The 57,671-nt window shown below is 63.4% G+C and carries 52 protein-coding genes; 20 read left to right on the top strand and 32 right to left on the bottom strand.

The genetic code is table 11. From position 1 onward, the window contains the following. Positions 1-45: 45 nt before the first annotated feature. The 5 genes from M0D65_RS22885 to M0D65_RS22865 all read right to left on the bottom strand — a co-directional run bounded on the left by M0D65_RS22885 (position 46) and on the right by M0D65_RS22865 (position 4,802). Complete coding sequence (locus M0D65_RS22885) at positions 46-1,281, bottom strand: aspartate aminotransferase family protein (RefSeq protein WP_266254696.1); 1,236 nt, start codon at positions 1,279-1,281, stop codon at positions 46-48. A 117-nt stretch (positions 1,282-1,398) separates the two neighbouring features. Further along, complete coding sequence (locus tag M0D65_RS22880; protein ID WP_266254695.1) at positions 1,399-2,460, bottom strand: GlxA family transcriptional regulator; 1,062 nt, start codon at positions 2,458-2,460, stop codon at positions 1,399-1,401. A 30-nt stretch (positions 2,461-2,490) separates the two neighbouring features. Beyond that, positions 2,491-3,282, bottom strand: a complete 792-nt coding sequence (locus M0D65_RS22875; protein WP_266254694.1) for an ABC transporter ATP-binding protein — start codon at positions 3,280-3,282, stop codon at positions 2,491-2,493. 109 nt (positions 3,283-3,391) lie between these two features. Beyond that, positions 3,392-4,105 (bottom strand): ABC transporter permease, encoded by a 714-nt coding sequence (locus M0D65_RS22870; RefSeq protein WP_266254693.1) that lies wholly within the window; start codon positions 4,103-4,105, stop codon positions 3,392-3,394. A gap of 7 nt (positions 4,106-4,112) precedes the next feature. Continuing rightward, on the bottom strand, positions 4,113-4,802 hold the full coding sequence (locus M0D65_RS22865) for an ABC transporter permease (RefSeq protein WP_091019174.1): 690 nt from the start codon (positions 4,800-4,802) through the stop codon (positions 4,113-4,115). 351 nt (positions 4,803-5,153) lie between these two features. Between M0D65_RS22865 and M0D65_RS22860 the strand changes: the two genes are divergently transcribed. The 5 genes from M0D65_RS22860 to M0D65_RS22840 all read left to right on the top strand — a co-directional run bounded on the left by M0D65_RS22860 (position 5,154) and on the right by M0D65_RS22840 (position 8,826). Then, positions 5,154-5,765 (top strand): bifunctional 2-polyprenyl-6-hydroxyphenol methylase/3-demethylubiquinol 3-O-methyltransferase UbiG, encoded by a 612-nt coding sequence (locus M0D65_RS22860; RefSeq protein ID WP_266254692.1) that lies wholly within the window; start codon positions 5,154-5,156, stop codon positions 5,763-5,765. Between the two features lie 211 nt (positions 5,766-5,976). Beyond that, complete coding sequence (locus tag M0D65_RS22855; RefSeq protein ID WP_091018904.1) at positions 5,977-6,315, top strand: helix-turn-helix transcriptional regulator; 339 nt, start codon at positions 5,977-5,979, stop codon at positions 6,313-6,315. Beyond that, positions 6,305-7,594 (top strand): type II toxin-antitoxin system HipA family toxin, encoded by a 1,290-nt coding sequence (locus tag M0D65_RS22850; RefSeq protein WP_266254691.1) that lies wholly within the window; start codon positions 6,305-6,307, stop codon positions 7,592-7,594. The genes M0D65_RS22855 and M0D65_RS22850 overlap by 11 nt, the downstream gene beginning before the upstream one ends. Before the next feature lie 71 nt (positions 7,595-7,665). After that, positions 7,666-8,049 carry a hypothetical protein gene (locus M0D65_RS22845; RefSeq protein WP_266254690.1) on the top strand — a complete coding sequence of 128 codons (384 nt, stop codon included), beginning with the start codon at positions 7,666-7,668 and terminating at the stop codon, positions 8,047-8,049. A 288-nt stretch (positions 8,050-8,337) separates the two neighbouring features. Beyond that, positions 8,338-8,826 (top strand): DUF3761 domain-containing protein, encoded by a 489-nt coding sequence (locus M0D65_RS22840; RefSeq protein WP_091018910.1) that lies wholly within the window; start codon positions 8,338-8,340, stop codon positions 8,824-8,826. Between the two features lie 117 nt (positions 8,827-8,943). Here M0D65_RS22840 and M0D65_RS22835 read toward each other — a convergent pair whose 3' ends face one another. From M0D65_RS22835 to hpnI, 8 genes are all read right to left on the bottom strand, one after another. After that, a complete protein-coding gene (locus tag M0D65_RS22835) occupies positions 8,944-9,513 on the bottom strand; it encodes a hypothetical protein (RefSeq protein ID WP_266254689.1) in 570 nt (189 codons plus the stop codon). 129 nt (positions 9,514-9,642) lie between these two features. Continuing rightward, the gene (locus M0D65_RS22830) at positions 9,643-10,683 is read right to left on the bottom strand and encodes a patatin-like phospholipase family protein (RefSeq protein WP_266254688.1); all 1,041 of its coding nucleotides are present in this window, start codon (positions 10,681-10,683) and stop codon (positions 9,643-9,645) included. Positions 10,684-10,698: 15 nt separating this feature from the next. Next, positions 10,699-11,223 (bottom strand): hypothetical protein, encoded by a 525-nt coding sequence (locus tag M0D65_RS22825; RefSeq protein ID WP_091019176.1) that lies wholly within the window; start codon positions 11,221-11,223, stop codon positions 10,699-10,701. Positions 11,224-11,413: 190 nt separating this feature from the next. After that, a complete protein-coding gene (locus tag M0D65_RS22820; protein ID WP_266254687.1) occupies positions 11,414-13,318 on the bottom strand; it encodes a WG repeat-containing protein in 1,905 nt (634 codons plus the stop codon). A gap of 294 nt (positions 13,319-13,612) precedes the next feature. Beyond that, a complete protein-coding gene (locus M0D65_RS22815) occupies positions 13,613-14,626 on the bottom strand; it encodes a lysylphosphatidylglycerol synthase domain-containing protein (RefSeq protein WP_266254686.1) in 1,014 nt (337 codons plus the stop codon). Next, entirely contained in the window at positions 14,623-15,510 is an 888-nt protein-coding gene (hpnK, locus tag M0D65_RS22810; RefSeq protein WP_266254685.1) for a hopanoid biosynthesis-associated protein HpnK, read from the bottom strand. Before hpnK ends, M0D65_RS22815 begins: the two co-directional genes overlap by 4 nt. After that, positions 15,510-16,931 carry a hopanoid biosynthesis associated radical SAM protein HpnJ gene (gene hpnJ / locus M0D65_RS22805; protein ID WP_091006271.1) on the bottom strand — a complete coding sequence of 474 codons (1,422 nt, stop codon included), beginning with the start codon at positions 16,929-16,931 and terminating at the stop codon, positions 15,510-15,512. The genes hpnK and hpnJ overlap by 1 nt, the downstream gene beginning before the upstream one ends. A gap of 74 nt (positions 16,932-17,005) precedes the next feature. After that, positions 17,006-18,238, bottom strand: a complete 1,233-nt coding sequence (hpnI, locus tag M0D65_RS22800; RefSeq protein WP_266254684.1) for a bacteriohopanetetrol glucosamine biosynthesis glycosyltransferase HpnI — start codon at positions 18,236-18,238, stop codon at positions 17,006-17,008. A gap of 680 nt (positions 18,239-18,918) precedes the next feature. Between hpnI and M0D65_RS22795 the strand changes: the two genes are divergently transcribed. Next, positions 18,919-19,923 carry an LLM class flavin-dependent oxidoreductase gene (locus M0D65_RS22795; RefSeq protein ID WP_266254683.1) on the top strand — a complete coding sequence of 335 codons (1,005 nt, stop codon included), beginning with the start codon at positions 18,919-18,921 and terminating at the stop codon, positions 19,921-19,923. Positions 19,924-19,960: 37 nt separating this feature from the next. Here M0D65_RS22795 and M0D65_RS22790 read toward each other — a convergent pair whose 3' ends face one another. After that, entirely contained in the window at positions 19,961-21,058 is a 1,098-nt protein-coding gene (locus M0D65_RS22790; RefSeq protein ID WP_266254682.1) for an alpha/beta fold hydrolase, read from the bottom strand. Between the two features lie 404 nt (positions 21,059-21,462). Between M0D65_RS22790 and glgC the strand changes: the two genes are divergently transcribed. The 5 genes from glgC (at position 21,463) to M0D65_RS22765 (ending at position 27,633) form a co-directional block, all read left to right on the top strand. Further along, on the top strand, positions 21,463-22,737 hold the full coding sequence (gene glgC, locus M0D65_RS22785) for a glucose-1-phosphate adenylyltransferase (protein ID WP_266254681.1): 1,275 nt from the start codon (positions 21,463-21,465) through the stop codon (positions 22,735-22,737). Positions 22,738-22,878: 141 nt separating this feature from the next. Continuing rightward, complete coding sequence (glgA, locus tag M0D65_RS22780) at positions 22,879-24,399, top strand: glycogen synthase GlgA (protein WP_266254680.1); 1,521 nt, start codon at positions 22,879-22,881, stop codon at positions 24,397-24,399. A gap of 300 nt (positions 24,400-24,699) precedes the next feature. Then, a complete protein-coding gene (gene pdxY, locus M0D65_RS22775; RefSeq protein WP_091018949.1) occupies positions 24,700-25,563 on the top strand; it encodes a pyridoxal kinase PdxY in 864 nt (287 codons plus the stop codon). A gap of 125 nt (positions 25,564-25,688) precedes the next feature. Further along, a complete protein-coding gene (locus M0D65_RS22770) occupies positions 25,689-26,150 on the top strand; it encodes a hypothetical protein (RefSeq protein ID WP_266254679.1) in 462 nt (153 codons plus the stop codon). A 331-nt stretch (positions 26,151-26,481) separates the two neighbouring features. After that, positions 26,482-27,633 carry a branched-chain amino acid ABC transporter substrate-binding protein gene (locus M0D65_RS22765; protein ID WP_266254678.1) on the top strand — a complete coding sequence of 384 codons (1,152 nt, stop codon included), beginning with the start codon at positions 26,482-26,484 and terminating at the stop codon, positions 27,631-27,633. Between the two features lie 18 nt (positions 27,634-27,651). Here the strand turns inward: M0D65_RS22765 and M0D65_RS22760 are convergent, their stop codons facing one another. The 3 genes from M0D65_RS22760 to M0D65_RS22750 form a co-directional block, all read right to left on the bottom strand. Then, positions 27,652-29,550 carry a DUF3857 and transglutaminase domain-containing protein gene (locus tag M0D65_RS22760; RefSeq protein ID WP_266254677.1) on the bottom strand — a complete coding sequence of 633 codons (1,899 nt, stop codon included), beginning with the start codon at positions 29,548-29,550 and terminating at the stop codon, positions 27,652-27,654. A 241-nt stretch (positions 29,551-29,791) separates the two neighbouring features. After that, positions 29,792-31,180 (bottom strand): MFS transporter, encoded by a 1,389-nt coding sequence (locus M0D65_RS22755; RefSeq protein WP_266254676.1) that lies wholly within the window; start codon positions 31,178-31,180, stop codon positions 29,792-29,794. Between the two features lie 51 nt (positions 31,181-31,231). Continuing rightward, entirely contained in the window at positions 31,232-32,446 is a 1,215-nt protein-coding gene (locus tag M0D65_RS22750; protein WP_266254675.1) for an aminotransferase class I/II-fold pyridoxal phosphate-dependent enzyme, read from the bottom strand. Positions 32,447-32,592: 146 nt separating this feature from the next. Here M0D65_RS22750 and M0D65_RS22745 point away from each other — a divergent pair, with 146 nt between their 5' ends. After that, entirely contained in the window at positions 32,593-33,447 is an 855-nt protein-coding gene (locus M0D65_RS22745; protein WP_266254864.1) for a LysR substrate-binding domain-containing protein, read from the top strand. 10 nt (positions 33,448-33,457) lie between these two features. On the opposite strand, the gene M0D65_RS22740 is transcribed toward M0D65_RS22745, so the two are convergent. Next, a complete protein-coding gene (locus tag M0D65_RS22740; RefSeq protein ID WP_266254674.1) occupies positions 33,458-34,120 on the bottom strand; it encodes a hypothetical protein in 663 nt (220 codons plus the stop codon). A 460-nt stretch (positions 34,121-34,580) separates the two neighbouring features. Here M0D65_RS22740 and M0D65_RS22735 point away from each other — a divergent pair, with 460 nt between their 5' ends. Beyond that, positions 34,581-34,952, top strand: a complete 372-nt coding sequence (locus tag M0D65_RS22735; protein WP_096719211.1) for an MAPEG family protein — start codon at positions 34,581-34,583, stop codon at positions 34,950-34,952. Between the two features lie 67 nt (positions 34,953-35,019). Further along, on the top strand, positions 35,020-36,351 hold the full coding sequence (locus M0D65_RS22730; RefSeq protein WP_266254673.1) for a lysozyme inhibitor LprI family protein: 1,332 nt from the start codon (positions 35,020-35,022) through the stop codon (positions 36,349-36,351). Positions 36,352-36,367: 16 nt separating this feature from the next. On the opposite strand, the gene M0D65_RS22725 is transcribed toward M0D65_RS22730, so the two are convergent. The 8 genes from M0D65_RS22725 to hutH all read right to left on the bottom strand — a co-directional run bounded on the left by M0D65_RS22725 (position 36,368) and on the right by hutH (position 45,121). Further along, positions 36,368-36,748 carry a GNAT family N-acetyltransferase gene (locus tag M0D65_RS22725; protein ID WP_266254672.1) on the bottom strand — a complete coding sequence of 127 codons (381 nt, stop codon included), beginning with the start codon at positions 36,746-36,748 and terminating at the stop codon, positions 36,368-36,370. 70 nt (positions 36,749-36,818) lie between these two features. Further along, complete coding sequence (gene hutG, locus M0D65_RS22720; protein WP_266254671.1) at positions 36,819-37,667, bottom strand: N-formylglutamate deformylase; 849 nt, start codon at positions 37,665-37,667, stop codon at positions 36,819-36,821. Between the two features lie 39 nt (positions 37,668-37,706). Next, entirely contained in the window at positions 37,707-39,098 is a 1,392-nt protein-coding gene (locus tag M0D65_RS22715; protein WP_266254670.1) for a formimidoylglutamate deiminase, read from the bottom strand. A gap of 2 nt (positions 39,099-39,100) precedes the next feature. Continuing rightward, positions 39,101-40,339 (bottom strand): imidazolonepropionase, encoded by a 1,239-nt coding sequence (gene hutI / locus M0D65_RS22710; RefSeq protein WP_266254669.1) that lies wholly within the window; start codon positions 40,337-40,339, stop codon positions 39,101-39,103. A 92-nt stretch (positions 40,340-40,431) separates the two neighbouring features. Further along, positions 40,432-41,061 carry a HutD family protein gene (locus M0D65_RS22705; protein WP_266254668.1) on the bottom strand — a complete coding sequence of 210 codons (630 nt, stop codon included), beginning with the start codon at positions 41,059-41,061 and terminating at the stop codon, positions 40,432-40,434. Positions 41,062-41,069: 8 nt separating this feature from the next. After that, positions 41,070-42,758 (bottom strand): urocanate hydratase, encoded by a 1,689-nt coding sequence (gene hutU / locus M0D65_RS22700; RefSeq protein WP_266254667.1) that lies wholly within the window; start codon positions 42,756-42,758, stop codon positions 41,070-41,072. 82 nt (positions 42,759-42,840) lie between these two features. Continuing rightward, complete coding sequence (hutC, locus tag M0D65_RS22695; protein ID WP_096719415.1) at positions 42,841-43,536, bottom strand: histidine utilization repressor; 696 nt, start codon at positions 43,534-43,536, stop codon at positions 42,841-42,843. Between the two features lie 58 nt (positions 43,537-43,594). After that, positions 43,595-45,121, bottom strand: coding sequence for a histidine ammonia-lyase (hutH, locus tag M0D65_RS22690; RefSeq protein ID WP_266254666.1), 1,527 nt, complete (start codon positions 45,119-45,121; stop codon positions 43,595-43,597). A 403-nt stretch (positions 45,122-45,524) separates the two neighbouring features. Here hutH and M0D65_RS22685 point away from each other — a divergent pair, with 403 nt between their 5' ends. Continuing rightward, positions 45,525-46,439: an NAD-dependent epimerase/dehydratase family protein gene (locus M0D65_RS22685; RefSeq protein ID WP_266254665.1), complete on the top strand. Its 915-nt coding sequence runs from the start codon at positions 45,525-45,527 to the stop codon at positions 46,437-46,439. Between the two features lie 97 nt (positions 46,440-46,536). Beyond that, entirely contained in the window at positions 46,537-46,719 is a 183-nt protein-coding gene (locus M0D65_RS22680; protein ID WP_091019005.1) for a hypothetical protein, read from the top strand. A 14-nt stretch (positions 46,720-46,733) separates the two neighbouring features. On the opposite strand, the gene M0D65_RS22675 is transcribed toward M0D65_RS22680, so the two are convergent. Both M0D65_RS22675 and M0D65_RS22670 read right to left on the bottom strand, forming a co-directional pair. Then, positions 46,734-49,208 (bottom strand): penicillin acylase family protein, encoded by a 2,475-nt coding sequence (locus M0D65_RS22675; protein WP_266254664.1) that lies wholly within the window; start codon positions 49,206-49,208, stop codon positions 46,734-46,736. A gap of 240 nt (positions 49,209-49,448) precedes the next feature. Next, a complete protein-coding gene (locus M0D65_RS22670) occupies positions 49,449-50,843 on the bottom strand; it encodes an NCS2 family permease (protein WP_266254663.1) in 1,395 nt (464 codons plus the stop codon). A gap of 497 nt (positions 50,844-51,340) precedes the next feature. On the opposite strand from M0D65_RS22670, the gene M0D65_RS22665 reads away from it, so the two are divergent. Together M0D65_RS22665 and M0D65_RS22660 are read left to right on the top strand one after the other, a co-directional pair. Beyond that, a complete protein-coding gene (locus tag M0D65_RS22665) occupies positions 51,341-52,333 on the top strand; it encodes a PRC-barrel domain-containing protein (protein ID WP_091019011.1) in 993 nt (330 codons plus the stop codon). Further along, positions 52,330-53,616, top strand: a complete 1,287-nt coding sequence (locus tag M0D65_RS22660; protein ID WP_266254662.1) for an MFS transporter — start codon at positions 52,330-52,332, stop codon at positions 53,614-53,616. Before M0D65_RS22665 ends, M0D65_RS22660 begins: the two co-directional genes overlap by 4 nt. 52 nt (positions 53,617-53,668) lie before the next feature. On the opposite strand, the gene M0D65_RS22655 is transcribed toward M0D65_RS22660, so the two are convergent. The 4 genes from M0D65_RS22655 to M0D65_RS22640 form a co-directional block, all read right to left on the bottom strand. After that, the gene (locus M0D65_RS22655) at positions 53,669-54,055 is read right to left on the bottom strand and encodes a nuclear transport factor 2 family protein (RefSeq protein WP_091019015.1); all 387 of its coding nucleotides are present in this window, start codon (positions 54,053-54,055) and stop codon (positions 53,669-53,671) included. A gap of 37 nt (positions 54,056-54,092) precedes the next feature. Further along, the gene (locus M0D65_RS22650) at positions 54,093-55,031 is read right to left on the bottom strand and encodes an aldo/keto reductase (protein WP_266254661.1); all 939 of its coding nucleotides are present in this window, start codon (positions 55,029-55,031) and stop codon (positions 54,093-54,095) included. 53 nt (positions 55,032-55,084) lie between these two features. After that, positions 55,085-55,615, bottom strand: coding sequence for a G/U mismatch-specific DNA glycosylase (gene mug / locus M0D65_RS22645; protein WP_266254660.1), 531 nt, complete (start codon positions 55,613-55,615; stop codon positions 55,085-55,087). A 155-nt stretch (positions 55,616-55,770) separates the two neighbouring features. Next, positions 55,771-56,679 (bottom strand): alpha/beta fold hydrolase, encoded by a 909-nt coding sequence (locus tag M0D65_RS22640; RefSeq protein ID WP_266254659.1) that lies wholly within the window; start codon positions 56,677-56,679, stop codon positions 55,771-55,773. 88 nt (positions 56,680-56,767) lie between these two features. On the opposite strand from M0D65_RS22640, the gene M0D65_RS22635 reads away from it, so the two are divergent. Next, positions 56,768-57,154 (top strand): MerR family transcriptional regulator, encoded by a 387-nt coding sequence (locus M0D65_RS22635; protein WP_266254863.1) that lies wholly within the window; start codon positions 56,768-56,770, stop codon positions 57,152-57,154. A gap of 18 nt (positions 57,155-57,172) precedes the next feature. Further along, a complete protein-coding gene (locus tag M0D65_RS22630) occupies positions 57,173-57,586 on the top strand; it encodes a hypothetical protein (protein ID WP_266254658.1) in 414 nt (137 codons plus the stop codon). The last annotated feature ends 85 nt before the right edge of the window (positions 57,587-57,671 follow it).

The raw sequence follows: 57,671 nt of genomic DNA, 5'->3' as shown, positions 1-57,671 counted from the left end.
AACCTGACGGGCCTGGTGAGTACAGTAACTTCGCTAACGCTAGCGTTAGCGTGACGGCGTTTCCGCGGTTGCGCCGACGACTTCCTCGATCGCCTTGCCGATGCGCTCGAAACCTTCGTTCAGATCGTCGAGCGGCATCACCAGCGACGGCGCAAAGCGCAACACATCCGGCCCGGCGATCAGCAGCATCGCGCCGTGTGCGGCACACGCGGTGAGGAAATCTTTCGCACGGCCCTTGTACGCATCCGTGAGTTCGGCGCCGATCAGCAGGCCCTTGCCGCGCACTTCGCTGAAGATGCCGAAGCGTTTATTCAGTTGCGCGAGCTTCGTCTTGATCGCGTCGCCACGCTGACGCACGCCTTCGAGCAGATCCGGGTCGCTGATCAGTTCGACGACCTTCTCCGCGATCGCAGCGCCGAGCGGATTGCCGCCGTACGTCGTGCCGTGCACGCCGACCTTGAAGTGCGCGGCCAGTTCGGTGGTAGTCAACATCGCGCCGATCGGGAAACCGTTGCCGAGCGCTTTCGCGGTAGTCAGGATGTCGGGCGTGACATCCGTGTCCTGGTACGCATAGAAGTAACCCGTGCGGCCTACGCCCGTTTGTACCTCGTCAAAAATCAGCAGCGCGCCATGCTGGTCGCACAGTTCGCGCAGGCCGCGCAGGAATGCTGGATCGGCGGGAATCACACCGCCTTCGCCCTGGATCGGCTCCACGATCACCGCACAGGTTTTCGCGCCGATCGTCTTGCGGGCAGCATCGAGATCGTTGTACGGCAGATGGACGATGCCAGCCGGCACCGGGCCGAAGCCTTCCGAATACTTCGGCTGGCCGCCGACACTGACCGTAAAGAACGTGCGCCCATGGAACGATTGCGCAAACGACACGATCTCGACCTTGTCGGCACCGTGGCGCTCGAACGCGACGCGACGCGCAAGCTTCAACGCGGCTTCGTTAGCTTCCGCACCCGAGTTCGCGAAGAACGCGCGGTCGGCGAAGGTCAGGTCTTCGAGACGCTTCGCGAGACGCAGCACCGGTTCGTTCGTGTAGCCGTTGCCGATGTGCCAGAGCTTGCTGCCCTGTTCGTGCAGCACTTTCAGCAGTTCCGGATGCGCGTGGCCGAGTGCCGTAACGGCGATGCCGCCGGCGAAGTCGATATATTCGCGGCCCTGGGTATCCCAGATGCGCGAGCCGGCGCCGCGGTCCGGCACGAAAGCGGCTGGCGAGAACAGCGGCACCATGACTTCATCGAAGGTCTGGCGGGTCACAGTCAGGTCGTTCATGGCGAATCCTCGTTGCAGTAATAGCAGATAGTGTAGGAAACCCCGTGCGAAACGTCTTGCGCACAGGCGACGTGTTCTGTCGGGCTTGCCGCGCTTCTGTCGCCGCGCGGCACGGTTTCAGGCGCCGGACGGGCCGGGTGTATCCGGCGGCTCGATCAGCGCGCCCGGCCGCGGCTCGCTCGCCGCCGCGGCGGCGCCGCCGTGCTGCCGGTCGAGCCAGTTGCGGCGATCTTCGCGCGGCGTCACGCTAAAACGCTCGCGGTATGCATTCGAAAAGTGCGCCGCCGACGAAAACCCGCACGCCAGACTGATCTGCACGACCGATTTGCTCGTGCGCTGCAACTGTGTGCGCGCTTTCGACAGCCGCAGCCCCAAGTAGTACTTGGACGGCATCGAGCCGAGATACTGGCGAAACAACCGCTCCAGTTGCCGCCGCGATATGCCGACCAGACCGGCGATCTCGTCGGTGGTGAGCGGGTCTTCGGTATTCGCTTCCATCAGTTGCAGCGCATCGTTCAGACGCGGATGGCGCTCGCCAGGTGCGGTCACGAACGGAATGCGCTGGCGCTCTTCACCCGCGCGCAGCACGCCGACGCCGAGCGTGTCGGCAATCCGTTCCGCGAGTTCGGGGCCGTGCTCGCGGCCGATCATCGCGAGCATGAAGTCGACAGTGGCCTGACCGCCCGCGCAGGTGGCGCGATCGCGATCGATTTCGAAGATCTGTTGCGTGACGATCGAGCGTTCGAACTGCTCGGCGAACTGCTGATAGGTTTCCCAGTTGACGCTCACGCGGTAGCTGGACAATTGCCCCGCCATCGCGAGCCACCACACGCCGTGATGAATCCCGGTAACGAGCGGCGTACGCTGCCCGACACGCGACAAACTGGCGAGAAACAGCCGGTAATCGGCGAACTGCTGAAAGCGTTCGCTGACCACGATCAGCCAGTCGCACGACACCGCATCGCCGAACGCCGTATCGACGGGCCATTGCGCGCCGCCCGACAGCGGCACCGGGCGCCCGTCCCACGAACACACCTGCCAGCGATACAACGCACGCCCATCGATTTCATTGGCGAGCGTCAACGCATCGACGATCGGCCCGATGCCCGACATCGAGACCGGCGGCAAGGCAACGATCGCGACCTGCGTCGTGCGAGTGGGACTTGATGTTCGAGCCATCGGCAATCCGCTTGGAACCGGCGCCGCGCGTTACTTGAGACTACCCGAGAGAAATTGCTTCAGACGTTCGCTGCGCGGTGCAGCAAGTACTTCGGCAGGCGCACCCTCTTCTTCGGTACGGCCTTGATGCAGGAACATCACGTGGTTCGAGACGTTGCGCGCAAAACCCATTTCGTGCGTGACGACGATCATCGTGCGACCTTCTTCGGCGAGCTTTTGCATGACCTTCAGCACTTCGCCGACCAGTTCGGGATCGAGCGCGGAGGTCGGTTCGTCGAACAGCATCACGTCGGGGTTCATCGCCAGTGCGCGTGCAATGGCAACGCGCTGCTGCTGACCACCGGACAGATGCGCGGGATACTGCTTCTCGACGCGCGGCGCGAGCCCCACCTTCTCCAGATACTCGCGCGCCCGGTCTTCCGCTTCCTTGCGCGACAGACCGAGCACATGACGTGGCGCCTCGATGACGTTTTCGAGCACGTTCATGTGCGCCCACAGGTTGAAATGCTGGAACACCATCGCGAGCTTCGTGCGGATGCGTTGCAACTGCTTGTGATCGGCCACTTCGAGATTTCCGGCGCGGTCAGCTTTGGTACGCACGGTCTCACCGTCGACGACGATCTGCCCCGCGTTCGGCCGCTCGAGAAAGTTGATGCAGCGCAGGAACGTACTCTTGCCCGACCCGCTCGCACCGATGATGCTGATGACGTCGCCCTTGTTCGCATTCATCGACACGCCCTTGAGCACTTCGTTGTCGCCGAAGCGCTTGTGGATGTCCTGCACGGCGAGCTTGCAGGCGTCGGTTTGAGTCGTGTGGAGCAAGATGCTCTCCCAGAGTGTGTAACGGGTTCCGTCTTCGGTCCCGTCTTGCAACAGCGTGAAAACCTGCGGTACGACAGCGTTATGCGATGTACAGCGGCAGCGGCGCCGCTCAATGCGACCGCACCGCCAGATAACCGAGCCAGCGGCGCTCGGCGTGCCGGAACCCCGCAACCAGTGCGAACGAGATCGCACAGTAGATCAGCGCCGCGAGCCCGAACGCTTCGAACGAACGGTAGGTTGCCGAATTCACATCGCGCGCGACCTTCAGGATGTCCGGCACCGTCGCCGTGAACGCGACGGTGGTCGCATGCAGCATCAGGATCACTTCGTTACTGTACAACGGCAGCGCACGGCGCAGCGCGGAAGGTAGCACAACGCGCCGGTACATCGTGAAGCCGCTCATGCCGTATGCGCGCGCCGCTTCGACTTCGCCGTGCGAGGTCGCGCGAATCGCACCGGCGAAGATCTCGGTCGTGTACGCGCAGGTGTTCAATGCGAAGGCGAGAATCGCGCAATGAAAACCGCTGCGAAAGAACGCATCGAGCAACGAGTGCGAGCGCACGAACTCGAGGCTGTACATCCCCGTGTAGATCAGCAGCAACTGCACGTAGAGCGGCGTGCCGCGAAACACGTAGGTGTAAAAGCGCACCGGCAGCGACAGCCAGCGCTTCTTCGACACGCGCGCGACCGCGAGCGGAATCGATACGACAAAACCCATGCCGATCGATGCAACCAGCAGCCACAGCGTCACGGCAACGCCCGACAGACGCTGGCCGTCCCAGTACAGGAAAGCGCGCCAGTATTCGGTGAGGATCTCGATCATGTTGGTATCAAAGCTCCGCGTGGCGCACGCCGATCGAATAACGCCGCTCTAGCCAGATCAGCACGAGATTCGATACGGTCGTGATGGCCAGATAGATCAGCGCGGCGATGAGGATGAAGAAAAACATGTTGAAGGTGCTCTTGCCCGCGTCCTGCGCGGCCTTGACGATGTCGGCGAGACCGATGATCGACACGAGCGCGGTCGCTTTCACGAGCACCTGCCAGTTGTTGCCGATACCGGGCAGCGCGAAACGCATCATCTGCGGAAACAGGATGCGCGCGAACACGCGGGCACCGCTCATGCCGTAGGCCGCGCCCGCTTCGAGCTGGCCGCGCGGCACCGCGAGAAAAGCGCCGCGAAAGGTCTCAGTGAAGTACGCGCCGTAGATAAAGCCGAGTGTGAGCACGCCCGCGACGAATGGATCGATGTCGAACTGCGGCAGAGCGAGCGCATCGGTCAGATTGTTGACCGCGATCTGGATGCTGTAGAACAGCAACAGCATCAGGACGAGATCAGGCACCGAGCGGATCAGCGTCGTGTAGGCGGTGGCAATGGCGCGCAGCGGCCGGTTCAGCGAAAGCTTCGCCGCCGCGCCGATCAGGCCGAGCACGACGGCCGCCGCGAGCGACAGAACGGAAAGTTCGATTGTCTGGATCGCACCGGCGAGCAGCACCGGGCCAAAGCCGTATAGGAACACGCGCGTCTCCATCTGGTTTATCGGGCTGGCGGGTCGCTGTGAAACCGGCGCCGCCCGCTTCGAGGCATGGCGCGGATACTCGCAGGCAAAAATAAATTGCTCAAACCGGCGACACGCGGAGTATTGCGGCGCAACATAGGCAGCCAGGGCGATCGCGCCGTGCCGGACTCCCTGTTTTCGCGGGCGCCATGGTTTTGCGAGCGCTCAATGCACCGGCTGCGCCTGCTGCGTTTTCGCAAGTTTGTAGTCGCTTTTTCGATAGACGAAGCGGCGTCGCAATGGGCGTTTCGATAGACTGGCAGCCATCCGCCCGCCGCTCCAGGGCACCTCCTGTTATCCGACGACCCGCTCATGACTTCCCGCACCGACCCCGACACACTCGCCGCCTACGCGCGCGACGCCGCCCGCTACAGCCAGGACTGGCTCGACCAGCCGCCGCCGAACGACCTCTACTCGATGCTGCAGACGCACCTGGTGCCCGGCGGCGATACCGCGGATATCGGCTGCGGCAACGGCCGCGACGCCGCGTGGCTGGCCGGGGGCGGTTACCCGGTGACCGGTTTCGATGCGTCGTCAGCGCTGCTCGACGAGGCACGCCGGCTCTACCCCGACGTAACGTTTCGCGAAGCGACGCTGCCTGCGCTGGCCGGCGTCGTCGACACCTACGACAACGTGATCTGCGAAACCGTGATCATGCATCTGCCGGTCGACGAGATCGCCTCCGCGATCGACAGCCTGTTGCGCATCCTGCGGCCGGACGGCGTGCTGTATCTGTCGTGGCGGGTCACCGAGGGAGCAGACCAGCGGCTGCCCGACGGCCGGCTCTACAGCGCGTTCGATCCCGCACTGGTGCTCGGCGAGCTGGCCGGCTGCGCGATCCTGCTGTTCGAGGACGTGACAAGCGAAAGCTCGGGCAAACGAATCTGTCGCGTGGTGGCGACGAAGCGCGGCGATACGGTGTGAGCGTGTAAGCGCGTGCCAGGCGCTGCGAGCGGGATACACCGGCACGGGACCGTCTCACACCCAGATTTGACTCATTAATGACCCAAAAAACGCCTTAAAGACTCATTAATGAGTCAATATTGACTTCAGGGACTGGTGCGACCTAGAATGATTCATTAATGAGCCAACAACACGGTTAAAGACTCATTAATAAGCCAATCCGGTCGAAACCATGTCCAAACTCGCGTCCCGTCCCCTCTCCCGCTACAGCCTCGATGCCGCCTTGCTGCTGGGGCAGCAGATCCGCCGGATGCGCATCGAGCGCACCATCACGACCGCGCAGATGGCCGAACGGGCCGGCCTGTCGCGCAGTCTCGTGCAGCGCATCGAAAAGGGCGATCCGTCCTGCTCGATCGGCGCGGTGTTCGAGGCCGCGGCTGTGGTCGGTTTGCGTCTTTTCGACGCCGACCAGCCGGAGATGACTAGCCTCAATCAACGCTATGCGGACACGCTGATCCTGCTGCCGAAGAAAGTCCGCACGCCGCGCATCGAGACCAAAGATGACTTCTGAGCGCAGTTATCAGGAAGCGTTCGTCTGGGTCTGGCTGCCCGGCGCAACCGGGCCGGTGGTGTGCGGACGGCTCGCCGCCGTGGGTGGGCAGATCGTCTTCAACTACGGCCGCAGCTATCTCGCGCGCAAAGACGCAATCGCGCTCTACGACCCCGAGCTGCCGTTGCAAGCGGGCACGCTGCCCTTGCCCGCCGGCCTGTCGATGCCGGGCTGCATCCGCGACGCCGCGCCCGACGCGTGGGGCCGGCGCGTGATCATCAATCGCAGGTTCGGGGCGGGCGGCCGCCAGATCGACACGGCGGAACTGGACGAACTCACGTATCTGCTCGAGTCGGGCTCCGACCGGATCGGCGCGCTCGACTTCCAGCAGTCGGCCAGCACCTACGTGCCGCGCGATGCCGCGTCTGCGTCGCTCGACGATCTGTCGAATGCGGTTGCAAGTGTCGAACAGGGTGTGCCGCTCAGCCCCGACCTCGAGCGTGCGCTGTTGCACGGCAGTTCGATTGGCGGTGCGCGACCGAAAGCGATGATCACCTCGCACGACAGGAGGTACATCGCGAAGTTTTCGTCGCAGAGCGACATCTATAGCGTCGTCAAGGCCGAGTACATCGCGATGCGTCTGGCCGCCGAAGCGGGCATCGCGGCGGCTCCCGTGTCGCTGCAGCAGGTGGGCGGCAAGGACGTGTTGTTGATCGAACGGTTCGATCGCACGCATGCGGCGCACGGCTGGCAACGCCGCGCGATGGTGTCGGCGCTCACGCTGCTCGGGCTCGATGAAATGATGGCGCGCTACGCGAGCTATGAAGACCTTGCCACGATCGTCCGGCATCGCTTCAGCGAACCGAAGGCGACGCTGCGCGAACTGTTCGCGCGGATGCTGTTCAATGTGCTGTGCGGCAATACCGACGATCACGCGCGCAATCACGCCGCGTTCTGGGACGGCGCCGCGCTGACGCTCACGCCCGCTTACGACATCTGCCCGCAGGCGCGCGCCGGCAACGAAGCAACCCAGGCGATGCTGATTACCGGCAACGAACGCTGGAGCCAGATTGCCGTGTGCCTGAAGGTCGCACCGCAATTCCTGCTCTCCACCGCGGAGGCGCTCGCGCTCGCCGTGCAGCAGATCGAAACGATCCGCGATAGCTGGGTGACGGTCTGCACGGAGGCGCGGCTCAGCGAGGTCGACCGCAACTTGCTATGGCGGCGGCAGTTTCTGAACCCGTTCGCTTTCGTCGATGCGCCGGCGCAACTGACTGTAATGCTGCCAGAGAGCGATTGATGCCCCGTGAATCCCTTGCGAAAGCGCGCTCGTGCATAATGCGCCGTTATCGATGACCGGACGACGCTGGCATGTTTTATGACCAATCGTGGATGGGGTACGGGATCGTCGGCGGTATGCAGGCGGGAGCGATTGCAGCAGTAATCGGATTCTTCATGCTGCTGCTGGTGCACTGGCTGACCCGCAAGGAACCCTGGAACCCCGGCCGCGAGGTGGGCGTGACTTATATGCTGTCCGTGCTGCCCAGTTCGAGCGGCGATCTGTGGAACCTGTTCTATTTCAACTACGCCAACCTGCAGTCGCCGGCTTTGCTGCGCGCAACGCTCGCCGATGTGCACGATCCGGACAGTATCGGCGTACGCGTGCTGTGCGAGTTCCTGGGCATCGCGGTGGGTATCTTGCTGGCCTGGATCGTGTTGCGCTGGCGTAGTCGCGCGCGTACCGGCGGCGCATAACGCCGTGTGATATCTCAGCTGGGGTCAGGCGTTCGCCCTGACTACGCACACCTTTCTTTACAAAAAATGACAAATATAGTGCTCGATCCAGTCGACGCACTCGATAAGTGACGCGTTATAGCTCTCAGTGCCACATCTTCACGTGGCACGGATCGGCTCTACCCATCATGGGGCCCATGAATCCCCGAAGTCCGTGAAGGTATCCGCAATCGCAACAAGCACGACCAGCAATTGCTCCAATGCTTCCGTCGAAAACGATTCCCTCGACTCTTACTTAAAGGATTCACCATGAACAAGTTTCTTTCCGTTGTAGTGGCTGCCGGCATGTTCACCGCCATGGCCGCTCACGCACAGACCCCGGCCCCGGCTACCGCGCCGGCAGGAACGACAGCTCTTTGTAAGGACGGTTCGTCCTTCTCGGGTGCCACGAAGAAAGGCGCGTGCTCGGGCCATAAAGGCGTGAAGACCTGGTACGGCGCAGCGGGTGCTCCTGCTGCAGGCGCCAGCGCTCCGGCAGCAGCCGCTGCGGCACCGGCTTCATCTGCCGCCCCGGCTCCGGCTGCGGCCACGACCACGAAAACGGCTACGCCCGCTGCCAGCACGAAGGCTGCTGCGCCCGGCGGCGGCCCGGGCCAGGTGTGGGTCAACACGAGCACGAAGGTGTACCACTGCCAGGGCGACAAGTACTACGGCAAGACGAAGGCCGGTTCGTACATGAGCGAAGCCGATGCGAAGACCAAGGGCTACCACGCCGATCACGGCAAGGCTTGCTCGTAAGCTTCTTCGGTATGGCTAACGATGTTTGACGGACGGGGTGAGCGCTGTGGTCTCAGGCGCTCACCCCGTTTGACGTGGTCCATTCGCCGGCATAGCCGCGCGGCGTTTTACTTCATATCAGAAGCCACCCCCCATCCCGATGCCGCCAGGCCCCACCGTGAGATGACCGATGGTCGCCCCAATGCCGCCGGGGCCTACCGTGTAATTAACGCTGTCCCCCTGCCGGGCCGGCGACGCGGTACACGTGTTCTTGCCCATAGGCGACAGGCAAGGGTCCGGTTTTCCGTTACCGAATGCATTGGCCGTCGCATTGTTCCTGGCAATCTGTTTTGCCGAGAACTTTTCGATGACCTTGTTTCTTGCTTCCGTAATCGAATTCATTTTCTTCGACCAGATGCGCGCCCTTGCCTGGTCGTGAGAGGCCAGAATGTCCTGACCTTCAGGGATCATGTTGCCTATTTGAAGGTCGTACTGGATCACTTCTTTCGGCAGGAAACCCGACCGGACTGACGCGCGGTCACTTTCAACGACCTTCGCCCAGTCGGCAGTGGAAAGCGAAGCCCCCGATCCTGCCGCGGCCGCAGCCGGTGCTGGAGCCGGGGCGCGATTTTGCGCGGGAACCATGCATCCAGCGAAGAGTGTTGTTATAAAAAACGCTGAGATACATTTACTTGCCGTCGTTTTCATTTTTCTTTCCGAAGAGGTGTCGCCGAAAAGACGTCTACCCCAAGACGGCTTTGATCGGAAGCTTGCTAGCGGATACCGTGACTCGTCTTAATAGACGATTGACTGGCAGGAATTTTCAAAAGCCGCCCATCAGTCCATACCGAGTCGGGCAAGGATCGCCGGCATCATGTTATGGACGGCGGCCCGCCCTTCTTCGATAGCCGGTCGCGCGCGGTGGAAATCGAAGATGCCCATACCGCCCAGGCGCGGCTGGATCAGGATGTCGGCAGGTTCGCCGGCCAGCCGGCTGCGCGTAATCCGCACCTGCATGATGTCGATGCTCTGCGCGATCGAACTCAGCATCGACGGTACGCGCGCGCTCGGCGGCGGCGCCACGCGCACATCGCGACTTTCTTCGTAGCCGGGCGCCGGTTGCAACCAGCGCGGCCACGGTTTGCCGTTGCGGCGTAATGCGAGCGGTGGCGCGGCATCGTCGGTGGCGCTGGCGGTGGTGTTGGCTGCGTTGGTGGAACCCTCCGTTACGGGCGCACCCGACGCGACGGCCGCCGCACGCGCGGCGATCGGTGCAGGCGTTTCGGCAGTGACACCGCCCAGGTCGCGGCCATTCAGAATGTCGTTGTTCAGATCGATAGCGATCACACAGTCCGCACGCATGCCGCGCGCAACCGACACCGGCACCGGATTGCTCAAACCGCCGTCGACGAGCCACACCCCGTCATGCCACTGCGGCGTAAAAATACCGGGAATCGCAATCGACGCACGCACCGCGTCGACGAGGCTGCCGTCCTGCAACCAGGTTTCGCGACCGGTATCGAGTTCGGTTGCGACTGCGGCAAACGGCATCTTCAGCTCGCCGATCGCGCAGCCCACGAACTGGTCCGCAAACACCTGAATCACTTTCTTGCCGCCGAGCAGTCCACCGGATAAACGCAGATCGAGTAGCCGCACGACCGTTTGCCACGTGAGCCGCGACACCCACTCTTCGAGCCAGTCGAGATCGCCGTGCGCGTAGACGGCACCCACCAGCGCACCGATCGAGGTGCCACACACCACATCGGGCCGGATACCCGCTTCGTGCAGGGCCCGGATCGCACCGATGTGGGCCCAGCCGCGCGCAGCTCCTCCACCGAGGACAAGTCCGATACGCGAGGGACGACGACGCTGGTTCATGGCTTCTGTCTCCGCTCAGCGCCCGCGAACCACATCGGAGCGAGAAGTGGTGCTCACCTTGTGGTCGGGGCCAAAGTGCACGTTGAAAATGCCTTCTTCGGTGACGCCGCCCTCGCGCCACTTCCAGCTCCACACCGTTTCGGGCTTGAGCGGATAAACGGCGATTTCACCGGGCTTGCCGAGCAGGCGCCGCACTTCGTCGTCGGTCATACCGGGGCGGATCTTCGCGAAGTTCGCGGCAGTCAACACCTGGGTGATCGCTTGCAGCTTCCCATCTGGGTCGATGTCGATCATGTAGGTGTTGAGGCCTTGCGGACCGCGCGGATATTCGAGCCGCTTCGAGCCGTCCGTAAACGTATGCTCGGTTTCGGGCTTGCCCATCTGGCTGCGCACCTGCTCTTCGGTCGTAATGCCCGGCGTCATGTCCTTCAGCAGCAAGGCGTCCGGTTTGACCGCGTTGAAAAAATCCCTGAGTTTCTGCACGGCTTCCTGGCCCTGTTGATCGTCGCAGCCGGCGAGCGCGAGCGACGCACCGAGCATCGCTGCGGTAAGCAGGCCGGTAAGGTGGCGAATGAGTAATCGGTGGCGATAACGGAAGGTCATTGATCCTGGATGCGCACATCTTGTGTAAAGCATGTGCCACAGGATAACCGTGTGCTCGTAAAACTGCGAGCCGCGGTGCAGCGGGCTCTAAACTCGATACATCCTTGCCGCAACGTGAACCACGCGCTCAGCCGGCGGCTTCCGCCCGACCGTCGTTGAAAAGGCGGGCGTCTTCTCCGGTGTCACGCACCGCTTCGATTGCGTCGTTCTCGCTCCAGATGCGGCTCATTTCATGCGCGAGGAATTCCATCGCACCGCTTTCATTGGAGACCTGCATACCGATCCACTCGTAGCGCGGGGCATGCAACCAGGCACCGTCTTCATGAGCCACGCCGACCAGTTCGCGACCGCTCGACGCCTGCGGCTCGACCAGCAGCCAGTACCTTTTGCCGTGCCACGCCATCAGATGCAGTTGCCGGTACCGACACGGCAATAGCTGCCGGCCGCGCACGGTGTCGTAGACGCCATACAACCAGCGTCGGCCCTGCTGCCTGCCGACCTTCACAGCACCCACCACACTGGTCGGCTCGCGATCGGGCATGTCATACGCGGGGTAGATGCTGTCGACGCGCTGATAGTCGAACGGCAATAGCGGGCGCCCGTCACTGTCGAAGAGACCAATCGATTTATCTTCTCGTTGCGCGACGAACCGGTGGCTGCCGTTCACCATCATCACGCCCTCGCCGCGAGGCCCCGCCTCCGCGAACTGGATTGGTCGCAGATCCGGATAGACCGGTTCGATGATTTCGCGACCTTGCTGATCGAGCAGTCCCTTGCGTGCAGCGCGTGTGACGATGAAACGTACGGTGTCCTCGTGCCAGGCCATCTCGTCCCACGCGGGCTCGATGACCCACGTGCCTGCGAGCGTGACCGCTCCCCAGCGGCCTTGCATGCGCACGATCGCGAGTCCGCACGAGACGATCGCCTGCGCCGCTTCGTACTGCGGTTCCACCACCCAGTGTCCCGAGGTGTCGATAAAACCGCAGCGACCACCGACGCATACCGCCGCATAGCCATTCGCAAAATCGCCGATGCTGTCGGCGTGCGCCTCGAACAGCCAGCTACCGTCATCGCGCAGCAGCCCATGACGCCCGCCGGTCTCTACCTTCACCACGCGGACGGGATGTTCGCCGGACGCGTCGCGCACCCATTCGAAGTCATAGGCCGTATCGAGTTGCGGTTCGAGCAAAACATGAGTCTTCTCTCCGTCGATTTTGAGCAAACCGATCTGCGCGCCCCGCCCGACCCACACAAGACAGTCTTCGGGATCGCACGGGTCCCACCAGATGTCGTCCCAGACGGGTTCGACCAGCACCTTGCGTACGCCTTTTTCTTCGATGCAGACGCCCCAGCGACCGTCCGCCCCTTTGACACGCCAGAAACTGTCGGCGAGATGCATCGCTTCGGTGTCGAGGTATTCGGTGAAGCTTTCGGCGCGTGGCGGGTCCTGCCGGTCGAAATACGAGTGGGACAGACCGCCGAAGCCGAAGCTCCATGCCCAGGACATCCAGTCGTCGAACGCGTTTATTTCGAGCGCGGCAAGGAGCGCCGGATCGGCCGGCGTATCGAGACGTGTCTCGACCTGGTGCCAGCAGGCGTCGCACTCCGCGCCCATTCGTTCGATGAACCGCGCGGGCGGATCGGTGCCGAGCCACGACAGTTCGTCGAGATTGGCCGAAAAGCACAAACGTTGCGGATCGATTGCGGTTTTTTCGATGCACTCGGCGAGATACCGCTCGAGCCCGTCGAATTGCCGCGCAAGCTCGGGCAGCGTCCGGTATAGCGGGTGGCGGGCGAAGCAGGCGCTCACACGGCGCACGCGCTCGAGCGCCTGCAATGCACCTGAAGTCAGATTAGGCGTGTCGGCATCGCCGAATACACGCTGTGCGCGAATCGCGTCGCCGGCATTGCCTTGTGCGAGCAGAATCTTCCACAGGGTCGGAAAGTTGTTATTGGCTTCTGCAATCTGCTCCGGCGCGTAGCGGGAATCCGGAGCGTCATCCCGCAGATATAGCCACGAACGGTTACCCATCTCACGCTCCCCAGCGAAAGCTGTTTCCTCGATGTCCGCGGTCATTCCTGCAGTTCGCGGAACGTCAGTATCCGCTTTCTTTAGTCACTTCGACGTGGAATCTCAGACAGAATGCACGGCATACGCGCCGGCGAAAACGGCAATATACAGCGCTCCGTTTCGCAACGATACGCCGGAGGTAACAACCCTCGCGTTGCGCGCTGCAAAGATATCGAATCGCTGTTTCCGATCGCCTCGCGCGGCGACCGGTTTGTCACAATCGAAACGCAGAGCATGAACGGTACTGGTGCGTGCTTACACCGGATCGGCGGGAGATTCCGCGTTGCGTCCGGGATGCCCGACACGCCGGGTACGCGTTCGCATCAACTCCGCCACCTGCCACGACGCAAGCGCAAGACAACCGAACACGATCTCCCGCATCCGCTTGACAAGTGCAAGCGACAGCGCCGCTTCATGGTTCACGCCAAATAGTTGCGCGAGCAACACAATTGTCGCCTCCTGCACGCCGACGCCCCCCGGCACGATGAACGCCGCGTGTCGTACGGCCTGGGTCAGCGCCTCGATGGCGAGCGCGCCGCCCACCGACACCGGATGCCCGAGCAGCGAAAGCGCCCACCAGGTTTCGAGCGCGCCAAGCGCATACCCGGCAAACTGCCACGCGAACGCGCGCAACAGCAGCCCCGTGCGACGCATCAGTGCGTCGATGTCGACGTCGAGCCGCTTGCCGTCGATGCCCTGCAACCACGGATGCGCGTCGCCGAGCAGGCGTGCCGCCCAGCGCTCGAGCGCCTGAAAGATGCCGCCGCGCCGCATCAACACGACCGCGACGAGCGGCACCGGCAACGACAGCAACAGCGCGGCGCCGATCGTGTGCCACGTATCCACGGCACTGCTCGACGCGACGATCAGCACGAGTCCCAGCGCCGCAAACGCATACTGCACCGCCATCGTGACCAGCACCTCGACGATCACCGATGCGCTCACAGCGCTCGCGTCGTCGATGCGCCAGCGCGCGAGCCGGATACCAACGATCTCGCCGCCCACGCTCGCCACCGGCAACAACCGGCTGACCGCTTCGCGCACCGCCGCCACCCACCACAGAAACACGAGCCGCGCACGCCGCGCGAGCAGCAGATGCCACGCATACGCATCGAGCAGCAGCGGTAGCGCGTGCAATGGCACGAGCCATAGCAGCACGAAGCCGGCGCTGCGCAGCGTCTGCAGCACGTCGCGCGCGCCCTCGTGCAACACGAGCCCGATCAGAATCGCGACGCCGACGGGCAGCGCCGCCCATTGCAGTCGTTTCATGACAACGACGCGCCGCGCTTGTCGTGCTTACCGCACGTATCGCACGTGTTGCGTGCAAGTACATCGGCAAATCCGCCGCAGGTCGCGCCAGCGGCTTCGATTGCGGCGGCTACGCGCGGTGACAGTAGTGCATCGAGTTCGGCGGCGTGGCGATAGGCGTGCATCGCCGGTGTGAGCGGTTCGTCGCCTGGCGCTGCAGGGTGGCAATAGATCTCGCCGACGCCGCGCGGCAGATTCGCGAGCGCGTCGAGCAGCGCAGCCTCGTCCATGCGCCCAGTCTGCGCGATACCCACCACGTAATCGTTATGCGCGACCCCCGCACGGTCGAGCCGGCTCCGTACGAGGGCTATCCACGGTCGCAGCCAGACCGGTGCATGCGCCTCGCGCGGCAGCCGCACGGCGCGCATCCCATACTCGCGACCGATCGCAAGAATCAGCGTGAGTACCGTCGGATGCAGATGAAAATGCTTGTGCGTGTTCACGTGATCGAGTGGCAGTCCCGTTCTTGCAAATGCCTCGAACTGCGCGCGAATTTCCCGCGCGAGCTGCGCACGCACCTGCGGCAGGAAGAAGAAACGAAAACCGTCGCGCACCATGTGATCGCCGAAACGGCCTTGCTTGTCGACGAGGTCGGGAATCACCGAATGCGGCAACTGCGCCGGACCGTCCGCCAGCACCAGATGCAGGCCGACCCGCAATCCGGGCAGACGTCGCGCGCGCTCCACGGCATCGTCGGCCGCGGGCGCCGCGACCATCAGGCTCGCGGCCGTCAATACGCCGTACAGATGCGCGCGTTCGACCGCTTCGTTCACGCGCGGATGCAGACCGAAGTCGTCCGCGGTAACGATCAGCGTGCGTTGCGGCAGGCGTGCCTCGTCAGTCATCACGCCTCGTGCGCACGCAGGAAGCGGAAGAACTCGACACCTTCGCGCAGCCGTCGCTTCATCATCTCCCAGCTCGTCAGCATCTCGCGCACGATCTCCCAGATCTTCGACGGCCGGAAATAGAACTGCCGGTAGAAGCGCTCCAGCTGATGATAGATCTCGTCGCGCGACAGATGCGGATAACCGATCGCCGCTAGCTGCACACCCGAGCGGCTCACCAGGTTGATCACCTTGTTCTCTTCGAGCCAGCCGTTTTCGACCGCCTGGTTATACAGCGTCGTGCCCGGATAAGGCGCCGCCAGCGATACCTGGATCGTGTGCGGATTGATTTCCTTCGCGTACTCGATCGTCTTGACGATCGTCTCCTGCGTCTCGCCCGGTAGCCCCAGGATAAACGTGCCGTGGATCTTGATACCGAGCGTGCGGCAGTCTTCGCTGAAGCGGCGCGCAATGTCGGTGCGCAGGCCCTTCTTGATGTTCAGCAGGATCTGGTCGTCGCCCGATTCATAGCCCACGAGCAGCAGGCGCAGGCCGTTCTCCTTCATGATCTTCAGCGTCGCGTACGGCACATTGGCCTTCGCGTTGCACGACCACGTCACGCCGAGCTTGCCCAATCCACGCGCAATCTCTTCCACGCGCGGCTTGAAGTCGGTGAACGTGTCGTCGTCGAACATGATCTCCTTCACTTCAGGCATGTTGTCGCGTATCCACTTCACTTCTTCGAGCACGTTCTCCACCGAGCGTGTGCGATAACGATGGCCGCCTACTGTCTGCGGCCACAGGCAGAACGTGCACTTCGAGCGGCAACCGCGGCCCGTGTAGATCGAAACATACGGATGCTTCAGATAGCCGATGAAGTAGTTATCGATCTTCAGGTCGCGTTTGTAGACCGGCGCGACGAACGGCAGCTCGTCCATGTTCTCGAGGATCGGACGCGCGCCGTTGTGTTCGATGGAGCCATCCGCCGCGCGATAGCTCAGACCCAGTATCTGCGCGAACGGCTTGCCTTCGGCGACTTCCTGGCAGGTGAAATCGAACTCTTCGCGACAGACGAAATCGATTGCTTCCGATGCCGTCAGCGAGTTATGCGGATCGACCGCGACCTTCGCACCGACCATGCCAATCAGCACGTCCGGGCGACGCTTCTTGAGGTCTTCGGCAAAGAGCGCGTCGGTGGGAAAGGACGGCGTGCTCGTGTGGATCACGACCAGCTCGTAGTCTTGCGCGATGTCGAGTGTCGCGTCGACAGACAGCTCGTCGGCGGGCGCGTCGAGCACGCGGCTACCGGGGACGAGCGCCGCGGGCTGCGCGAGCCACGTCGGGTACCAGAACGAGCGGATCTCGCGCTTCGCCTGATAGCGCGAACCCGCGCCGCCGTCGAAACCGTCATACGACGGTGCCTGCAAAAACAGCGTTTTCATGAATGCTCCTGCAACCTGTATTTGAAATCTGACAGCCGTTATTCAGCGGATTTGCGGCACTTCATCAACATACCTCAGCCGCCATCCGACATTTCCATGATCGATGCAGTCGGCGCTTCGACGCGGTTCGCAATCGACATCCGCGCACCGCGCCACACCACCTGCGAGCCAAACGCCGCGCCGAGCCATTGCAGCGCGAGCAAGCCATCGCGCAGCGGCACGAGCGGCAGGTCGCGCCAGAACGTGCGGCCGGCCCGTGCCTCGCGTGCATGGAGCGCCACGCGTGCGATAAGACCGCTCAGCGTGCCGATTGCCATGGTCAGCGCAGCGTCGGGATGATGCGCGTGCAGGCTCAGCGCGAGCAGCGCGCCGGCAAGCAGCCACGGCGACGTGAATGTGACGAAGAGAAACGCGAAGCCCGCTGGATTCACCGAGCGGATCGTGCGCAGCCAGCGCATTTCGCGCGTCCATAGCGGGATGAAGCCGCGCTCGATTACATCGGTTGCAACCGTCACGGGCGACAGTACCGTCTCGAGACCGAGCCGACGCGTGTGTTCGGCAAGCAGGTAGTCGTCGGCGAGACAGTTTTTCAGCGCTTCGAAGCCGCCGATGTCATCGAGTGTCGAGCGGCGCAACGCGAGCGTGGCGCCGAAACCGAAGCCGCGCGAACCGCCCGCATGCGCAATCCGCACCGACGGCGCAAACCATTCGTCGATGAACAGCGCTCCCACGCGCGACCAGTAACTACCGATACTGCGCGCACGATACAGGCACGTGACGATACCGACACGCGGATCCGCGAGCGGCGCCGTGACCTGCTCGAGGTAATCCGGCTCGACCGCGATGTCGCTATCCGCCACGACAATCACGTCGTGTCGTGCATTGCGCGCCATGTTGATGAGGTTGCTGACCTTGAGATTGCTGCCGTACACGCGTGGATCGTCGATCAAGGCGATGTCGTGCCGCGGATACTTCTTTTGCAGGCGGCGCACGACAGCGATCGCCGGATCGGCCGCCGACGAAACACCAAACAGCAGTTGAACGCACGGATGCATCTGTTCGCAAAAAGTGGCGAGATTCTCGAACAGATGCGGCTCCATGCCGCAAAGCGGCTTCAGCACGCTCACCGATGCCACCGGTTCTCTCAGCATGCCGTGGGGCCGCGGCTTGCCCGCGTGACGCTCGCCGCTTAGACCACGTTTCGTGAAACGCGGCATCGCGACCGCGGCGAGCAGTGCGTAGATCGTGGCGGCACAGCACAACACGATCAGCAGCCATTGGAATAGGGACAACGTATGCGCGGTCATCGCCGGTTACTCCGGATAAATAACTGCGCAAAACACTTCGACGGATAAAAGTAAGAGTGTGTCAATCTGCACGACCGCTGCTCCTGGTTTTGCACCGGCGACGGCCGCGTCAAAACGCGCCGCGCCGCCGGGCAGGCAGCGTGCGAAGCACTCCGGTAATGGTCTGTAATATTGAAGCCGGCATTTGACAGACAAGTGAAGGCATCACGCAAACATCGCGTGCCCGACCTGTCGATGTGGGTACGACAGGTTGTCAGTCAAGTGATGCAAAAGCTGCATCCAGGCTGCAAATACAGAGATCGCAACGCGTGACATGTCGCGCTGCAAAACAGCGCAAACACACGACGCGGCACCGGTTGAACGGCGTTCGCACGCTCAGTGATGTCGCAGAAATTCTAGCAGCGCGTTTTACGATTTGTTGCGTACGTCTGCATGATTTGTGTGTTTTTTTGTGTGTTTCCTTGCTCAAGCTTTTCACGTTGCCAACAGGGTGCTGTCAACCTGTCGCGCTGCATTGCGGCGCGTCGCAATAGCCCCTGAACACCCTGCTGCAATTGTGGACTTGTTTTCACCGTCAGCACGAATCAAGGCGCTTTGGCAAAATCCGTCAACACCATCCTTTCGCCTGGCCTTCATCGGCTAGCCGTGCAGACCGGCGTCACGCCACAAATACAACCACCATGATCCCCTTCTCGGTTCTCGACCTCTCGCCCATCACCGCCGGCGCATCCGCCACGGACGCATTCCGCAACTCGCTCGATCTCGCGCAGCACGCAGAACGATGGGGCTATCGCCGCTTCTGGCTCGCCGAACACCACAACATGACGGGCATTGCGAGTGCGGCAACCTCGGTCGTGATCGGTCACATTGCCGGCGGCACGAAGACGATCCGCGTCGGTTCGGGCGGCGTGATGCTGCCGAACCACGCACCGCTCGTGATCGCCGAACAGTTCGGCACACTCGCGTCGCTGTATCCAGGGCGTATCGATCTCGGTCTTGGCCGCGCGCCCGGCACCGACCAGACGACGGCGCGCGCGCTACGTCGCGACCTGCAGGGCAGCGCCGATTCGTTTCCCGACGACGTCGTCGAATTGCAGCGTTATTTTGCCGACCCGGTGCCTGGCCAGCGTATTCGCGCCGTACCGGGCGCAGGTTTGCATGTGCCGTTATGGCTGCTTGGATCGAGCCTGTTCAGCGCGCAGCTTGCTGCTGCGCTCGGCCTGCCGTTTGCGTTCGCTTCTCATTTCGCACCGGACCATATGCTGACCGCGCTGCGTGTGTACCGCGCGCAATTCCGTCCGTCGGCGGTGCTCGACAAACCCTACGCGATGATCGGCGTGAATCTCATCGCCGCCGATACCACCGACGAAGCGCTGCGTCTTTTCACGTCGCTGCAGCAGCAGTTCATCAACCTGCGTCGCGGCACACCGGGCCAGTTGCAACCGCCGGTCGACCATCTCGAAGCCGCCGATCACGAACTTGCCGCCGTCGCTCATTCGCTTGCCTGCACGGTGATCGGCGATCGCGATGCGGTGCGCGCGGGCCTGCAGTCGGTGATCGAACAGACCGGCGCGGACGAACTGATCCTCACCGCGCACATCTACGACCATGCGGCCCGGCTACGTTCGTTCGAGATCGGCGCGCAGATCCGCGACGAACTCGCCGCGGCGGCGCCTGCGCAATAGACTGCCGACGCGGGTTACCGCATCGACCGCTCGACAATCAATGATCGGCCGGCACTGCGGCAAGCCCGTCGAGCAGCGCCTTGTGAAACGCCTGCGGGTCCTGCATCTGCGGCGCGTGGCCCAGCTCCGCAAACTCGATGAGGCGCGCATGCGGAATCGCCTGCTGCGTGAGCTTCGCGAGTTCGGGGTAATGGCCGATCTTCGCGCGCACCTCCGGCGGCGAAACGTCCTTGCCGATCGCGGTGGTGTCCTTGTCGCCGATCATCAATAGCGTCGGCACCTTCAGGTTGCCCAGTTCGTAGACGACCGGCTGCGTGTAGATCATGTCGTACAGCAGCGCCGAATTCCACGCCACGATCTGCTTGCCCGGCCCGCGGTACATACCCGCCAGCATCTGCACCCACGGCTCGTAGTCGGCGCGCCACTGTCCCGCGTAATAAGTGCTCTGTTCGTAGTGGCGGATGCCGTCGGCGGTCGTTTTCAGCTCGCGCTGGTACCACTCGTCCACCGATAGCGACGGCACACCCTTCGCCTTCCAGTCTTCGAGGCCGATCGGATCGACAAGCACGAGCTGCTGCGTTTGCGCCGGGTACATCAACGCATAGCGGATCGCCAGCATGCCGCCGGTCGAATGGCCGATCAGCGTGATCCGTTCGATGCCGAGCGAGTCGAGCAGCGCGTGCGTGTTGCGCGCGAGTTGCTGGAAGCTGTACTGATAGTGAGCCGGCTTGGTCGATTTGCAGAACCCGATCTGGTCCGGCGCAACCACGCGATAGCCCGCATCGGATAGCCGGTGTATCGTGCCCTCCCAGGTCGCCGCGCAAAAATTCTTGCCATGCAGCAGTACCGCGGTTCGCCCGTTGGGATGTTCCGGCCGCACGTCGAGATAGGCCATGTGCAGCGCTTCGCCCTGCGATGTGAAGTCGAACTGCTGGACCGGAGCCGGGTAGCTGAAGCCTTGCAGTTCGGGCCCGTAGACCGGACCGTCGCTGTCGGCCTGCGTCGGGCCGGATGCACTGGAGGCGCTGGACGCGTCGCCGACAGCACCGGCCTGGGTGGCCGGCGCCAATGCCAGCGCGGACACGAGCACGGACGCGGCGAACCGTGTGGCGAAGAACCGATAACGCGAAATCATGAATGGCGTGCCTCGTGCGACTCGGAGCCGACGATTCTACCGACGTACCGCCCCGCCTGCTGCGAGGTCGGCAGGTGGCGCGTGTTGCGGTCGATATTGCGTTGCCGCATCGTCTGGCCGGCGGGTCGACCAAAGCAAGCGGGCGATCGTCCGGCCGCCAATCGATAGCGAACGCGCGGGTACCGGTCGATGCAATCCGGCTCAAAGCATGCCCCTATCGCCCCACCGCTGCCATTGAAGCGAGCGTGCGCCGCGAATCGGTGCTAGAAATACGGGGCGTGCACCGCAACCGCAATTGAAACCGTAACCGCAACGAGCGCAACGACCGCAACACGAGGCAACCCGACGACAGCGCACAAGACGCCAGCACGACCATCTGGGGCAAAACATCATAGGAGACGTACATGCACACACCGGCCAGTCTCAACGATCTGCAGCACACCACCCTTGCCATCGTGCTCGCGGGTGGCCGTGGCACCCGGCTCGGGCCGCTCACGAATAAACGCGTGAAACCGGCCGTGCACTTCGGCGGCAAATACCGGATCGTCGACTTTGCGCTCTCCAACTGCCTGAATTCGGGCATCCGTCGTATTGCCGTGGTGACGCAGTACAAGGCGCACTCGCTGTTGCGCCACGTGCAGCGCGGCTGGGGCTTCCTGCGCGGCGAGTTCAACGAATTCATCGATCTGTGGCCGGCCCAGCAGCGCGTCGAAGGCGCGCACTGGTATCGCGGCACGGCGGATGCGGTGTTCCAGAATCTCGACATCATCCGTTCGATCCGCCCGAAATACGTCGTCGTACTGGCCGGCGACCACATCTACAAGATGGACTACACGCGGATGGTGCTCGACCACACCGAAAGCGGCGCGGATTGCACGGTCGGCTGCATCGAGGTGCCGCGCATGGACGCAACCGCCTTCGGCGTGATGGCCGTCGACGAGTCGCGCCGTATCACCGGTTTCGTCGAAAAGCCCGCCGATCCCCCCGCCATGCCGGGCCGCCCCGATATCGCGCTCGCCAGCATGGGCATCTACGTGTTCAACGCGGACTACCTGTACACGCTGCTCGAGGAAAACATCACGAGCGCCGCCACCGATCACGATTTCGGCAAGGACATCCTGCCGCGCGTCGTCACTCAGGGCCACGCCATCGCGCATCCGTTCAGCATGTCGTGCGTGACGTCCGACCCGACCACCGAACCCTACTGGCGCGATGTCGGCACGATCGACGCGTACTGGTCCGCGAATCTCGACCTCGCGTCGACGATTCCCGCGCTCGATCTGTACGACCACAGCTGGCCGATCTGGACGCATCAGGAGCAGTTGCCGCCGGCCAAGTTCGTGCGCGACCTGAACGGCCAGCAGGGCTCGGGCACCAGCATGATCGTGTGCGGCGGCTGCGTGATCACGGGTTCGCAGATCTCGCGCTCGGTGCTGTCGTCGAACGTGCTCGTGAAGTCGTTCTGTAACATCAGTGAGGCAGTCTTGCTGCCACAGGTGACGGTTGGCGCGAGTTGCCGGCTGCGTCGTGTGGTGATCGACCGCGGCTGTTCGATTCCCGACGGTACGGTGATCGGTGAAGATCCGGTGCTCGACGGCGAGCGGTTCTACCGGACCGACAGCGGTGTCGTACTGGTTACCGCTGAAGCGTTGCGACGGCAGACCGAACGTGCGCATTGAGTGGATCTGCGCTCGCCGCGAGTGAGGCAAACGGAAACGCTGCAATGCCAAAGCATTGCGGCAGCTGCCGCGCCGTCAGGTTGCGCAGATAAGCTGCTCAGATAGTTCAATTAACCGCGTCTCTCCACAGGTTCAACGCTTATGACGATTCGCGCGCTGCACGTTGCCAGCGAGCTGTATCCGCTTCTCAAGACCGGCGGTCTCGCCGACGTTGCTGGTGCGCTGCCGCCCGCGCTGATCGAGCGCGGCGCGGATGTGCGCGTGCTGCTGCCGGGCTTTCCGGCGGTCGCAAACGGGCTCGCGGACCTGCGCACGGTTGCGCGGCTCGATCATCCACTGCTGGGCTCGCGCGCCGGCCTGCAACACTCCGTACACGCGCCGCACGCCGCCCACGCGACGCTCGAACTCGGCACGCTGCCCGCGAACGGCCTCTCCGTCTACATGATCCGCGACGACGCGCTGTACGACCGGCCCGGCAACCCGTATCTCGATGCCCAACACGTGCCGTACGGCGACAACGCGGAACGCTTCGCGCTGCTCGGCTGGATGGCCGCGCAACTCGCCCAGCATGCCGACTCGGCATGGACGCCGCAGATCATCCACGCACACGACTGGCACGCGGGCCTCGCGCCCGCCTACCTGCGCGCCGCCGAACGCAGACACGGCAGGCGTCTCGCGCACACGGTGTTCACGGTGCACAACCTCGCCTACCAGGGCGTGTTTCCGGCGCAGACGTTCGATCATCTGGCGTTGCCGGCCGACTTCTTCGACATGCACGGGGTCGAGTTCTACGGCCAGTTGTCGTTTCTGAAAGCGGGGCTTTACTACAGCGACCGGCTCACCACCGTCAGCCCCACGTATGCCCGCGAAATCCAGACGCTCGCCCAGGGCGGCGGGCTCGATGCGCTGCTGCGCGGCCGTACCCACGATCTGACCGGCATCCTGAACGGCGTCGACTATGGCGTATGGAACCCCGCCACCGACGAAGCGCTGGCCGCGCGCTACACGAGCAGCCGGCTCGCCGGCAAGCGCGCATGCAAGACCGCGCTGCAGGAACGCTTCGGCCTCGCACAGAAAAGCGATGCGCTGCTGTTCGGCGTGGTCAGCCGGCTCACCGAGCAGAAGGGCCTCGACCTGCTGCTCGGCGCGCTGCCCGAGATCGTTTCGCGTGGCGGCCAGCTGGTGGTGCTCGGCACCGGCGACCCGGCGCTCGAAGCCGGCCTGCTGCGCGTCGCTCATGCGCATCCCGACGCCGTGGCCGTCGAACGCGGCTTCGACGAGCCGCTCGCCCACGCGATCGTCGCCGGCAGCGACGTGATTGCGGTGCCGTCGCGTTTCGAGCCGTGCGGTCTCACGCAGCTCTACGCGCTCGCGTACGGCTCGTTGCCGCTCGTGCATCGGGTCGGCGGCCTGGCGGATACGGTGGTCGATGCATCGCTGGAAAATCTCGCCGACGATCTCGCCACCGGTTTCGTGTTCGAGCGCTTCGAGCCGGAGGCGCTCGGCGGCGCGATCCGTCGCGCGTTCGCGCTGCATGCGCGGCACAGTGAATGGAAGGCCGCGCAGCAGCGCGCGATGCGTCAGGATTTCGGCTGGGGCGCCTCGGCGCAACGCTACCTGGATCTTTACCGGGCGCTCGTGCAAGACCCCGCCGGCGCGTAAAAGGCGCCCGCGAGGCGCCCGCGCCGGCTGCCCGCGACCGGCCTCCGAGTCGCCGCAAGCACCGCCGCTCACGGGTGGACACCTGCACGTAGACGAGCACGCACAAGCGGGCTCGACCCGTGTTCTTGCCGTGTTCGCCCCCGCCAACTGACGATTCCAGGCAACACTCGCCGCACGGCACAGGTTTCGCCGCGCGAAAACTCATGTATTGTTCCTGCACTGGCGGGCGCCGGGCTGTAACCGGCCACCCGCTTCGCTTCCACGCGGATCGCCCAGGTCCGCGCCCGATCGCAACCGACCATGAAAAACGTCCTGAGCATTCAGTCGCATGTCGTCTTCGGACACGCCGGCAACAGCGCCGCCGAGTTTCCGATGCGCCGGCTCGGCGTCAATGTCTGGCCGCTCAATACCGTCCAGTTCTCGAACCACACGCAATACGGCCACTGGACCGGTAGCGCAATCGATGCCGCGCAAATGGGCGACCTCGTCGACGGAATCGGCGCGATCGGCATGCTGCCGCGCTGCGACGCGGTGCTGTCCGGCTACCTCGGCACCCCCGAGCAGGCGCAGGCGGTCATCGACATCGTCGCCTCGGTGAAGGCCGCCAATCCGCACGCGTGGTACTTCTGCGACCCGGTGATGGGCACCACGACCGGCTGCAAGGTCGAGCCTGGCATCCAGGAGTTTCTTGTGCGCACGATGCCCGAGATCGCCGACGGCATCGCGCCGAATCACAGCGAACTGCAACGGCTCGTCGGACGCACGCTCGAAACCGTCGACGAAGCGATCGTCGCCTGCCGCGAAGTGCTCAAGCGCGGCCCGAAGATCGTGCTCGTCAAGCATCTGCTCGATCGCAACAGTCCCGCCGACCGCTTCAACATGCTTGCCGTCACCGAACGCGAAGCCTGGATGGGCCAGCGCCCGCTGTATCCGTTCGCGCGGCAACCGGTCGGCGTCGGCGACCTGACGAGCGCGGTGTTCGTCGCGCGCACGCTGCTCGGCGATCCGCTGCGCGCGGCGTTCGAGCACACGCTCGCAGCCGTCAACGCCGTGGTGCGGACCACCTGGGAAGCGGGCCGCTACGAACTCGAACTGGTCGCGGCCCAGGACGAGATCGCGCGGCCGCGCGAATGGTTCGACGCGTGGATCGCGGAGACGAGCTAGTGCGCTGGTGTCGCTCTGCTCGCGTTGCCTGTCTATGCGAGCCGCGAACGGAACCCAACCCGGAGCCAACCCCAAAACGCCTATAATGCGTGCCGCGCAACACCCCAGTAACGAACGAGGTTCAGATGGACGGCCATATCCGCAGCGAGCGGGAAGAATTTTTCGAGCAGTTGTGCATCAGCGTCGATGCCGGTGAAACCCACGAACAGGAAGCGATCGAGTTCTTCGAGAACCAGTTCGGCGAGGCGGATTTCGATCCCACGGAATGGCTCGACATTGCGCTCTATCACGCACCGGAAGTCGCGCGCGGCGTCATCGAGATGGTCGCCGCAGACGACCGCGCCCGCAGTAACATCGCCGCAATCATCGCGGATAACCTCGACATCTCGTACGGCGAAGACGAATGCGAGCAGTTCGCGCAAACGCTGCAATTCGCGCTCGCCAACGGCATTCCGGTCGACTTCGACCTGGTGCTCGACGGCTGCCAGCGCGCCATCGACGATCTCGACACGTGGGCCGACGAAGACACGAAAGCACCGCTTCTGCGCCTGCGCGAAGAATTGTTGCGTCTGCAAGCAGACGAGTGAGTCTGGTCTGACGAATCATCGCTAGAACAAAAGCACGCAGTGCGTCGCTGCGCAACGCCCGCCACACACGCCTGAACTCCCCCTCATCGCCGCCTGTCGCTGTGCCGAAATGCGCACGCGAAGCGCGGCGTTCTGCCAAGACGTTCGCAAATTGGCTTCTTATATTCGCGCCACGTCGAACCCGAGCTGGCGCGCATGGCCCATTTCATTGGCCGCTTCATTGGCACCTTCATTGACCAATAAGTCGCGCGCTTCCGTGTTTTCCTGCATTGCCCGCACAGCGGTATCGTCCGTACGCTTGCGGCGTCACCTGTCGATGAATGGAGAAATCATGAGCTTTCGCAAGACGCTGAAACCGGTCGCGGTGGCACTCGGTGTGTTGTTCGCGACGGCGCCGCTCGCCGCTCTCGCCGACAGCCTGCCCGTCAAGATCGGCTTTGCCGCACCGCTCACCGGTGCCAATGCCGGCTACGGCAAGGACCTCGAGTACGGCGTGCGGCTCGCGCTCGACGAAGCCAACGCGCAACAGATCAAGATCGGCGACAAGGTCGCGCACTTCGATCTCGTATCGGAAGACGATCAGGCCGATCCGCGCATCGGCGTGCAGGCGGCGCAGAAGCTCGTCGACCAGAACGTATCGGTGGTGGTCGGCCACTTCAACTCGGGTACGACGATTCCCGCGTCGCGCGTCTACGAGACCGCGGGCATTCCGATGATCGACCCCGCGGCAACCAATCCGGTCATCACCGGCCAGGGCTTCGCGAACACCTTCATGGTGATCTCCACCGATGCGCAGAACGCCGGCAACGCGGGCATCTATGCAGTCGAAGTCACGAAGGCGAAGCGCATCGCGATCCTCGACGACCGCACCGCCTTCGGCCAGGGCGAAGCCGACGAGTTCGAGAAAGCGGTGAAAGCGCACGGCGGCAATCTCGTCGCGCATGAATTCACGTCGAACCAGGCCGTCGATTTCCGCACCCAGCTCACCAAGATCAAGGCCACCGATGCGGACCTGCTGTTCTTCGGCGGGCTCGATACGCAGGCGGCGTCGGTGGCCAAGCAGATGAAGCAGTTGGGACTGAAGGCGCAGCTAGTGGGCGGCGGCGGTGTGATGGACCCCGAGTTCATCAAGCTCGCAGGCGACGCCGCCGATGGCGCGATGGCCTGGGAGTACGGCCGGCCGCTCGCGCAACTGCCGGGCGGCAAGGACTTCTCGCAGAAGTTCAAGAAGCAGTTCGGCGTCGACATCCTGTCGTACGCGCCGTTCGGCTATGACGCCGCGTGGGCCGCGATCAAGGCGATGGAAACGGCGAAGTCGTCGGCGCCGGCTACTTATCGACCGGCGTTGAAGAGCATCAGCTTTGATGGTGTCACCGGGCACATCGCGTTCGACAGCAATGGCGCGTTGAAGAACGCCGCGTCGACGCTGTATCAGGTGAAGGGTGGTACCTGGGTGCCGATCGTGACGAAGGGCGGTAGCTGATTCTTCGTACGCTGTCCCCTACCCTTTGACCACCCGCACGACGATTTGTGACGACGCGTCACGCTCGATCTTCAGCAGCGTGGCGCGCATCTGCGCGAATTCGTCGGGCGTGCACACCTGATGCCCGAACTGCGCGTGCAGGCGCCGCGTGATCTGCAACATGCGCGTCGCGGGATCGAACACGTAGTGCGACGTGTAGTCGAGAAAGCGGTCGCGCACGGCCGTATCGTTGGGTAGATCGGTCATGTGCACGGTATCGGGCAACGTGATCTCAGCCGTCTCGTCGAAATCCCCACCGATGCACACCCACGGCTGCGTGCGCTCCGGTTCCGCGAGCCACGCCTGCACCTGTGTCCCGAGTCCGCCCGCGAGACTCGTCAACGCGGGTAGCGCCGTCGTTCCGTCGGGCCAGACAACATGTTCGAGTGTGCCTTCCATCGACGTCGTGAACGGACCATCGGTTGCCGCGACATCGCTCGTGCTCACGCGCGCGATGCCGAACAACCCGGTCTGCCGCAGACGGTCGGCGGCAAGCTGCTGGGCCTGCCGGCGAGTCGCGCGGCGAAACACGTTGCGCTCGAGTTCGGCGGGCGCGCCCGTGTCTTCGACTCGGTATGCGAAGCTCGCCGTGCCGCTCGCATCGATGTCGATCTGCAACCGCGTGTTGCGCCCGCGCGGCTGTGTAGCGGGCGTACGCGCGAGCACACCGTCGTCGACGAGCAGCACCGGCCGGTCCATCACGCCCGCCGGCAGATAGCCGAACGCGACGCCGCCCGAGGTCGTGTCGGCAAAGCGCTGCAACTGATCGATCCAGACGATCGCGTGATTGATCGCGCTGTTGCCGTAGCCCGGCACCGTCGGCAGCGTATACACCGGACCGAGATTGAGCAGCACCGCCTGACTGTGGATACCTACCGCCGCAAGCAGAGCGGTGTATAGCGCGACGTGGTCCTTGCAGTCGCCGTAGCGGTTACGCAGGATGTCGACGGCCTTGTGTGGAACGGCCGCGGTCTCGCCGAGAAAAAGCGCGACATAGCGGATGTTGAAGCGCATCCAGTCGTACAGGACACGCGCTTTTGCAACCGGATCGGTGAGCCCCGCGGTCAACGACTGTGCAAGGCTCACGATCGATGGATCGGCCATCGTCGGATCGGTTGCGGCCGAGCGGTAGTGCGCCGCAAACGACGCGAAATCCGGTACCGTCGACACCATCAGCCGGTCGCCCCATGATGCGTAGCCGACCGCGCCGGCTTCGGTCGGTGCATACGGGCCGTGGCGGTATTCGAAGGTATAGCGGGTGCGGCCGTTCTCGCTGACCGGCGGCAGTGCCGTGTAGCCCCGTGCGTCTGCGTAGAGCGGCACGTCGTCGGGCAGATCGAAGATCAGTTGTTGCAGTTCGACCGGGCCGCGCGTCGGTTCGACCAGATACGCAAATGTGCCGGCCTGTAGCGGGATCGTGCGGGTCTTGCGAAACGCGAGATGCACGCGTGCGCCCGGTTCCACACCCGGAAAGATCACCGTGCGCAGCACGCCGTCCTGGAACGTCGGCGCACCGGCGGAACGCGGCTCCTGCACATCGCGGATCGCTTCAGGGCCGACCGGATGCACGACGCCGTTGCGATCGATGGTTTCCGCTTTCAGCAGTTCGACATGCTCGATGTCCTTGTTGAACCACACGTAGCGCTGCGCGATGTCGTCGACGCCGCTCGTCGTGTTGGCGCGCATGATCGTGTCGTCGCGCTCTTCGATGGAGCCGTCCTTCTGCACGATGAACAGATGCACGTCGCGTTCGAGCGTGGACGGAGCGGGATCGTCGGAGGTGGTGGTTTCGTCGGCATAGACCGCGGATGCGCTGCATGCGCCGACCAGCAACGGTAGCGCTGCTACTGCGCGAAGGCGGCGAACGAGGCGGCTCATGTAGGTTGCGCTCCGCCGCGCTGCGGTGTGCATGCGCCGGGCAGTCGGACAACGAATGTCGGCCGCTCACACCGTGTCACGCTGCGTACCGTGCCCCGACCGGCAGCACCGTCGCCTCGGACACGGGCGCAGCGCGCAAATGCCTGTCTCAGTTCCGCAGCAAGTTTGTCCAAGATGTCACCTCGTCGGCTCCGTATCCGCGTTTTAGCACATTGCCGACGTACACGCCGACAACGCGCCATCACCGCTGCCGCAACTCCGCTCCTTCATCATGCGAAAGCCGCACGAAAAAGAACAACGAGCAGAGCGTCAGCGCGCCGACCACGAAGAACGCCGGCGAAAAATCGCGCGCACTCAGTAGCGCGACGCTGCCGCCATAAAGATGCGCGGTCAACGTCACCAGCGACGCACCGAATGCGACACCGATACTGATCGACAGTTGCTGCGCCATGCTCGAGAGCGCGGTGGCGCGGCTCATTTTTAGCTTCGGCATGTCGGAGTAGCCGAGCGTATTGAGCGTCACCATACCGAGCGAATTGAACAAACCACCAAACAGCAGCACGACGAAGATCAACAGATGTGGCGTGCCTGGCCGGAACAATCCATAGCACGCGTAGAAGCAACCGGTCAGCGAAGTCGCCCCGATCAGCAACGTGCGAAACCCGACGCGGCGGATCGCCGATGTCATCACCGCGCGCACGCTGAGCGAGCCGATCGCGGTCGCCACACTGAGCGATCCGGACTGCAACGGCGATAAACCGAAACCGAGCTGGAACATCAGCGGCAGCAGGAACGGCGACGCGCCGATTGCGATACGCAGCGGCATGCCACCGAGCACCGCGGTCCGATACGCGCGATAGCGCAGAATGCCGGGGTCGACGATCGTATCGGCGCGGCGGCGGCTATAGAACCAGTACGCAAGCAGCGACAGCGCGCCGGTTGCCGCAAACACAAACGTGACAGCGGATGGCACGAGCCCGCGACCCGCGGTATCGAGACCGCCGACCAGACCGACGAGTCCCGTCGAAAGCAGAATGAAACCTGCGAGATCGAAACGCTCGATGAGCGGCTCATACGCGCCGTCGATAAACTTCAGCGCGAGCAGCACACCGAGCACGCCGAACGGCACGTTCAGCAGAAAGATCCAGCGCCACGACGTAATCGTCACGACGAGCCCACCGAGCAGCGGCCCGGCCAGCCTGCCGATCGCACCGGGCACGGTGAACCAGACCATCGCGGCGACCATGCGCGCGGGTGACACGCTGCGCAGCAGGATCAGACGGCCGACCGGCACCATCATCGCGCCGCCCATCCCTTGCAGTACGCGAAACACGACGAGTTGCGGCAGCGAATCAGCGAGCCCGCACAGCGCGGAGCCGAGCGAAAACAGCACGATCGCACCGCAGAACACACGGCGCGGGCCAAAGCGGTCCGCGAGCCAGCCGCTCGCCGGCAGGAACACGGCGAGGCTTAGCAGATAGGACGTGATCGCGAGGTTCAGATGCAGCGTCTGCACATCGAGCGAACGTGCGATGGACGGCAACGCGGTTGCCATGATCGACGTGTCGAGGTTTTGCAGAAACAGCGGACAGGCAACGATGAGGGGGACGAGTCGGGCGCGGTCGGTCATGCGGTTCTTTTACCGCAAAATCCTGTCTTGCGAAACCCGTCCCCTACCCGCTCAACGCGTGGCTTCGTCGATCGCACGCAGCAGCGACACAGCAATACCCTGCGCGGCGACCTGCACCTCGTCGAGCGAAGGAAACGTCGGCGCAATCCGCAGATGCCGGTCGTGCGGATCGTCGCCGTGCGGGAACGCCGCACCCGCAGGCGTCAACACGAGGCCCGCGGCCGCGGCCAGCTCGACCGTGCGCTTCGCGAAACCGGTCGGCACATAGAGGCTGATGAAGTAACCGCCTGCCGGCTCGTTCCAGCTCACGTCGGGCACACCGGCTAGCCGTTCGCGAAAGGCCGCAATCACCGCATCGAACTTCGGCCGCAGCAACGCACGATGACGCTCCATCAATTGATCGACACCGGCACGATCGCGCAGCACCTTCACATGGCGCAACTGGTTCAGTTTGTCCGGGCCGATCGTGCGCACCGCGCAGCGCTGCTGCCACCACGCCACGTTGCGCGGCGACGAGGCGAGGAACGCGATGGCGCCGCTCGCTATCGTCACCTTCGACAGCGACGCGAAGATCAGCGGGCGGTCCGGATGCCCCGCCGCCACACACGCGTCGAGTACGTTCGGCGTCGTGTGCCGTGTGTCGGTCAGATGATGGAAGCGGTACGCATCGTCCCAGAACAGACGGAAGTCGGCTGCGGCAGTCGGCATCGATGCAAGCCTTCGCACGACCTCGGCCGAATAGATCGCACCGCTCGGGTTGCTGTAGAGCGGCACGCACCAGATGCCCTTGATCGATGCGTCGTTACGCACAAGCGCTTCGACGACGTCCATGTCGGGACCGTCGTCGGTCATCGGCACGGGGATCATGCGAACACCGAGCGCGGCGCAGATCGAAAAGTGACGATCGTAGCCGGGCACCGGGCACAGAAAGGCAACGTCGTCGCGCGACCACGGTTCGCCGTCGGGCACGCCAAACGACATCGCGAACGCAAGTGCGTCGTACATCAACTCAAGACTCGAATTGCCGGCGGCCACGACCTGCCCCGCCGGTACATCGAGCAACGACGCACCGAACTCGCGCGCTTCGGGCAACCCAAGCGCGTGCCCGTAGTTGCGGCAGTCGAAGCCGTCGCGTGCGCGGAACCCCGTCGAACCTGCTTCGTTGAGCAACGCCCACGCGAGGTCCAGTTGCTCCGGCGCGGGCTTGCCGCGCGACATGTCGAGACGCATGTCCCGTTGTTTGAATTCGTCGTAAGTCTTCGGCATTGCACGGGTCTCCGGGCCGCGGCGGCGGCAAGTCAGTGAAGTCGGCCCAGTATGCGCAGCGTCGCTGCATTCAGACAAACGCGTTATATTGAACGCTTCAATCAGATTTTCTGATGGCTCACGAATCACGCATGTCCACTCAAACAATCAAGTCTCTCGATCTCGACGTTCTTGCGATGGTGGTCGCCGTCGCCGACGCCGGCAGTTTTGTGCGCGGCGCGGCGCTCGTGCATCGTTCGCAGTCGGCGCTCAGCATGCAGATCCGCGCGCTCGAAACCGCCCTCGGCAAGACGCTTTTTGTGCGCGGGCCGCGTAACGTCACGCCGACGCAGGACGGCCAGTTGCTGCTCGCATACGCGCGCCGGATGCTTGCGTTGCGTGACGAGGCGTGGGCGTCGATGGTTCATCCGGAGGTCAAGGGCCGCGTCGCGATCGGTGTGCCCGACGACTACGCGTCGTCATTGCTGCCCGCCGTGCTGCGCAAGTTTTCTGCGAGCTACCCGAAGGTCGAGATTCAGGTGATCGGTTTGCCGAGTCACGCGCTCGGACCGCTCGTGAAGGACAGCAAAGTGGACCTTGCCTGTGTGACGCGGATGAAAGGATTGAACGGCGAGTTCATTCGCTTTGAGCCGATGGTCTGGGCAGGTCCCGGCGCAGCAGGTATGGAGGTATGGAAGGAGCGGCCGCTGCCGGTGGCGCTCTTCGGCACCGGCAGCGTTGCGCGGGCCAACGCGATCCAGGCGCTGGAGCGCGCGAAGATCGCCTATCGCACGTCGTACGAAAGCCCGAGCCTGATGGGACTGTTCAGCATGGTCGAGGCCGGTCTCGCCATCGCGCCGCTAGCCCGCTGCGCGGTGCCCGCGCAGTTCGTGCAGCTTGGGCGCGCGCATGGCTTGCCCAACCTGCCGGAACTCGAAATCGTACTGGCGCGTAGCGCCCGTTCGAACCGTCCGCCCTGCGACTTTCTTGCGGAACAGATTCTCTCGGAACTGCGGCTTTAAACATACGCATTCAATCGCTTTCACCGAGTCGCCCGAGCAACTGCTGAAGTTTCTCGACGTGCCGTTGCAACATCTGTCGATGCTTCTCGATCTGTTCGAGCCGACCCACGAGATCCGCACGATCGGGACCGTCGAGATCGCCGGCCGCGATCACGTCTTCGACCTTGGCGCGCAACGCAGCGAGTTCGACGGGCGGCCGTCCGAGATGCCGTTCGAGCCGTCGCACATCCTGCATGGCCAGATCGCGCACCTTGCGAAAATGCACGAGCCGCCGATGCGCTTCGACATCGACGCCTTCGTCTTCGCTGCGCCGCGCCGCGGGTTGCCCGAAGATTGGTTCGGGCGGACGCAGCACGGTCTTCTTGCGCACCGGATGCGCAGTGCCGCGAAAACGCGCGAGCGGTGTTTCGTTGTCGATCGCAGCGCGCGCCGCCTGGGGCACGTCGCGCGCTTCGTGCGGCGCGTCCATCCAGCCTGCCGGCAAGCCGGTCACGGACTCGACACCGCGCGCGAACTCCTCGCTGAAATCGCGCTGACCGGACAGCATCAGCTTCAAATAGGTCGCGGAGAACGTCATCATGCGTGCAAGCCGGGTTGCCGCGCCGACTTCGCGCGTCAACACGACGAGGTTGGCTCGCCATATGTCGAGCCGTGAATCATTCGGATCTTTCATCGCTGAGTCTTCCATCTATCTCACCCGATGTTGATGTGATGTTTGATGTGGCGTCGGTGTCGTGTCGATGTGACGTCGATTTCACGTTATTGCGCGACGGTGCTGCTGTGCGCCATGCATGGCTCCACAGGGTAGCCGTATCGCAGTCTGTCATGCAACCCGCATACCAGGGTTTTCCAGAGGCTTTACGAAGGACGTCCGTAGTGGGGAGCGTTTGAAAAAGACCGCCGGTGTGGCAGGTCGTTCCATGCGTTCGATGCGCGCGCAACGATGCGTTTCGACACAACAGGCTCGCGCGGCGGCGCTGCGCGCCGCAAGCCGCTCAAAATCCAGCCGAGTATCCCGTCTAGAAAACGACTGCGCCGACGCTGCGTTGGGATGCTAATCTGCGCGGGTTTTGCAGATTTCGCCATTACACAATGTAACGATTTTTATCGTTAATAATTCAGGGAGAACGAACATGACAACGACGGAGACATGTCTGCTGATCGTCGCACTGCTGCCTTTTGTGTGGACCGTTTGCGCCAAATCGAAGAAGGGTTACGACAACGGCATGCCGCGCAACTATCTGGCGAAGCTGGAGGGCTGGCGTGGACGTTCGGTCGGGGCCCATCAGAACGCGTGGGAAGCGCTGGCGCTGTTCACAGCGGCACTGGCTGTCGTCTGGCACAAGGGTGTGAACACCCCGCACGTCGATCAGTTGGCGATCGCGTTCGTCGCCATACGGGTGGTGCACGGGTTGCTCTATCTGCTGGGCTGGGCGCCGCTGCGTTCGCTCGTGTGGTTTGGTGGGATGATCTGTATTGTGTTGCTGTTTATTGCGAGCGCGTAAGCGGAGGCAACCGGTGAATTCCAATGTGCATACAACCAAGATTCGGCGGATCGCAGTTTTGACGGGTTTGCTGCTCGGCATGGTCGTGGCATCCGGTGGCCACGCTCAAGGGCACGACCCGCAAACGCCAGCCGATTTAACGTCGCTGCACACAGCAGCGACGAAAGGTAATGCACAAGCAGAACTCGCCTATGGCAAGGCGCTCTATGAGAAACAAGACCCGGCGCTCCGCGATCAAGCGGCTCTCTGGGTCCAGAAAGCCGCCGACCATGGCCTCGCCGAAGCGTGGTACTGGCTTGGTTATGCGGGGTTAGGTAAAGAGCAACCGGTCGTGTATTACGAGCACGCGGCCGGGATGGGATATCCACCGGCATTTCAGGAAGTGTTCGACGCGCTGCTGTTTCGCGCAGGCGCGTCGGCGGATGTCGACGCGGCAAAACGCTACGCCGATCTTGCGCGAAAACTCAAGATCGATCTCGGCGTGTTTACCGCAGAAGAGCTGACTACCATCGATCGCTGCCAGCAAGCCGGCGCTCCCGATCTGCCGCCACGCGATCAACCATCGCCCGCCAGGATGACGGCTTTGAGCAATGCCGATTGCCCGGACTATCAGACAAACGCGAAATCGCCAGCGGACTGGCAGCGATATCGCGAGTGTCTGCTCTCGCAAGACCCTGTCGATAACAACCAGGTCGCCGAGGTGTATGCCAATGGATGGGGTGTCAAACGCAACCCCAGTCTGGCCATTGCGCTGGTTTGCCACGCGAGCACCGTGCCCGCCGAACTCGACGGTATGGTCGCGGCGCTTACGGAAACCCGAGAGCAAAGCACCTTGAAGACGCCATTCAGGTTTTGCGACTACGCCAGCAGCGGCATGAACTCCGGCATGTGTAGCGCCGAGAGCGAGAGGGTTCTAAACAAGCAGCGCAACCGCGAAATCGCCAGCCTGACGCGGACGTGGACCGCTCCACAGAAGGCGTCTTTTGGCGCGCTGCGTGCGGCGGCGGAGGCGTTCTATTCAGAGCACGCGCAATCCGAACAAGACATGAGCGGGTCCGCGCGCGCTTCGTTCATTGCCGACGAGGAGTCGAGCTTGCACGCTGCATTTCTGAAAGACATCAAGCAATTCGAATCAGGCAAACTTCCGCCACACGCCGACTTTGCGCGCGCAGACCAGCGGCTAAACGCGATCTACCGGAAAATCATGCAGCGCAAAGACTGGTCGGACGAAGGGACCATTACCGCAGACGGCATCCGGAAAACCGAAAAACTGTGGATCACCTATCGTGACGCGTGGGTCGGATTCGCCGCTTCGCGTTATCCGGACAGCAGCGCCAGCGACTGGAAAGCGTGGCTAACCGACCAGCGCATCGAGCAATTGCAAGGCTTTGCATCCTGAGCGCACGTTTAAGCCATCAGGACGAACGATAGATATCCGCCCGAAGTATCTCCATGAAACGCGCCGGATTCCCAAGCTCCTTGAAGCCGTATTGTTTATAGAGGCCGTGAGCATCGGAAGTCAGAAGCAGCCAGCGCCTTAGACCTTGCAGGTCCTCGTGCTCGACGACGCACTGCATGAGGCGCTTGGAGAGCCCCTTGCCGCGATGGTCTTTGAGCACGAACACATCGGCAAGCAAGGCGAACGTCGACCGGTCCGTGACGACGCGCGCAAACCCAACCTGTTCGTCTCCGCGGTACGCGCCGAAACACAGAGAATTCTGGATCGCTCGCTCCACCGTTGCTCGCGGGATACCGAGCGACCAGTAGCTCTCCTCCGCGAGGAAGTGGTGAATCATTCCCACGTCGAGACGCCGTGTATCGGTTGAGATTTCGTATTCGTCTGCCGCTGATTGTGTCGACATTGACTTAGCTCCCTTCGACACGAGCGAGTGCGGTCTTGAGCAACGTCTCGAGCAACGGCTCGACACGCGCAGCCAGCGCCTCGTCGTACGCGTACGGCATCTGCTCCTGCATATAGGTGATCTGCGACAGCTCCAGCTGAACAGCATGCACGCCCTGCTGCGGCTGGCCATACTGCCGCGTGATGTAACCGCCCTTGAAGCGCCCATTCCCGATCGCCGTATAAGCGCCGTGCCGTTCGACGATCGCGGCAAGCTCGTCAGCAAGTCCGGGCACCGCGCTCGCACCGTTCGACGTACCGAAGTTGAAGTCCGGCAACCGCCCTTCGAAAAACCGCGGCACGCGCGAGCGGATCGAATGCGCTTCCCACAGCAGTACCTTGCCGTGCTCCGCCTTCAGTGCGGCAAGTTCGCCCGCAAGCGCCGTGTGATACGGCTGCCAGTAAAGCTCGCGACGACGCTCGACTTCCGCGTCGGTCGGCAGATGGCCGTCGCGATAGAGCGGTTCCTTCTCGAACGTATCGACTGGCAGCAGCCCTGTCGTGTCCTGCCCCGGATAAAGATTCGCGCCATCGGGCGGGCGGTTCAGATCGATCACGTAGCGCGCGTAGACCGGCGCGAGTATCGATGCGCCAAGGCGTGCAGCGAACGCGTACAGCCGGTCCAGATGCCAGTCGCAATCGTCGACGCGCTGCGCGACCGGCGTCATCGTCGCGGCGATATCGTCGGGAATGCGCGTGCCCAGATGCGGGATCGAAATCAAAAGCGGCAGGCTTCCCCGTTGCAGCGAAAAAACCGGCGTCGGGTTCGAAGTTTGCGAAGTGTTCGGTGGGTTCGATGTATTCGAAGCGGTCATATCGGTACGGTCGGTATCAGTGGAAGGAAGCCGGATCGCTCAGGCTAACAGATCGGCCAGCGCCGCGCGGTACTGCGCATAAGCGCGGGCTTCATCGCGATGACGCCGGTTGGTCACAACCTGCTCGCCGCCGGTATACACATCGCGCACCGGCGTTTCGCCGTGCTCGCAGAACACCGTGCCCGAGAGCCACGTGTCGGCCGGATGACCGGCGATACTCGGGTGCTCCGCGTCGAGCACCATCCAGTCCGCGCGCAGGCCCACCTGCAATGCGCCGACCTTGCGGCCGGTCGCCTGCGCGCCGCCCTCGAGCGCGCCGGCGAACAGCCGGTCGGCCACGCGCGGTGCCGCGGTGCTCGCGAGCACGTTGCGTTGCCTGCGTGCGAGCCGCTGGCCGTATTCGAGCAGACGCAATTCGGCACGCCAGTCGACGCCGATATGGCTATCCGAACCGATACCGAAACGCCCGTGTGCGTCGAGATACTCAGGCGCCGGGAAAATGCCGTCGCCGAGATTTGCTTCGGTCGTCAGGCACAGACCCGCGATGGCGCCGCTCTTCGCCAGCGCCGCGGTTTCGTGCGCATCGATGTGCGTCGCGTGCACGAGGCACCAGCGCGCATCGACATCGAAGCGGTCGAGCAGCCATTGAACCGGCCGCGCCCCTTCGGTCTCGACGCATGCGTCGACTTCGGCGGTCTGCTCGGCGATGTGGATATGCACGGGTGCGCCCGGCAACATCGCGTCGAGCCCTTCAAGCAACGTGCGCAACGAAGCTTCGGACACGGCGCGCAGCGAGTGCGGCGCGACGCCGTAGCGCAGCGCGTGATGCTCGGGCCGTGCGTGTTGCAGTTGCGCGAGCAGTTCGAGCAGTTGTTCCGGCGTATTGATAAAGCGCCGCTGATCGTCGCGCGGCGCACGCGCACCGAAACCGCTGTACTGATACAGGACGGGCAGCATCGTGATACCGATGCCGCTCGCAGCCGCTGCGTCGACAACACGCGCGGCCAGTTCGGCGGCTTGCGGATATTGCGCGCCATCGGCCTGGTGATGCACGTAGTGAAACTCGCACACCGACGTATAGCCCGCCTTCAGCATCTCGATGTAGAGCCATTGCGCGATGGCCGCGAGCCCTTCAGGCGTGATCTTCGCGGCAAAGCGGTACATCAGGTCGCGCCAGCTCCAGAAACTGTCGACGGCGTTGGCGCGGTATTCGGTCAAGCCGGCCATCGCGCGTTGAAACGCATGCGAATGCAGGTTCGGCATGCCCGGTAGCAACGGGCCGGCGGCACGTGCGACGCCTGCTGGTGCTTCGCTGTCGGCGGTGACGGTTGTCAGTACACCGTGAGCGTCCCATTGCAGCAGCACGTTACGGCGCCAGCCGTCGGGCAGCCATGCGTGTTCGGCGAAAAGCGATCGGTCTGCGTGAGTCATGTTTAGACGTGAGTGGAAAGCGGCGCAGTGGGCCGCGTGTAGACGGTTTCGCCGTGGCGCACGACTCGCGCGCAGAGCGGCCTGCCGAACCAGTAGGCGAGTTCGGCGAGCGTCGTGACGGGCCATACGGCGAAGTCGGCGGATCTGCCCACGGCGAGCGTGCCGTGCACGTCGGCCTTGCCGAGTGCGCGTGCCGCGTGCTGCGTCACGCCTTGAAGTACCTCAGGCACAGTCATGCGGAATAGTGTCGTCGCCATGTTCATCATCAGCAGCAGCGACGTGACGGGCGATGTGCCCGGATTGCTATCGGTCGAGATCGCGATCGGCACGCTGTAGCGCCGCAGCAGGTCGAGCGGCGGCAACTGCGTCTCGCGAATGAAGTAGTACGCGCCGGGCAACAGCACGGCAACCGTGCCCGCCGCCTGCATCGCGGCGACGCCCGCTTCGTCGAGAAATTCGAGGTGATCCGCCGACAGCGCGCGATGCCGTGCCGCCAGCGCCGTGCCGCCGCTGTTCGACAGTTGCTCCGCGTGCATCTTCACGGGCAGGTTGCGCCGCGCCGCGGCGTCGAACACGCGCTCGCTCTGTGCGAGCGAAAAGCCGATGCGCTCGCAGAACACATCGACGGCGTCGACGAGCCCTTCGTCCGCGAGCGCCGGCAGCATGTGCTCGCACACTTCGGTGATGTAATCGTCGGCGCGGCCCGCGAACTCTGGCGGCAACGCGTGCGCGCCGAGAAAGGTCGTGTAGACCGTCACCGGATAGCGCTCGCCGAGTTGCCGCGCAACGCGCAGCATCTTGCGTTCGCTGGCAAGGTCGAGGCCGTAGCCCGATTTGATTTCGATTGCGGTGACGCCTTCGGCAAGCAGCGGTTCGAGCCGCGCGGCCGCGTCGCGCAGCAGCGTCGCTTCGTCGGCTGCGCGCGTGGCGCGAACCGTCGACACGATGCCGCCACCCTGCTTCGCGATCTCTTCGTAGCTCACGCCCGCGAGCCGTTGCGCGAATTCGTCGGCACGCTGGCCGCCGTACACGAGGTGCGTGTGGCAATCGACGAGACCAGGCGTGACCCATGCGCCGCCCAGGTCTTCGCGTGGCCATTGTGCGTACGCCGCTGGGAGGTCGCTGGCCGCGCCAAGCCAGTCGATGCGTCCGTCGCGCACCGCAATCGCCGCGTCGGTGAGCGTCGAAGTGGTGTCGCCGTTCGGACAGAGATTCAGGTGATGCCAGACAGTGTGCTTCATCGCGTATTCATAACCACACGGCCGCGTGATCTGGCCTGTCGATGCACGTCCGATGACAACCCGGACGCGCGGGATCGGGATGACAAACGATGCTACGCGTAACGGATCTCGATGGCGAGCAGCGCGATTGCGCCGGGCATGCCTGCGGCACTCGCAACGCACGGTAACGCAGCGGCTGCGTCGATACGTAGCGTGTCGCCAGTCGCGCAATGTAGCGGCGGCATGTCGCCCAGCGTGAGCGTCACCGGCCCCGCCGCGCAGTACAGCAGCACGACGTCGGCGTTCAACGTGCGCTGCATGTCGCGACCGTCGCCACGCCACACATCGAGTGTGCCGGTCGCCGCACCACGTCGCAGCATCAGGTTGAAGTCGCGGGTCGCGCCGTCGACCAGTTGCGCATCGATCGCCGCTTCGCCGCCAAAACGCGCGACGTCGAGCGGCTGTGTCAGCGTGTGCGTGCGCAGGCCGTGTTCGCCGTCATGCGCCGCATGCTCGTCGAGCAGCATGCCCGCACCGGACAGCAGCACGAGCGTCCGGTCGATGCCCGGAAACTTCGAGAACGGCCCTGCTGCCGCGACATCGGCCACGCTCACGCGCCACACGAAAGTATCGAGCGGCGCGCCCTGCGGATGCGCCGCGATCTCACGCGTCACGCCACCGCCGTTCTTCCACGGCGACGCGACGAGTTCAGCTGCGCGGATCAGTGTCGTCTTCAACGTCACAGCAACGCTCAGCGACCAAGCATCGGCAGCTTGAGGTTCACTTCGCGCGCAGTTTCCTGCGCGAGTTCGTAGCCGGCATCCGCATGACGCATCACACCCGTCGCCGGGTCGTTGAACAGCACGCGTTCGATCCGACGCGCCGCCGCATCCGTACCGTCGCACACGATCACGACACCCGAATGCTGCGAGAAACCCATGCCAACACCGCCGCCGTGATGCAGCGACACCCACGTCGCGCCGCCGGCCGTATTCAGCAGTGCGTTGAGCAGCGGCCAGTCGCTGACCGCATCCGAGCCGTCTTTCATCGATTCGGTTTCGCGGTTCGGGCTCGCCACCGACCCCGTATCGAGGTGATCGCGACCGATCACGACCGGCGCCTTCAGCTCGCCGTTCTTGACCATTTCGTTGAACGCGAGGCCCAGGCGATAACGATCTTTCACACCAACCCAGCAAATCCGCGCAGGCAGCCCCTGGAACGCGATACGTTCGCGCGCCATGTCGAGCCAGTTATGCAGATGCGGATCGTCGGGGATCAGTTCCTTGACCTTCGCATCGGTCTTGTAGATGTCTTCCGGATCGCCCGACAGCGCAACCCAGCGGAACGGTCCCTTGCCTTCGCAGAACAGCGGGCGGATATAGGCAGGCACGAAACCGGGGAAATCGAACGCGTTTTTGACGCCCATTTCGAGCGCCATCTGGCGAATGTTATTGCCGTAGTCGAGCGTGGCCGCGCCGCGTTCCTGCAAGGTCAGCATGGCCTGCACCTGCTTCGCCATCGACTGCTTGGCCGGCTGCACGATGCTGTCCGGCGCAGTCTTCTGACGCTCGCGCCAGTCTTCGACATTCCAGCCCTGCGGCAGATAACCGTGGATCGGATCGTGAGCACTGGTCTGGTCGGTCACGCAATCGGGCGTGATGCCGCGCGTCACGCACTCGGCGAACACGTCGACCGCATTGCCGAGCAGGCCGATCGAAACCGGCTTGCCGTCGCGCTTCGCTTCGTCGAGCATGGCGAGCGCTTCGTCGAGCGTGCGTGCTTTCTTGTCGACGTAGCGTGTCTTCAGACGGAAATCGATACGCGTCTCGTCGCACTCCACCGCGACCATCGAGAAGCCTGCCATCGTCGCGGCGAGCGGCTGCGCGCCGCCCATGCCACCGAGGCCGCCCGTCAGAATCCAGCGGCCCTTCGGGTCGCCGTTGAAATGCTGGTTCGCCACCGAGAAGAACGTTTCGTACGTGCCCTGCACGATGCCCTGGCTGCCGATGTAGATCCAGCTACCCGCGGTCATCTGGCCGTACATCATCAGGCCCTTGCGGTCGAGTTCGTGGAAGTGTTCCCACGTCGCCCAGTGCGGCACGAGATTCGAATTCGCGAGCAACACGCGCGGCGCATCGGCGTGCGTACGGAATACGCCAACGGGCTTGCCCGACTGGATCAGCAGCGTTTCGTCGTCGTTCAGATCCTTCAGCGACGCGAGAATCTGATCGAAGCAATCCCAGTTGCGCGCTGCACGCCCAATGCCGCCATACACGACCAGTGCGTGCGGATGCTCGGCGACTTCCGGGTCCAGATTGTTCTGGATCATCCGGTACGCGGCTTCCGTGAGCCAGCTCTTGCAGGTCTTCTCAGTGCCGCGCGGGGCACGGATCGTGCGGGTCGGATCGAGACGCGGGTCGATGTGTTTCGGATTGTTCATGATGGCTGGCTCTCTGGTTCCGGGTTGGGCTCGCGGGTTGAGCTAGAGGTAAGTGATGTGAATGGAACGGTGACGCGTGCGTTCAGAAATGTCCGGTGAAACGATAGCGGCTGCCTGGGTGCCACAGGTTCGCAATCGATGCGACCACGCTCTGCGACCACGTACGCCGATGCAGCACGAGACACGGTTCGAGCGGGTCCATCGTCAGTTGCTCGCGGGTGCTGTCGTCCGGTGCGGCTGCCTCGATGCGGTACTCGACACGCTGCAGCGGCGCGACGCGCACGAGGTACTGATTCGGCGTCGTGTTGGTGAAATCCTGCAGCGCGTATTCAGGTGCGACTGCGGGGTTCACCCAGCGCTCTTCGAGCTGCACCGGTTCGTCGTTTTCGCAATGCAGTACGCGCGAAAAGAAAATCGGACTGCCCGCAGCGACCTGCATTTCTTCGGCGAGCGCCTCGTCGGCAATCGCGGCGCCGAGTTGCAGCACATCCGCACGATACCGATGACCGCGCGCGACGATCTCGTCGGAAATACTGCGAATCGCCACCAGCGTCGATTCGTACTTCGGCCGCGCGACGAAGGTGCCCGCACCCTGCACACGCGTGAGCACCTGCTCCGAAGTCAGCTCGCGCAGTGCACGGTTCACCGTCATCCGCGCAACCTTGAACTCGCGTGCCAGTTCGTTTTCCGACGGCACCTGGTCGCCCTCCCCCCATTCGCCCGCATGAATGCGGGAGAGGATGAAGTCCTTGATGCCTTGATAAGCCGGTGCGTTCATGCGGGTTGCTCAGTGAGCTACGTCAGTCGTTCGGTACGGTCAATGCGCGGTAATCACTTCACTTCGCTTCGGAGGCGAATGCGAACGGGCTGTGCGCGGCGATCGTGCCGGTTTGCACGAGCTTCGTCACGGCCGCGATGTCCGGCGCGAAATAATGATCGATTTCGTAGTGCGCGACTTCGTTGCGCACGGTCTGCATCACGCGTTGCAGGTTCGGGCTCGTCTGGTGCGGCGCGCGCAGATCGACGCCTTGAGCGGCAGCCAGCAGTTCGATCGACAGGATGTTCGCGGTGTTCTCGGCGATATCGCCAAGCTTGCGTGCAGCAAACGTCGCCATCGACACGTGATCTTCCTGGTTCGCGGATGTAGGCAGCGAATCGACCGAAGCCGGATGCGCAAGCGTCTTGTTCTCGGACGCGAGCGCGGCCGCGGTGACGTGCGCAATCATGAAGCCGGAGTTCACGCCGCCATCCCTGACGAGAAACGGCGGCAGGCCCGACAGCGTCGTGTCGATCAAGAGCGCGATGCGGCGTTCGGCCAGCGCGCCGATTTCGGCGGCAGCCAGTGCGAGATTGTCGGCGGCGAACGCGACCGGCTCCGCGTGGAAGTTACCGCCCGACAATACTTCGCCGGTGTCCGGGAAAATCAGCGGGTTGTCCGAGACGGCGTTCGCTTCGATCAGCAGCACGTCGGCCGAATGGCGCATCTGGTCGAGACAGGCACCCATCACCTGCGGCTGGCAGCGCAGCGAGTACGGGTCCTGCACCTTGTCGCAGTCGGCGTGCGACAGATTGATCCCCGAGCCGTCGAGCAGTTCGCGGTACGCGGCCGCCGCGTCGATCTGGCCAGCGTGGCCACGCAACGCATGAATGCGCGCGTCGAAAGGCGTCACCGAACCGGCCGCCGCATCAACCGACAGCGCGCCTGCAACGAGACCGGTGCGGAACAGGTCTTCGATCGCGAACATGTTGTACAGCGCAAGTGCCGTGGAAGCCTGCGTGCCGTTCAGCAGCGCGAGGCCTTCTTTCGCTTGCAGCGTCAGCGGCTTCAGACCGGCGAGTCGCAGCCCTTCGACAGCGGACATACGCTCGCCCTTGGCAAACACTTCACCGACCCCGAGCAACGCCGCCGACATATGCGCGAGCGGCGCGAGATCGCCCGATGCGCCAACCGAACCCTTCACCGGGATGACCGGCAGGATGTCGGCGTTGAACAGCGTGATCAGCGCTTCCATCACTTCACGGCGGATGCCCGAATGGCCGCGACCGAGGCTCGACAGCTTCAGTGCGATCAACAGACGCACCACCGGCCGCGACATCGGTTCGCCAACGCCAACCGCATGCGACAGCACCAGATTGCGCTGCAACAGCTCAAGCTGGTCGCGCGGAATATGTGTGCTGGCAAGACGTCCGAAACCGGTATTGATGCCGTAGGCGGGTTCGCCTTTCGCGGCGATGTCCGCGACGGCCTGCGCGCATGCGTCGATCGCGGCGTGGCTTGCCGGATCGAGCTGGAGCGAGACGGACTCGCGGGCAATCTTGCGCAGTTGGGGCAGTGTCAGTTGACCGGGGGTGAGCTTCATCATGAGAGTCGATCCTGTCTATACAATTTCCGAAAGTCTAGCGTCGCCAGCTTGTATATACAAGTCCTTTCGACGCACCGCGCATCAGGGGTTTCCACTAGGCCAGTCATGGCTGACCGCGTTATTTTTGTTGCTGCGCCACAGCACTCCGGGGCCAGGCCGGCGGTATGCCGCCTCAGCCGGCTACGGTGCACCACGCCACAGCTTGTATATACACGTTCAAAATTTAACCACGCAAGCGGACAAAAAAACCTTCCGCGCGACGGCGCCACGCCGCCTGCTTGAATAGCCGGTTGATTCATGCGTTCAGATCAAAAGTGATTTGAGGCAGGTGCCCTTTTTGTATGCGGTACCGCGCCGCATACTCGCCTCACTGCTTCACGAAGCGAACCCACTGGAGAACGTCTTGAACATTTTCATCACTGGCGCCAACGGCTTTATCGGCGGCTCGATCGCGGTCGGGCTGGTCCGCGCGGGTCATCGCGTGACCGGTCTCGTGCGTAAGCCCGAACAGGCCGCCGAACTGCAACGCCTCGGCATCGCGACTGTGGTCGGCACGCTCGACGACCGCGCCCTGCTGATCGATCAGGCGCAAGCCGCCGACGCTGTCATCAACGCGGCAAGCAGCGACCACCGCGGCGCGGTCGAGGCGCTGATAGAAGGCGTTGCCGGTTCCGGCAAACCGTTCCTGCACACGAGCGGCTCGAGCATCGTCGGCGATGCATCGGGTGGCGAAGCAGGCGCCAACGGGGCGGCGCCGGTGTACCGCGAAGACGCGTTGCCCGAACCGACCGCGGACAAAGCTGCCCGCGTCGCGATCGACCGGCTCGTGCTCGATGCCGCGAAGCGCGGTGTGCGCTCGGCGGTGCTGTGCAATACGCTGATCTACGGTCACGGTGCGGTGCCCGGCAGCGCGAGCGTGCAGTTGCCGCGCCTGATCAGCCAGGCGCAGAAGAGCGGCGTGGTACGGCATGTGGGCAGTGGCGGCAACGTCTGGTCGAACGTGCATATCGACGATGTCGTCGACGTGTATCGCCTCGCGCTCGAAAAAACGCCGGCCGGTACGTTCTATTTCATCGAAAGCAGCGAAGCGTCGTTCCGCGACATGACGACTGCGATCGCCGACGTGCTTGGTCTCGGCAAGCCGCAAGACTGGCCGCTCGAAGAAGCTCAAAAGGAATGGGGCTACGAGATGGCGTCGTACGGACTCGGCTCGAACAGCCGGGTGCGCGGCGAACGCGCGCGGACCCTGCTCGGCTGGCAGCCGAAGCATACGTCGGTGCTCGACTGGATCCGTCACGACATGGTGCGCAAAGCGTAAGCGATGTAAGCGTAGGTGTTGCGAATCCGTAAGCTCATGTCGATAGAATCGCCCGCAATTCTGGGTGCGATTCTATCGACGAGCTGCGATTTCCCTCATGACGCTTGCGCTGAATTTCGACTGGCTCACCAACCTGCTCGCGATACTTTTCGTCGTGGCGTGTCTGCACGACCTGCGTCACGACGAGTACGGCACGCTAACGTTATCCGCAGCGGCCCTTGGGTTGATCGTCATGGGCATCGAGCTGTTTCTGCGGCCCGCATTCGATATGTCGTTGTGATGCGCTAGCGGCCTTCATTGCGCCGCCGGCACCAGATGCAGTTTCGTTTCGGTCGCGGCCTCAACGGCCTTACGCGAATACAGCAGCGGGAAATACGCCCCCTTCAACCACAGCGGTGCGAGATCGCGATAGTGCGGACTGTCGGGGTCGCCCGACTGCCCCGGCAGATTCACCGCGCGCGAATTGTCCCAGTTACCCACATCGACAACCACGCGAAACGACGGACCATTGGTCTGGACGAAATCGTTGACGCGATACGTCGACTGATTCGGCGTAAACGGATCGCCGCCCCTCGCTAGCGGACCGACATTCAGTTTCGCGCGCATCGCGTCGTCGACGATCGCCGCGAACGGGTGCGCGTTCAGATTGGTTTGCAGCTTGCCCCATTGCCGTTGCGTCGCGTCGGCGCCTTCCAGCGAACGCACCTCGGCCCACGCTTCTCCGAGACTCTTTAGCAGCACGGCATCGCGTTTCCCTGCGGCATCGGTGCCGAAGCGCTGCTCCGGATGTTCGAGCGTGTCGAGCATCACCGCCGGATCGGGCGCGCCGAATGTGGCCGCGGCCGTCTGCGACAGCAGCGCCGCCTTGAACGCCTTGCCGAGATGCCGGCTAAACCACACCTCTTCGAGCGCGGCCTGCGCCGAATCGGCGCGCACCTCGCCATTCCAGCCTTTGAGCAACACGAGCGCCGCATGCGTGTCCGGGTCGTCGCTCGACAGCGGTGCGAGCAACGCAACGAGACGCTGCGCCGGGATCGACACGAGATCGTTCTGCAGGCGCTCCGAGTCTTCCAGCGAGACTTTCGGCAATCCCTTGAGCACTTCGTCGATGCGCTCGTGCCGCGAACCGTTGGTCCATTCGAAGCCGAGCTTGCGCTCGCGATATGGATAGTCGTCGGGCAGGTTCATCTGGTTCGACGACGTGAAGTAGCCCTGCTTCGGGTTATAGATCGACGGCAGCTGGTCGCCGCGCCAGAAGCCCGCCCATTCGTAGCGGCCATCGCCGGGTACCGGCATCAGCCCGTCCCAGTTGGGCCGCTTCGGCGCGAGACCGCCCGGCACCCAGCCGATATTGCCGTGCACGTCCGCATAGACCTGGTTTTCGGTCGGCGCGCCCCAGTTCAGCATCGAGTGCTGGAACTGCGCGAACGTGCGGGCCCGCATGTAGCCCACCGAGCCGAAGTACGGCGACATCCCGGGTTCGAGCCACGCGGAGCGCACGGCGAACGCACGATGATGCTCGCCGTCGACATCGATCACCGGGCCATGACGCGTGAACGTGAGATCGACCGGCACCGGCGCGCCGCCGCGCACGTCGATCGTTTCGTGGATCACGCGGAACGGTTCCCAGCCGTCGCCATAGCGATACTCGCCGGGGTTGTCCGGATTGAGCTGGTACACATACAGGTCTTCCTGATCGATATTGAAGATCGTCAGGCCGAAGGCGATCGTGCCGTTGTGGCCGATCGACACCGCCGGCAGCGACGGCTCGCCCGCACCGATGATATTGAGCGTCGGCGTGCTGATCTGCGCGATATAACGCAGGCTCGGCGCTGAATATGCACGGTGTGGATCGTTGGCCATGATCGCGCGACCGGTTGCCGATTTGGCTGGTGCGACGACCCAGTTGTTACTGCCTTCGCTGGTTTCGTCGGGGTCTTCGATGCGGTCGTCAGCGGCATCGTTGCTGGCGAGAGCGAGTGTGTTCGCGTGAGCTGCCGTACCGTCGCTCGCATGCGAGAGCGCGGCCGGTGTAAGCACCGCGTTGCGTGTTGCCAGATCGAAGACCTTCAGCACGTCTTTCGGCAGACACGGATCGAGACCATCGGGCACCTGGGTCTGCCACGGCGGTTGCAAGCCGACGCGCAGTTCGTCGGCCGCTAGTCCTGCTTTGCACGCTACATTCGCGCGCGCCACCTCGCTAGTCAGATTGCGCGTCAAGCCGTGGCTGCGAATCCGCACGACGTCCTCGGGCGCCCACTTCGCAGGCTGGTAATCGAGCTTGCGAAACTCGTACGGCATCTGCTCCGGGTGCAGTTTCAACCAGTCGATATACGCATTGATACCGGCGACGAAACGCGTCGCGATCTGTTGCGCGTCGGGACTGTAGCGCTGCCACTCGGTCTGCATGTCGCCGCGATACAGGAAGAGCCGCGAGGCGCGATCCTGCTCGACGTAGCTCGGACCGAATACTTCGGACAGCGTGCCGAGCCCGCGCCGCCGCCACAAGTCGATCTGGAACAGGCGATCGCGCGCGGCGTTGAAACCCTGCACGAAAAACGCGTCGCTTTCCGTTTTTGCATAGATGTGCGGGACGCCCCAGTGATCGATCAGGATGTCGGCCGGTTGTGCGAGACCCGGTACGTGCAACACCTGTTGCGGGATCTCGCGCGCGGCGACGAGGGTCGGCAGACCGGCGCTCAATGCACTTATCGCGGCCAGCACGACAGACGTTGCGGCATACCGCAAGGCGAATGGTGTTCGGGTCATGCAGGCGTCTCCTGATCAACGAATGTTGTCTTGAGCCGCGGACCGTCGGAGGTACTAGCACACGCATCCCGTTCGCGGACGATGCGTGCCAGTGTAGTGCGAGTCGGCTTCGGGCGCTGCCTCTGCGTGAAAAAGGCACGCGCGAAAGCGGATCGACCAGGTGTTAACAGGCAGTGTGATAAAACGCGGCCCGTCGATGGCGGGCCGCATGCACCGAGCTACAACGCTACGCTGCGATGCTCAGATCGCCCAACCACCCAGGTAAAACGCCGCCAGCACCACCGCAATCACCACCGTGCCGACGTTCAGCTTGCGATACTCGCCGCTGACAATACGCCCGATCACCAGCGTGCAGAAGCCGAGCATGATGCCCGTCACGATATTTGCGGTCAGCACGATAAACACCGCACACACGAGCCCCGACATCGCGTCGACCATATCGTCCATGTCGAGCTTGCTGACACTCGACAGCATCAGCAGCCCGACGTACATCAGCGCGGGTGCGGTCGCATACGACGGCACCAGTCCGGCGAGCGGCGAGAAGAACATTACGACGAGGAACAGCAACCCGACAACCGCTGCCGCCATTCCCGTTTTAGCGCCGGCGGCAACGCCGACCGTCGATTCGATATACGCAGCAGCCGGTGCACCGCCGAGAAAACCGGAGAAGATCGAGCTGAGCGAATCGGCGGTCAGCGCGCGGCCGCCGTTGATGATGCGTCCATTCGCATCGAGCTGACCGGCCTGCCCCGCGACCGCGCGGATCGTGCCGGTCGCATCGAAAACGGCGGTCATCACGAGGGCGAGCACGCTTGGCAGCACGGCGAGCGACAGCGCACCCTTGATATCCATCGCGCCGATCAGCGACGCGTGACCGGGCGCACTCAGCGACGGCAACGCGAAAACACCGTGGTACGTCACCGCAGGGTCGAGCAGCAACCCCAGTGCGGAGATCGCAACGATCACGATCAGGATCGAGCCCGGCACACGCCGGCGCACCAGACCGACAATCGCCGCCAGCCCCGCCACCGACATCAGCACCGGCAACGACGTGATATGGCCAAGCGAAACGGGCAGCCCCGGCCCCGGGTTTTTCATCACGAGACCGACGTCGTTGGCGGCGATCAGCAGCAGAAAGAGGCCGATGCCGATACCGGTGCCGTGCGCGATGCCGGCCGGCAGATTGCGCAGAATCCACGCGCGCACGCCGGTCACCGAGATCGTCGTGAACACCACGCCCATCAGAAACACAGCGCCAAGCGCGACCGTCGGATGCAACCCCTTGCCGAGCACGAGACCGAACGCGGTGAACGCCGTGAGCGAAATCGCGCAACCGATCGCGATCGGCAGACGCGCCCAGATGCCCATCAGCAGCGAGCCGAACGCGGTGGTCAGACACACGGCGACGAACACCGCACTCGTATCGAAGCCCGCCTTGCCGAACATGCCAGGGACGACGAACACCGAATACACCATCGCGAGAAACGTCGTCACTCCGGCGATGAATTCCTGGCGTTGCGTGCTACCGCGTGCGCTGATTTCGAAGTAGCGGTCGAGCAGACCTTGTTTGCCGAACGCCGGATCGAACGTCCGGGTTTCGACATCGGCGTGCGGGTGTGCGTGGGGTTCCATCATGGCGAATGCCTCCTTTATCAGCATGCTGAAACGGCTGGTGTGCAGCCGTCGTCAGGGTTCGTCTCTTGGGTTTATGTGCTGCGGGTTCGGCTTGCAGCGCGCCGCTGCAGCGTTCTTTTTTGCTGTCCCGAAGGGTAGGCGAACACAAGCGGGCCTCCCATCGCAGGGACGGCATGCCCGGCATGTCAGCGGGCGTATATCGCGGGAGGGACGGGAGTATGCGGGCAGGTGCCGCGTGTTTACACCTACGGCCGGACGGCGGCGAGATCGCTGCCGGGTCGCTGTAACGCATGACCGCGTGTCGTTCTTCGGGCCTGCACGTACAGCGGTTTTGAACGCAAGCGAACGGCGCCGATCTTACCTCGCGTCGTGCGCTAACGCCAACGCATCGCTGCGCTGAACGAGGCGATGCGCCGCCGCAGGTTAAACTGCGCCCTATCTATCGATCAATGCCGCGGCGCCACAGGTGCGCCGCGCGGCCCATGGAGTACTCATTGATGAGCGGCGGTTTGCCACGTCCAGCTTTGCGTCTGCCAACTCCCCTGCTACCCGGTGCGCTCGCCGCGCTTGTGCTGTCAGGTTGTGCGCTGTTCCACGGGCAGCAGCCCGCGCCGGTCACCGATGCGCTCGTCAGCACGGTGGAACCCGCCAGCGAACCGGTCGCGGCATCCGAGCCCGAACCCGAAGAGCCCGAAACGACCGGACACGACCAGCCGCATAAACCGAAGCACCCGACCGTCAAGCCGCACAAGCCCGAACCGCCGCCGCCCGTTGTCGCGTCCGCGCCGGTTGCGCCCCCGCCTGCGCCGATCATCACGACACGCCTGATCGATCGCAGCCAGACGCATGCGCTGCTCGACAGCGAAGTGCAGCGACGCGACGGCAAGGTGATCGGCCGCGCGGTCGACCTGGTTGCCGACGCGGGCGGCAAGCCCAACGAGATGATCGTGAATCTGCAGGGCTTTCTCGGTATCGGCGACCGCAAGGTGAGCTTTCCGTGGAGCGTGTTCCGCTTCACGCCGGGCGGCCACGGCTCGCCGATCACACTCGATGTGCCGGTCGGCAAGCTGCCGCTCGCCGATCGCCCGAAGCGCGCCGGTGCAGGCGTGCCGGTAACGGCAACGCAACTGCCGCTGCTCGACACGACCGTCGAACGACCGAATGGCGCCGCCGTGGGTCGCGTGGTCGACGTGCTGATCGACGGTAGCGCGCAACCGCAGGCCGTCGTGCTCGACGTCAGCGGCATGGTGAGTCCGGACCGTCGCACGATCGCGGCGAACTGGTCGGCGCTGCGCTTCGTCACCAAAGATAAACTGCTGCACGCCCTGCTCGATCTCAACGACGCGCAGATCAAGGCGTCGCCACCCTACGCGTCGGACAAGCCAATCCAGGCGGTTTCTCCTGTGGTGCCGGTCGCGGCTGCGCCCGCTAGCGCGGCTCCCCCAACTGCTCCACCTGCTGCGGCCTCGCCGGCCCGGGCGTCGAGATGACGAACCCGCTCATGGTCAATACCCGCAGCCTGCGTGCGCTCGACTGGCTCAACTTTTTCGTGGCCAACGTGCAAACGGGCTTCGGGCCGTTCATCGCGTCGTATCTCGCCTCGCATAAGTGGACGCAGGGTGAGATCGGCATGGTGCTGTCGGTGGGTACGATCAGCGCAATGGTCAGCCAGGTGCCTGGCGGAGCCGCGGTCGATGCGCTGAAGAACAAGAAAGGCGCCGCTGCCTGGGCAATCGTCGCGATTATCTTGAGCGCGGTCTTGCTCGCGTCGAGTCCAACGGTGTTGCCGGTGATTGCCGCTGAAGTCTTTCACGGCTTCGCGAGCTGCATGCTCGTGCCGGCAATGGCGGCGATCTCGTTCGCGCTGGTCGGGCGACAGGATCTCGGCGACCGGCTTGGGCGCAATGCACGCTGGGCATCGATAGGCAGTGCGGTCGCGGCGGGCCTGATGGGTCTGTTCGGCGAATACTTCTCGGCGCGCGCGGTGTTCTGGCTAACCGCCGGGCTGGCGCTGCCCGCACTCGTCGCACTCGCGATGATCCAGTCCGAGTACACCAGCTCGCCCGCGAAGGCCGTCAAGCCGAACAAAGCCAGCGCAAAAGCAGACGCGCTGGGCGAGCGCGAGACCTTGCTCGAGCTGCTGCGCGATCGCCGCATGCTGACCTTCGCGGCCTGTATCGTGCTGTTCCATCTGTCGAATGCGGCGATGCTGAATCTCGCGGCCGGCGAAGTGACCGCCGGCATGGGCGACAACGTGCAGCTCGTGATTGCCGCGTGCATCATCGTGCCGCAGGCGATCGTCGCGATGCTCTCGCCATGGGTCGGACGCACTGCGCAGCGCTGGGGGCGCCGGCCGATCCTGCTGATCGGCTTCTCCGCGCTGCCGGTGCGTGCGCTGTTGTTTGCGGGTGTAAGCAGCCCTTTTCTGCTGGTGCCGGTGCAGATGCTCGACGGGATAAGCGCGGCGGTGTTCGGTGTGATGCTGCCGCTGATCGCGGCCGACGTCGCCGGCGGCAAGGGACGCTACAACCTGTGTATCGGCTTGTTCGGCCTCGCGGCGGGCATCGGTGCAACGCTCAGTACAGCGGCCGCGGGCTTCGTCGCGGATCACTTCGGCAATGCCACCAGCTTCTTCGGGCTCGCGACGGCCGGGGCGCTCGCGGTGCTGCTCGTCTGGCTCGCGATGCCCGAGACGCGCGATGCGCACCGTGCCGAAGAAGCGGCAGCCGGCGCAACGGGCGACGCACCTGCTGCTGCGGGATCGGCGGACTAGCTCTTGCCTCAACGACCCAGGATGCCGATGAAGATGCCGATGACGACAAGCGTCACGGCATCTTCTGAACCCACTGGCTGCGCCACGCCGGTGCCTCGAACGGGTCCGTAAAATACTGCGTCTCGTGCACGACCTTGCCGTCGTCGCGGAACTCCATAACGCTGATCGTGTAGGCGGCTCGCCCCTGGTAGTTGATCGAGTATTGCGAAACCCAGAGATTGCCTTCGCCCTGAATCCGCGTGACCTCGAACCCCGACGGCTTGCCCGGATGATGTCCGCGCAGCGCCTGTAAATTGGCTCGCCCGAGAATCCGCTCACGCGATTGAGGATAGTCGCAGATCGAATCGTCGGCGTAGATATCGTGCTCCGCTTCCAGATCGCCAGCCGCCGATGCCTGCCAGTGCGCATTCAGGATTTCGCGTATTTGTGCTTCCTGCATGATGTGCCTCCGGATACCCGTCTGTTGCGTTGATCGGTTACGTGCGCCGCGGAATAAACCCCGGGCTACCCGTCTTGACGACTTCGTTGAACCGCTGCCTTGTCTCGATCCGGTTGATCTCGTCGAATGCATCGGCGGGAAGCGCCGAGACAGCGAAATTCTCGCGCGCACGGGCCTCGGTTTTCGGTGTGGTGAGTAACGCACCACCGCGCTGAACCGCCCACGCCAGCAGCACCTGCGCAGGCGTTATACCGGTTTGCGCGGCGATCCGCACAATGACCGGATCTTCGAGCGGTCCCGGCCGGATTCCGTGACCCAATGGCGCGAAGGCCAGAAACACGATTCCGTGCTCCTTGCAGAATTCCAGCAGTTCCGTTTCCGGAAGATACGGATGCGCTTCGATCTGCACGGCCGACGGCTTGATCCGTGCCGCTTCATAGAGCGGGCGCAATCTGTCGAGACCGATATCGGATAGACCGATGGCCCGACATTTCCCCTGATCGACGAGCGCTTCCATCGCTCTCCATGTATCGAGCAAGGTTACTCCTTCGTCGTAGATGACCGCGCCGCTTTCATCGCGGGGGTCCTGCTCTTCCCCCGGTTGAAACGCGAACGGCGTGTGGATCAGATACAGATCGAGGTAGTCGATGCCGAGTCTGTCAAGACTTGCCTCGAAGGCCGGCCGGACACGCTCGGGCCGATGATTGGTATTCCACAGTTTGGTGGTGATGAAGAGGTCTTCGCGTGCGATCCCTCCCGCAGCGCGCTCTGTGCGCAGTGCCTCGCCGACTTCGCGCTCGTTGCGATAGCGCTCGGCGGCGTCGAAGTGTCGATAGCCGGCGCGCAGTGCATCTCTGGTCGCGCTGATCGTGGTAGCGGCATCGGGAATCAGCGTGCCGAATCCGAGCGCGGGCATACGGCCGTCTCCGTGATTCAGCGCCAGGGTTTTGCTGCGGAAATCGGTCGACTCAATCATGGTGACACCTCCGTACTACTTCATGTCCTGCGAAGAAAGACCGGCGCTCACGTTTAAGAGCCGGACGTCAATGCGATGCGCACTTCCCGATAGGCGACGACCAGTGCATCGAGGTCGAACGCCCGGTTCAATCCACTTGGATTCGGCAAGACCCACGTGCGCGCGCCGCCGAATGATTTTGCCTGCAGCCCCCACTCGATATCGCGTGTACCGGAGATCGCCGAGAGCGCCATCTTTCCCAGAAACGCAATATGTCGGGGTGCGTACTGCTCGATCTTGCGTCGGAAGTCATCTCCAGCCAGTTCGATCTCCGGGCGTGACAGTTCGGCCGCGCTTGCAGTCGCCCGCGGTACCACTGCCGTGAGGCCGTAGCCGTACTGAAGCAACGTGCGATCGTCTTCGGGACGAATCTGTTCGGGCGTAAAGCCGGCAAGATGCACGACTCGCCAGAACCGGTTGCTTCTGCCTGCAAAGTGATGGCCCGTCGATGCCGCACGGATACCCGGGTTGATTCCACAAAACACGAGCGAAAGGCCAGGCTCGAGGATGTCGACGAGAGATGGCAGGGAATCGACGGCGTTCATGGGTGAAGCTGTCCTTGAAAGGAGGCCCGTCAACCGGTGTTGACGAGCGATGACCCAGCTTACCGCAGTGACCCCACACCATGGACATGCCGGCCGGCAATTGTCTTTTGCGTCGGTGTAACAGCGAGATCGTCGATTGACTCCCGGATATCGACTCAGTGCGTCGCAACGCTATCGATGAAAGCCGCCAGATCGTGATTGAAACGATCTGCCTCTTCCATGAAAGGCGCATGACCTGAATTTGCGTACAGCTTCGTTTGAATGTGCGGATCGAGTGCTTTCGCCCGGGCGATTGCGCCGCGCGTGTTCACAAGCGCATCTTGCTCGCCATACAGCAACAGCACGGGCACCTTGATCGCGCTTAAGCCCTCGGCAGCAGGGACCGTCATCGACTGAACGGCGCTTTGCATGTCCCACGATGCCATCGCCGCGTTTGCAAGCAGACGTTCGGTGGTGGAGCTGTCGGGCTGCGTGTGGAAGCACAGGCTCAGGAACGTGCGCTCGCCATCGAGGTGGGTTTTCAGATCGGCCGAAGTCATGTCGCGATAGACCTGCGGATGCGCCACAATCTGGTCCGCTTTCAGTTCGATGACACCGTCGACATACACCGCCCCGGCAATCTGGTTGTCGCCGAATGCGGCCAGATAGTTCGATATGACGGCGCCGCCCAACGACCACCCGACCAGCACAGGTCGATTCGCATGCGACGACGCAATGACGGTGGCGAGGTCATCGGCCCAATGCCGTCCGTTGCGATACGCTTCGGCCCCAACTGGTTTGCCGGATAAACCGTGGCCACGCAGATCGTAGGTAATGATGCGATATCGCTGCAGCTCGGCACTGTTGACCTGTGCATCCCAGTTCAGTCGACTGCCGAGCAATCCGTGAATCAATACGACAGCAGGCCCATGTGGGTTTCCCGATTCCTGGACGGCCAGCGTGACGCCGTCAGGCGCGGTGACCGTGTAGTTTTTTGTATCCGCGATTGCCGCGGATGATACTGCGAGCGTGGCAACCGTCGCTGCGAACGCCGCAAGCGCGTGACGAAGAGTTTTGTAGAGCATGAGTTGTATTCCTGGAACGTTAAGACGCTCACAGTCTGGAGCCTGACACTGATGTGAGGGTCAAGCGATAAGTGCTATGCTTTTTCGCATGATCCAATCCATCGAACAGAGACTGCTATCCATCGGCGAACTTGCGCGAGAGACCGGCGCAAGCGTGCGCTCGATCCGTCATTACGATGAACACGCCCTGCTAACCTCTGTTCGCGCAACCAATGGCTACCGGGCGTTTCCAGTGGCAGCCGTCACGCAGGTCAGGCAGATTCAGCGCATGATCGCGACGGGTTTCAGCCTGGCCGATATCCGCTCGTTTCCCGACTGCATGCGTATGATCGAAGGCGCGGGTGCATGCCCTGAAACCTCCGCGGCTCAACGCAAACGACTGGCCTCGATCGAGCGTCAGATTGCGGATCTCGAACGCCGTCGTGCGCGCCTGCTGAAGACGCTGGCTGATGGAGCGGTTCCGCCTCTAGACTAATTTGCGCGAAGGAGTGTCATGGAGAACACCCACCCCTTACCTTCCTGGTTCGTCGCAGGCAGAAAGATCGTCATCGTCGCCTACGCAATTGTCTGCGCGCTCTGCGTCGCCAGCATTTTTATGCTGATGATCGTTAGTGCTCTCGTGTACCGGGATTTCAGCAACTACAGCCTCGCCGGTAACCCCTGGGAATCCAGCTCGTTTCCCTGGTATGTCATCGACTCCATGCGGCTTATGACTGTGGTTGCGGCTCTCGCGGGTGCGGCGGTAGCGTTCTACGCTCTCTACGGCGGCATCGCTCTTGTTTCGCTCAAGATCGTCCCGGACGCGAACGGATTGTCCGCGTGGCGCCGCCTGCTGGTTGCGATCATCGCGATTGTCGTGGGACTGGCACTCGTAGCCTGGCTTAGCCACTGGAGCTGGCATTGGTAACGTGGTCCGGTGGCGATGGGACAAAGAAGACTAGGGAAGGTCTGCAGAACTCGTTTTCTGAGTGCCGATCGTTTTGCTGATTAAA

Source organism: Paraburkholderia sp. CHISQ3 (assembly GCF_030464945.1).
In the GTDB taxonomy this organism is placed as follows: domain Bacteria; phylum Pseudomonadota; class Gammaproteobacteria; order Burkholderiales; family Burkholderiaceae; genus Paraburkholderia; species Paraburkholderia megapolitana.
The sequence above is the reverse complement of the archived record's forward strand: the minus strand, read 5'-3'. Positions and strand labels throughout refer to the sequence as shown.

Bases quoted from the DNA above. Each gene is read 5' to 3' on its own strand.
- M0D65_RS22885 (WP_266254696.1), bottom strand. From the start codon at position 1,281: ATGAACGACCTGACTGTGACCCGCCAGACCTTCGATGAAGTCATGGTG.
- M0D65_RS22880 (WP_266254695.1), bottom strand. From the start codon at position 2,460: ATGGCTCGAACATCAAGTCCCACTCGCACGACGCAGGTCGCGATCGTT.
- M0D65_RS22870 (WP_266254693.1), bottom strand. From the start codon at position 4,105: ATGATCGAGATCCTCACCGAATACTGGCGCGCTTTCCTGTACTGGGAC.
- M0D65_RS22860 (WP_266254692.1), top strand. From the start codon at position 5,154: ATGACTTCCCGCACCGACCCCGACACACTCGCCGCCTACGCGCGCGAC.
- M0D65_RS22855 (WP_091018904.1), top strand. From the start codon at position 5,977: ATGTCCAAACTCGCGTCCCGTCCCCTCTCCCGCTACAGCCTCGATGCC.
- M0D65_RS22850 (WP_266254691.1), top strand. From the start codon at position 6,305: ATGACTTCTGAGCGCAGTTATCAGGAAGCGTTCGTCTGGGTCTGGCTG.
- M0D65_RS22845 (WP_266254690.1), top strand. From the start codon at position 7,666: ATGTTTTATGACCAATCGTGGATGGGGTACGGGATCGTCGGCGGTATG.
- M0D65_RS22840 (WP_091018910.1), top strand. From the start codon at position 8,338: ATGAACAAGTTTCTTTCCGTTGTAGTGGCTGCCGGCATGTTCACCGCC.
- M0D65_RS22835 (WP_266254689.1), bottom strand. From the start codon at position 9,513: ATGAAAACGACGGCAAGTAAATGTATCTCAGCGTTTTTTATAACAACA.
- M0D65_RS22830 (WP_266254688.1), bottom strand. From the start codon at position 10,683: ATGAACCAGCGTCGTCGTCCCTCGCGTATCGGACTTGTCCTCGGTGGA.
- M0D65_RS22825 (WP_091019176.1), bottom strand. From the start codon at position 11,223: ATGCTCGGTGCGTCGCTCGCGCTCGCCGGCTGCGACGATCAACAGGGC.
- M0D65_RS22820 (WP_266254687.1), bottom strand. From the start codon at position 13,318: ATGGGTAACCGTTCGTGGCTATATCTGCGGGATGACGCTCCGGATTCC.
- M0D65_RS22815 (WP_266254686.1), bottom strand. From the start codon at position 14,626: ATGAAACGACTGCAATGGGCGGCGCTGCCCGTCGGCGTCGCGATTCTG.
- hpnK (WP_266254685.1), bottom strand. From the start codon at position 15,510: ATGACTGACGAGGCACGCCTGCCGCAACGCACGCTGATCGTTACCGCG.
- hpnJ (WP_091006271.1), bottom strand. From the start codon at position 16,931: ATGAAAACGCTGTTTTTGCAGGCACCGTCGTATGACGGTTTCGACGGC.
- hpnI (WP_266254684.1), bottom strand. From the start codon at position 18,238: ATGACCGCGCATACGTTGTCCCTATTCCAATGGCTGCTGATCGTGTTG.
- M0D65_RS22795 (WP_266254683.1), top strand. From the start codon at position 18,919: ATGATCCCCTTCTCGGTTCTCGACCTCTCGCCCATCACCGCCGGCGCA.
- M0D65_RS22790 (WP_266254682.1), bottom strand. From the start codon at position 21,058: ATGATTTCGCGTTATCGGTTCTTCGCCACACGGTTCGCCGCGTCCGTG.
- glgC (WP_266254681.1), top strand. From the start codon at position 21,463: ATGCACACACCGGCCAGTCTCAACGATCTGCAGCACACCACCCTTGCC.
- glgA (WP_266254680.1), top strand. From the start codon at position 22,879: ATGACGATTCGCGCGCTGCACGTTGCCAGCGAGCTGTATCCGCTTCTC.
- pdxY (WP_091018949.1), top strand. From the start codon at position 24,700: ATGAAAAACGTCCTGAGCATTCAGTCGCATGTCGTCTTCGGACACGCC.
- M0D65_RS22770 (WP_266254679.1), top strand. From the start codon at position 25,689: ATGGACGGCCATATCCGCAGCGAGCGGGAAGAATTTTTCGAGCAGTTG.
- M0D65_RS22765 (WP_266254678.1), top strand. From the start codon at position 26,482: ATGAGCTTTCGCAAGACGCTGAAACCGGTCGCGGTGGCACTCGGTGTG.
- M0D65_RS22760 (WP_266254677.1), bottom strand. From the start codon at position 29,550: ATGAGCCGCCTCGTTCGCCGCCTTCGCGCAGTAGCAGCGCTACCGTTG.
- M0D65_RS22755 (WP_266254676.1), bottom strand. From the start codon at position 31,180: ATGACCGACCGCGCCCGACTCGTCCCCCTCATCGTTGCCTGTCCGCTG.
- M0D65_RS22750 (WP_266254675.1), bottom strand. From the start codon at position 32,446: ATGCCGAAGACTTACGACGAATTCAAACAACGGGACATGCGTCTCGAC.
- M0D65_RS22740 (WP_266254674.1), bottom strand. From the start codon at position 34,120: ATGAAAGATCCGAATGATTCACGGCTCGACATATGGCGAGCCAACCTC.
- M0D65_RS22735 (WP_096719211.1), top strand. From the start codon at position 34,581: ATGACAACGACGGAGACATGTCTGCTGATCGTCGCACTGCTGCCTTTT.
- M0D65_RS22725 (WP_266254672.1), bottom strand. From the start codon at position 36,748: ATGATTCACCACTTCCTCGCGGAGGAGAGCTACTGGTCGCTCGGTATC.
- hutG (WP_266254671.1), bottom strand. From the start codon at position 37,667: ATGACCGCTTCGAATACATCGAACCCACCGAACACTTCGCAAACTTCG.
- M0D65_RS22715 (WP_266254670.1), bottom strand. From the start codon at position 39,098: ATGACTCACGCAGACCGATCGCTTTTCGCCGAACACGCATGGCTGCCC.
- hutI (WP_266254669.1), bottom strand. From the start codon at position 40,339: ATGAAGCACACTGTCTGGCATCACCTGAATCTCTGTCCGAACGGCGAC.
- hutU (WP_266254667.1), bottom strand. From the start codon at position 42,758: ATGAACAATCCGAAACACATCGACCCGCGTCTCGATCCGACCCGCACG.
- hutC (WP_096719415.1), bottom strand. From the start codon at position 43,536: ATGAACGCACCGGCTTATCAAGGCATCAAGGACTTCATCCTCTCCCGC.
- hutH (WP_266254666.1), bottom strand. From the start codon at position 45,121: ATGATGAAGCTCACCCCCGGTCAACTGACACTGCCCCAACTGCGCAAG.
- M0D65_RS22680 (WP_091019005.1), top strand. From the start codon at position 46,537: ATGACGCTTGCGCTGAATTTCGACTGGCTCACCAACCTGCTCGCGATA.
- M0D65_RS22675 (WP_266254664.1), bottom strand. From the start codon at position 49,208: ATGACCCGAACACCATTCGCCTTGCGGTATGCCGCAACGTCTGTCGTG.
- M0D65_RS22670 (WP_266254663.1), bottom strand. From the start codon at position 50,843: ATGATGGAACCCCACGCACACCCGCACGCCGATGTCGAAACCCGGACG.
- M0D65_RS22665 (WP_091019011.1), top strand. From the start codon at position 51,341: ATGAGCGGCGGTTTGCCACGTCCAGCTTTGCGTCTGCCAACTCCCCTG.
- M0D65_RS22660 (WP_266254662.1), top strand. From the start codon at position 52,330: ATGACGAACCCGCTCATGGTCAATACCCGCAGCCTGCGTGCGCTCGAC.
- M0D65_RS22655 (WP_091019015.1), bottom strand. From the start codon at position 54,055: ATGCAGGAAGCACAAATACGCGAAATCCTGAATGCGCACTGGCAGGCA.
- M0D65_RS22650 (WP_266254661.1), bottom strand. From the start codon at position 55,031: ATGATTGAGTCGACCGATTTCCGCAGCAAAACCCTGGCGCTGAATCAC.
- mug (WP_266254660.1), bottom strand. From the start codon at position 55,615: ATGAACGCCGTCGATTCCCTGCCATCTCTCGTCGACATCCTCGAGCCT.
- M0D65_RS22640 (WP_266254659.1), bottom strand. From the start codon at position 56,679: ATGCTCTACAAAACTCTTCGTCACGCGCTTGCGGCGTTCGCAGCGACG.
- M0D65_RS22635 (WP_266254863.1), top strand. From the start codon at position 56,768: ATGATCCAATCCATCGAACAGAGACTGCTATCCATCGGCGAACTTGCG.
- M0D65_RS22630 (WP_266254658.1), top strand. From the start codon at position 57,173: ATGGAGAACACCCACCCCTTACCTTCCTGGTTCGTCGCAGGCAGAAAG.